We start from the raw sequence: 57671 nt of genomic DNA on the forward strand, positions 1-57671 counted from the left end.
CGCAGATTGGTTTGTTGCTAGAGGACTGACAGTAACGTGCCGCCAAGGAACAACTGGTCCAACCAGAACACTTGGTGCAACAGCACAATCACCCAGAACAGCACCTGGAAAGACACCTTGCGCGTCTTGTGCCGGAACACCTGCTGAGCAATCAACGCCCCGGGCCAACCGCCGGCCAACTCAACGGCGTGCAGGATGTTTTCCGGTGTGCGCCAGCTGTCGGTGCGCGCCTTGCGTTTATCACTCCAGTACAGCAAAAACGCGATCACGCTGACCACGCCATAGGCCACCAGCGGGATCACGGTTTCGCCGCGCTGCCACACCAGCACCGACCCCAACAGCGGCGCGGCGCACAGCAGCACAAAGATCGCCGCCTTCAGGCGCGGGTGCTGGATGATCATGCCGTTGCCGCCGCCCAGTCGATCCAACCGAACTGCCAAGTCGCCAGGATCAGTAGGCCAAACCCGATGCGGTACCAGGCAAACGCCGCGTAGCTATGGCTGGCGATGAACTTGAGCAGGCCCTTGACCGCGATCATCGCGAAGATGAACGAGGTGATAAACCCAATGGCAAAGACCGGCAGGTCCGCTGGCTGGAACAGGTCGCGGTACTTGTAGCCCGAGTACACCGCAGCACCGACCATGGTCGGCATGGCGAGGAAGAACGAGAACTCGGTAGCGGTCTTGCGCGACAGGCCAAACAGCAGGCCGCCGATGATGGTCGAGCCGGAGCGCGAAGTGCCCGGGATCATCGCCAGGCACTGGGCAAAGCCTACCTTGAGTGCATCTTTCCAGGTGATGTCGTCGACGGTCTCGGCATGCACTTCATGCTCGCGGCGCTCGGCCCACAGCATGATGACGCCGCCCACCACCAGCGCTGTGGCGACAGTGATCGGGTTGAACAGGTAGTGGTGAATCAAGTCGGCGAAAATCACCCCAAGGACCACGGCCGGCAGGAACGCAATCAGCAGGTTGATCGTGAAACGCTGCGCATTGCGCTGGGTTGGCAAGCCGGTGACAACGTCGAGAATCTTGCGCCGAAACTCCCAGACCACCGCCAAAATGGCGCCGAGCTGAATAATGATGTTGAAGGCCATCGCACGTTCACCGCCGAAATCGAGCAAGTCGGCAACGATGATCTGGTGGCCGGTACTGGAGATCGGCAGGAACTCCGTCAACCCCTCCACTACGCCGAGAATCAATGCCTGAATGGCGGTCCAAAAATCCATGCTTCCCCCAAAGGTCATGCGCTATGGCACGCCTTGTTAGTCTTTTTTAATGGTTCACTGACGACGAGCGCGCTGAAGGCCCAGTGTTGATGATGATCAACACCAGTCTGCAAAAATTCTGTGAAAATCAGGCAGTACTCAGGTTTTTCGATTACGGGCCGAAAGCCTATCAGACAAGGCGTAAAAGTCGATGCGACGCCCACAATTATAAAAAGCCCGGAGTGACAGGACGATGAACAGTTTGCGCAATATGTCGATCAGCCGACGCCTATGGCTGATCCTGATAGTCGCCCTGCTGATGCTGCTGGCCCTGGGTTTGCTGATGCTCAAGCAGATCCATGACGACCTTTACCAAGCCAAACGTCAACAGACCCAACACGTGGTCCAGACCGCCAGTGGGATCCTGACGTTCTATCACGGCCTGGAAACCACCGGTGTGATGACCCGTGACGCCGCCCAGAAACAAGCCCTGAGCGCGGTGCGGGGGTTGCGTTACGACCATGACGACTATTTCTGGATCAACGACCTCACGCCCGTGATGATCATGCACCCGGCCAACCCCAAGCTCGATGGCCAGAACCTTTCGGCTATCCGCGATCCCGATGGGTTTGCCGTGTTCAACGAGTTCGTCAGCCTGGCAAAAGCCAAGGGCGCCGGGATCGTCAACTATCGCTGGCCTAAGCCCGGCGCACAGGCCCCCGTGGCCAAGACTTCCTATATCCAGCTGTTCGAACCCTGGGGCTGGATTATCGGCTCCGGCGTCTATGTGGACGACGTGCAGGCCGAGTTCAGCGGCCAAGTGTGGAAAGCCTCCATGATCGGCCTGGGCATTGCGCTGGTGATGGGTCTGCTGGTGTCGCTGATTGCGCGCAGCATCGTGCGCCCGTTGCAGGCGGCGGTGAATGCCATGGGCAATATCGCCAGCGGTGAAAGCGACCTGACCCGCAGCCTCGACACCCACGGCCGTGACGAAATAACCCAACTGTCCCAGCACTTCAACAGTTTCACCACCAAGCTGCGTCAGGTGGTAAGCCAGTTGCAGGTGTGCGCGAACGCCCTGGGCCAGTCCTCTACCGACTTGGGCAACAACGCCAGCTCGGCCCATGACCGCAGCCAGCAGCAGTCGCAGCAGATGGAGCTGGTCGCCACTGCCATCAACGAAGTCACCTACGGCGTGCAGGACGTGGCCAAGAACGCGGAACATGCCGCCAGCGAAATGCGCGATGCCCAGGCCCAGGCGCACCAAGGCCAGGTCAATATCGACAGCAGCCTGCAACAGATCGACCAACTCTCCAACACCATCAGCCAGGCGGTGGAAGTGATCCGCACGCTGTCCAGCGAAAGCACCCAGATCGGTGGCGTGCTGGAAGTGATCCGCTCCATCGCCGACCAAACCAACCTGCTGGCCCTGAACGCTGCCATCGAAGCGGCTCGCGCGGGGGAGCAAGGCCGAGGGTTTGCGGTGGTGGCCGACGAAGTGCGCCTGCTCGCCCAACGCACGCAAAAGTCCACCGCCGAAATCCAGGTGATGATCGAGCGCCTGCAAGGACACTCGGAAGCGGCGGTCAAGGTGATCAGCGACAGCCACAGCGCCTCCCAACTGACCATTGAGCAGGCAGGTCAGGCCGGTGCCAGCCTCACTGCGATTGGGCAGGCCTTGCACAACCTCAACGGCCTGAACGCGTCCATCGCCAGTGCCACCCTGCAACAGGCCCATGTGGTGGAAGACATCAACCAGAACGTCACCCAGGCGGCGGGCTTGTCCCACAGCACGGCACTGGCAGCGGAACAGTCCAGTGTGGCCAGCGCGCATTTGCGCGGGTTGAGCGAGCAGCTCGACGGCCTCTTGCGCCAGTTCAAGGTCTAACACTGCTCCAAATGTAGGGGGGGCTTGCCCCCGATGGCGATATATCAGTCTGCACAGGTGCAACTGACCTCTCGCTATCGGGGGCAAGCCCCCTCCTACATTTGCCCTACTGTGTTTTGAAGATTGCTGGCCTGTGGTTACAATCCCCGCCCTCTCCCACTCCCCCAAGGAACCGCCATGTCCGGGCTTGAACTGTTCGCCGCTGCCCTGGGGGTGATCGCTGTCTGGCTGACGGTCAAGCAAAACCCATGGTGCTGGCCCATCGGGCTGGTGATGGTGTTGCTGTACACCTGGGTGTTCTACGACGTGAAACTCTATTCCGACATGCTGCTGCAGGTGGTCTACGCCGCGCTGCAAGTCTATGGCTGGTGGCAGTGGACCCGCGCGGGCGAGGTCAAGCAAGGCCGCCAGGTCACGAGCCTGGGGGTGCCGGCAATCATGACCAGCCTCGCGATCGGCGCGGTGGGCAGCCTGCTGCTCGGTGCCGCCATGGCCCACTGGACCGATGCTGCGCAACCCTGGCTCGACGCGGCCCTCACCGGCTTCAGCCTGGTGGCGCAAATGTGGATGGCGCAGAAACGCGTGCAATGCTGGCCGTTGTGGATTGCCGTGGATGTGATCTTCGTCGGGCTGTTCCTCTATAAAGGCCTGTACCTCACCGCCGGGCTCTATGCCTTGTTCACCGTGATCGCCGTGCAGGGCTGGCGTGAATGGCGCGCCGATCCGGCGTTGCGCACATGAAAGTAGTGGTTTTGGCGGGGCCTGAATCCAGCGGCAAAAGCTGGCTCGCAGCGCAGTTGCACGCGCACTTTGGTGGGTTGATGGTCGGCGAGTATGTGCGCTATTTCATTGATCACCATCAGCGCGATACCTGCCTGGCGGATATCCCGGCCATCGCCCACGGCCAACTGGCCTGGGAAGACGCGGCCCGCGCCGAACAACCTCGCCTACTGGTTCTCGACACCCATCTGCTCACCAACAAGCTGTGGAGCCAGACCCTGTTCGGCGACTACCCGGCGTGGCTCGACGATGAGTTGTTGGCACGTCATTACGACCTGCACCTGTTGCTCTCCCCCGAAGATGTGGAGTGGACGGCCGATGGCCAACGCTGCCAGCCGGAACTGGAGGATCGTCGCGCGTTTTTCCAGCAAAGCCTGGACTGGATGCATCAGCATCAACAGCCGGTGGTGGTGATTCGCGGGAATTGGGAGGAACGATGCAAAGCCGCGTTTGCTGCGGTAAAACAGCTGTTGCAGTGAGCGAGCTTGTCGAATCGTCGCATCGCGCGAACCGGGTGGCGAAGCCGCCCAAAAACAAACACCGCGATCTGCCTGGCAGACCGCGGTGTTTTTTATTGGGAACCGAGGCGTTTAGTAGCCCAGGGAAAGCCCAGTATTACGACGCGGGTCGTTAGCCCCGTAGAAGCGATTGTTACCCACCGGCTTGCCACCCAGGGAAGGCGCGCCTACCAGGATCGCCGCCAAGTGGTTGGCATCCTGCGGCCCTGCAAACTTATGGCCCCAGCTTTCCAGAAGCTTCTGGGTATCCGGGCTGACCGCGAAGGTCTCAAGGTTGGTGGTTTCCGGCATCCACTGCTGGTGGAAACGCGGCGCATCCACGGCTTCCTGGATGTTCATCTTGTAGTCGATCACGTTCAAAATGGTCAGCAGGGTCGCGGTGATGATGCGGCTGCCACCCGGCGTGCCCACCACCATGACGGCCTTGCCATCCTTGGTCACGATGGTTGGGCTCATCGACGACAACGGCGCCTTGCCCGGGGCGATGGCGTTGGCTTCACCCTGCACCAGCCCGTACATGTTCGGCACGCCGACCTTGACGGTGAAGTCGTCCATTTCATCGTTGAGAATCACCCCGGTCTTGCTCGCCATCACGCCCGCGCCGAACCAGTCGTTGAGGGTGTAAGTGACGGACACCGCATTGCCCCATTTGTCGACGATGGAGTAGTGGGTGGTGTTGTTGCCTTCATGGGGCGAGACCCCCGGTTTGATCGCCTGGGAATCACCGGCCTTTTGCGGCTCGATAGCATCACGCAGCTTGGCGGCGTAGTTTTTATCCAGCAGATGCTCGATCGGGTTCTTCACGAAATCCGGGTCGCCGAGGTAGCTGTTGCGGTCCACATAGGCGTGGCGCATGGCTTCGATCTGGTAGTGCAGGCCTTGGGCCGAGTGATAGCCCAGGTCGGCCATCGGGTAGCCTTCGAGGATGTTCATGATCTGGCAGATCACTACACCGCCCGAGCTCGGCGGCGGCGCGGAAACGACGTGGTAACCCCGGTAGTCGCACTCGATGGGCGCCAGTTCGCGGGTCTTGTACTTGTCGAGGTCGGCCTGGGTGATGATGCCTTTGCCTGCCTGGCTGGAATCTACCAGGGCCTTGGCGACCCAACCTTTATAGAAACCGTCCGAACCTTTGGCGGAGATTTCCTTCAGGGTCTTGGCCAGGTCTTTCTGCACCAGTTTCTGTCCGACCTGCATCGGCTGGCCGTTGTGCAGGAAGATGGCGCGCAGGTCCTTGTCTTTTTCGAACTCGCCGGTTGCGGTGTGCAGCAGGTCGATGTCGCCTTGTTCCAGGGCGAAACCGTTTTCTGCCAGCTTGATCGCCGGGGCAATCACCTGGGCGCGCTTGAGGGTGCCGTACTTGCTCAAGGCCAGTTCCATGCCCGACACGGTCCCCGGCACGCCGACAGCCAGGTGACCCTTGGCGCTGAGGCCTTCGATGACGTTGCCGTCCTTGTCCAGGTACATATTGGCAGTAGCCGCCAGCGGGGCTTTTTCGCGGAAGTCGAGGAAGGTCTTGCGCCCGTCCGCCAGTTGCACAGTCATGAAACCGCCGCCGCCCAGGTTGCCCGCCGCCGGGTACACCACCGCCAGCGCATAGCCTACGGCCACGGCCGCATCCACCGCGTTGCCCCCGGCCTTGAGCACATCCACGCCCACATGAGTTGCCAAATGCTGAGCCGTCACCACCATGCCATTTTCACCGGCCACCGGAGCTTGGGAAGCAGCTTGTACACCACTGACCGTCAACACCAGGGCAGTGGCAATCAAGGTACGGCTGAAGGGTTGGTATTTCATCCATGGCTACTCGGGTTGTTGAGATGCACCAAAATAGCTCGTCGGCAATTTAATCCCCAGCGCAATGGCGTTTTTATTACAGAACTTGTCGGTCATAGAACGGACCGAAAAAAACCAATCTTTAGCTGACCCACTGCAATCGTGGGACAAGCTCCCCTCCCACACTTTTTTAACCGCGTTTAATCAGTGAGCGCCGGGGTTGGCTCGCAGAGTTGCGGTGGTGCACACCAATATCCGCTACCATCCCGGCCACTTCGTCGATGGCGGGATCTAGGTCAAGAAGGCCTCGGTGATGAAAGACATGGTCGAAGGCAACCCATTGGCAGCGTTCTGCGCCGAGGTGTTGCCTCTGGCGCATGAAGCGGTGATTACCAAGCAGTACGCCAGCGCGCAGCTCGCGCCTACAACAACTGCCGACTGTATAAAAACCATAAGTCACCGCCAGGAGACACCCAATGCCCAGTGCGAATCCAGTGCCCGCGAACACAGTCGCCGACCCGGTCAACACGCTTTACCACAAGATCACTTGGAAGCTGATTCCCTTCCTGTGCTTCTGTTATCTGGCCGCGTACCTGGACCGAATCAACATCGGCTTCGCCAAGCTGCAGATGCTCGACCAACTGCACTTCAGCGAAACCGCGTTCGGCCTCGGCGCTGGCCTGTTCTTTGTCGGCTACATCATCTTTGAAGTGCCGAGCAATTTGGTGCTGGAGCGGGTCGGCGCGAAGATCTGGATCGCACGCATCATGATCACCTGGGGTCTACTCTCGGCCTGCACCATGCTGGTTACGTCCACGACCCAGTTCTACATCCTGCGTTTTTTGCTCGGCGCCGCCGAAGCCGGGTTCCTGCCGGGCGTGCTGTACTACCTGACCACCTGGTTTCCCACCCATCGACGCGGGCGCATCATTGCGCTGTTCATGATCGGCCTGCCGCTGTCCAGCGTGATCGGCGGCCCGCTGTCCGGCTGGATCATGGGCCACTTCGACCACGTGGGTGGCCTGCGCGGCTGGCAGTGGCTGTTCCTGATCGAAGCGGTGCCCAGCGTGTTGCTCGGCGTGCTGACCTTCTGGGCACTGCCCAACACCTACCAACAAGCCAAATGGCTGTCGGATGAAGAAAAAGCCCTGCTGGAAAGCGAACTGCGCAAGGACGACGCCGATGGCGCCGGCAGCAAGCACAGCTTCCGTGACGGCTTCTTCAACCTCAAAGTGTGGATGCTCGGCGGTATCGACTTCTCGATCCTGCTCAGCGCCTATGCCATGGGTTTCTGGATGCCGACCTTTATTCGCAACGCCGGGGTCACCGACACCTTCCATATCGGCGTGCTCACCGCACTGCCGAGCGTGGCCGCGCTGCTGGGCATGCTCTTGATCGGCGCCAGCTCCGACAAACACCGCGAACGCCGTTGGCACATCATCGTGCCGTTTTTCATCGGCGCAGCGGCGATGGCCGCCAGCACGTTCTTCACCCATAACGTCGCGGCCACCGTCGCCCTGTTCGCGGTTGCCTCGGCCGCAATCATCGGCGCAGTGCCGGTGTTCTTCAGCCTGCCGGCGACCTTTCTCAAAGGCACTGCGGCAGCCACCGGCTTTGCCCTGGCGTGCTCGTTGGCGAATATCGCAGGCCTGGTGAGTAACTCGTTGATGGGGGTGGCGATCGACGTGACCGGCAGCAGCGCGGGCGCCTTGTGGTTCTTTGCCGGCTGCCTGATTCTCAGCAGTTTCCTGGTCATCGCCTTGCCGGCGAAACGGGTGAATCGTTGATAACACGGTCGCGTAATGGCTAGCAGAAAGGCGCCACGCTGGGCACGCAAAACGCTAAAGCGGTGTTGAAATAGATCGACAGTGATTTCGTGCTGGCTGCCCTGACATGGATCACGCGGCCAGTATCGTTAAAACCAGTGAAATAAAATGCATTTTAAACCGTAGGAACAACCCGAACTCTCGGACCACACAGGGAAGACTTCGCCTGTCAGAAGCCTCCCTACTTCTTATCCGAGAGATCAGTTTTCATGCCATCTACTTCCGCCGTCGTCGATCACACCTCCCGCGCCCAAGCACCTTTGCTGCATTCGCAAGCTGTGCAGCCTATTCAGCGTTTGCAGCAAGCACGCCCTGAAAATCAGAGCCCCCTAAGGCAGGAAAAATCGGAGGAACACGCCAACCTGGACGACCGAAAATCATTGCTGGATGCCTTGGGCAAAACCCTGAACAGCGCCTCCACTGATATGCCGGATCTTGATCTGACCCGCTTTGCAGTCTCGCCAGACTCTTCGATGGGTCGCGAACTTAAACTCATCAACCCGGCGCACGTCAGCTTGAACTGGTTTATCAAACACCAAGGCTGGATAGCCCCAACAAACAAAGAAGCGCTGCAGAATCTTTACGACGCAATCACCTACGCGCCCCCTCCACAACCCGCTCACCGGGACTATTGGGGAATGTTGTCGCGCGAGGTGCCCCTGACACTGGAGCAGCGTCAACGAATCAATGAGATTGTCGAGGGCTGGCTGGACAAAACCAAGGGCGGACTCATCGAGAACCTGGTGGGGCTTGCGACGACAGATGCACACACGCTTGACTCGTTATCCAAAATGACCGGTGTTCAAACCAGGATTGGGAGTACCACCCAAACCACGAAAACCTTCGGGCCCTACACCCAAACCGAAACATGCACCGAGTCCCCCCTATACGCCCAGACTTATCCCGCCTGGGTAATGGGCACTAGTCGGTCGTGCTCAAAGAAAATCACCGCTGAGCCACGCTACGCGTTGTATCGACTGCTGTTGGAGCCCAAAGCCATTGAGCTAGGCAAAAAGCTGGAGGCCGAACTCGGCGTCTTGCCCACAGTGACAAGTGCCGCTGAACTGGTCCTTAGCGCACTGGTGTTATCCGTGATGCCTCAGCTCCCCACCACACGCAACTTGATCGGCAATGATTTTGCCCTTGATGCGCCTGATCATTTACGCAAGTCACCAGAAGCCATCGTCGAAGCACTGGACCTCTACCTGCTGCGCACCCACCAACATCTGAAGGCCGATAACGTCCGCACAGTCAGCTACTTGATGCTGTCCCGTATCGCCCCACAGTTTCTAGTCAAAGACCTGCCTGACTCGTTGCTGTATGGAACCCATCAGTGGGCCACATTCAGCGCCGCTGTCTCACGCATCGAGCACTCCGCGCCTGGCACAAGCGCCACTATGAATTATCAACAAGTGATGAACTATGACGCGACGACACCGATCACGGAGCAGGACAAGACCTTCGCCACCATTGCTCTAAGAGACGCCTTAGTGGACTGGGCGATTACCAACGGTCGACTCGACAAGCGTGCCGATAACAACTATTCAGAGTCCGAGATACAGCAGGCACACCAGGATTTTCAACATCAGCCCTCATCTCTGGTCCGAGCGGGCCAACAATTGGCCACCCCCCTCCCAAACCGCGAACAGATTGCCCTGGATGACCTTAAACGGGTCTTTGGCAATCAAATCGATTTTACCCGCAAAGTGCTGCAAGCCACGCCGGACAATCTGGAGTCCGACAAGAACCATTTCTACAGCCTGCTGGACGTGCATATGTCGGGAAAACTCCAGGCAGGTATGTGGCGATCAATCAGTTCCGACTTTTCCATGGCCCCCATCGAGAAGGAACTCCATCGGCTTCATAGCATTGAGTGGCTGTTCACCCAGACATTCAACAACTACTACACAGACCTGCTGCAGGGCCACACCGCGGTGGTCCGAAACCTGCTCTCGCAGCTTCCAGAGGAACATCGAAGCAGCCTGCAATGGGGCGAGCAGAAATTTTATGCGTTGAGAAAAGCCGTTACCTCGCACTATGCCCACCTCATCCCCAAGGCCGAAAAAGAAGCCAGCAAAGGTCGACAAGGGTTCATCATTCGCTCCGAACACCAGTCAAAAGTCACCTACTATGAAGTCTTCCCACAGCAAGGGAAAATCCAGATCCGTACCGATCTTCCAGCAGAGTGGCCTGAAGGTATCAACACCAGGGCCGTGGGTAACGTGGAGAACAATATCCGGCAACCGTTTGATTGGGAGGCTTACAACAGTGGGACTCCCCCTCGCGAGAATGAATTTTCTGAGGTGGTGATCGAGCACATACCAACGCCGGATAAGTGGCAACGTAGCGCCAGCGACAAGACGCCCGACCTCTCCTTCCTCGGCGGAAAAAGTTTTGATCTGGCCAGGACAGCCGCGTCCAAACATCTGGCCTACGATGAGGAAACCCTGCGTCAACAGGCTAGTGGCGAAAGTGCCGTCGAATTAACAGAGCGCTATCAGAAGACCGGAGCGGCAGCGGTGCTGAGCTTGGTACCGTTTGCAAATACGTTGAAGCACGCGATCAATGGTGAAATAGCAGAAGCCTTCACCGGTTTTATTATCGACGGCGTATCGACCGCCATACCTGTTTCGCAACCACTTCGTGCATTCGCCCACAGCATCAAGTCCAGCAAAACCCTGTTTAACATGCTGAGAAAAGCCAGCCACTCTACAGATGATCTGGTCGGGTTGCTGGGCAGCGCAGGCAAGACAGCGAAACCCTTTTATTCCACCATTCCGTCGTTTGGCGGCTTGCGACCGACAAGCAATGGCCTGGTCCAGAGCTTGGGTGTCAGCACGGCGGTCAGGATCGGAAGAGCCGAGGGGGTGGAAGCCGCCGGTGGTGGTGCACGAACCCTGGCCAAAATCATCGACGAAAAGTGGTACCCCGTGGACGCAGCCTCCGGCAAGGCTTACGGCACCCCCATCGAAGGCTTTGCACCGGAGGGTGGCATTGGCTTTTTTGAGCGACCCGCTTCGCCACAACGCGATCCGGATACGCTGGCACAATATGAAGCCAACGTCATCAACGCTAAATACTCGGAAGCAACCAGCTTCCCGGAAGGTTTCAAACACCTGAGCCCCGATACGGTTCCTGGCTACAAGCCGTCCATGGGGGTACAGGAAATCGAGGACCTTATTGCAACGTCCAACTTTTCAACAGAGCAAATCGGCAGTCTTGTGCGCCAGCGAGAAAGACTTTTGTTGGCCCATACTCAACGCAGCGCACAGATATTCCAGCGTGAAGTCACCGCCGCCGGTGGAACCACCCGAGGCATGCCGCAAACGTATTACCTGAGCCAGACCAGCCCTGACATTGCCGGTGAATGTGCGGCCCTTTCCACCGCCATGGGCCTGGCGCTGCTCGAAGGCAATGAAGACACGCTGCTCGACAACCTGGTATTTGCCATGGCAAACCCGGAAGCTGAAAACTCAGCCAAATTCATCAGAAACCTTTCAAGCCTGCAGTCCACCGTCGGCAACGAGCTGGGATTTCATAGCAGTGCCGTGGGTAACCCGATTTCTTATAAGTCGATCATTAAAGAATTGAGCGAAGCCACTTCCTCAAAGACGCTGATGATCAGCAGCACTAACCATGGAATGCTTGCGGGCGTGAAGATCGACCCCACGGGCATCACCCCAAAGAGCTGGTTTTTTTACGACCCCAACTACGGCAAAGCGATATTCCCCACACAAGAATCAATGGCCAAGGGCCTGGAAAAGACCCTTAGCAACGGCATCACCGGCAAAAACCTCGATGCATTTGGTACGATCCTGACCGGAAAAAAATACAAAGTCAGTGCCTTTGATGCCGACGTGGTTGCCAGCAAATTCAATATCGATCGTGTCAGGGGATTAACCCAGCCTATCTGATAAAAACCCGTCTATTTGCGCACGGCCAGGCAAAAGGTTTTCAACACCATGGCCGTCGCGCAGGGCATATGACTTGATTGGGAGAACCACGGCCTTTGGGCCCGGCCTCCATACAATTATTCAATTAATGGCGCTAGAATCAGCGCCATTCTTGCACCCGCCCCCCTGACACGAGCCCCTCCATGAGCTTTGATTTCGACACGATCCACCCTCGCCTCGGCACCGGCAGCACCAAGTGGAACCGCTACCCGGCCGACGTGCTGCCAATGTGGATCGCCGACATGGACATCGCAGCGCCGCCCGCCTTGCTGCAAGCCCTGCACGAGCGCCTGGACCAACAGATTCTCGGCTACAGCGTGGCCGGCCCGGATGTGCGTGAAGCCATCGTGGCCGACCTGTGGGCAAAGTACGCCTGGCGCGTGCAGCCCGAAGAGTTGCTGTTTTTGCCCGGCGTCGAACCCGGTTTCAATATGGCGCTGCATGCCTTTGTAAAACCGGACCAGCCGGTGGTACTGCAAACCCCAAATTATCGTCCGATTCGCCTGGCGCCAGGCAACTGGAACCTACCGCGCATCGAAGTGCCGTTCCAATCGACCGACGGTGAATACATCACCCCAATGCCCGCCATGCGCGAAGCACTGACCGGCGCCGGCGCCTTGCTGTTGAGCAACCCGCACAACCCCATCGGCAAGGTTTTCCCCCGCGAAGAGCTGCTGGCCTTGGCCACTGCCTGTCTGGAAAACGATGCGTTGATCATCAGCGACGAAATCCACGCAGAACTGTGCTTCGACGGTCGTCGCCACATCCCCACCGCAAGCCTCAGCCCCGAGATTGCCCAGCGCACCATCACGCTGATGTCGGCGAGCAAGGCCTACAACGTGGCCGGCTTGAAGACCTGCTTTGCCGTGATCCAGAACGCCGAGATCCGCGAGCGCTTCAACCAGGCCCGCTGCGGCATGGTCGACAGCGTCAGCCCCCTAGGCCTGGAAGCCACCCGCGCGGCCTACAGCCAGTGCGGCCAATGGCTGGATGCATTGAAGCAGTACCTGCAAGCCAACCGCGATTACCTGCTCGACGCCGTGCAAACGCGCTTGCCGGGCGTGGTGATGCATGCGCCGCAAGGCACCTTCCTTGCTTGGCTCGATTGCAGCGCCCTGGGCATGGATGACCCGCAGCAGTTTTTCCTGGAACAGGCCAAGGTCGGGTTGAGTGCGGGTATCGAATTCGGGGATGACAGCCAGCAGTTCGTGCGCCTGAACTTCGGTTGCCCGAGGGCGATGCTGGAAGAGGGTCTGCAGCGCATGGAGCGCAGTTTGCGCAACCGCTGAAGCGCGCAAAAAATGGCCCCCGCTGCAAAGGCGGGGGCTGGCGTTTACAACTTGGCGATAGACACTTCAGTGGACTTCACGAAGGCAATCACTTCGCTGCCCACTTTCAATTCCAGGTCACGCACCGAACGGGTGGTGATGACGGACGTCACGATGCCGGACGCGGTTTGCACGTCGATTTCCGACACCACTTCGCCCAGCAGAATCTCTTTGATCACGCCCTTGAATTGGTTGCGCACGTTGATCGCTTTAATGGTCATGTCGGGTTTCCTTTTGGCTGTTGGGTCAATCCGCACGAATGCGCAGGCCCTCAAAGTGCGCTATCCGAGAGAACATTAAAAGGAATATATAACTCTTTATTTATTCCATAAAAACATATGAAAACTGTTGCTCAGGAAACATCGGTTCAACAATTTGCCACCTCCTGCAACAACCGCACATGCCCCTGACCCGGTAAATCCGGGCTCCTGCCCGATGGCACAGAGACTGCATATTCCTGTAAAGCATGATTGAGCGCACCCAATCAGTTTTCTGAATATAAGAAAAACCTTCTCTCAACGCCTTGTCCGGAGCTGTTCCATGAAACCCTTCACCCAACGTCTACTCGGCGCCTGCGCCCTCGCCTTATGCCTGCAACCGCAGGTATTCGCGGCCGAAACCGACCCCGCCGAAGTCAACCTCGACTACGCCTACTACTCGCCGGTCAGCCTGGTGCTCAAGCACTTCGGCTGGCTGGAACAGGCCCTGCCCCACAGCAAGGTCAGCTGGGTACTGAGCCAAGGCAGCAACCGGTCCCTGGAATACCTCAACAGCGGCGGCGTGGATTTCGCGTCGTCCGCCAGCTTGTCCGCCGTACTGAGCCGGGCCAACGGCAGCCCGATCAAATCGGTGTATGTTTACAGCCGCGCGGAATGGACCGCACTGGTGGTGCGCAAGGACTCGCCACTCAACAGCGTCAACGACCTCAAGGGCAAGAAAATCGCCGCCACCAAAGGCACCGACCCTTACCTGTTCACCCTGCGCAGTCTGCAACAGGCCGGGCTGAAAAAAGACGACGTGGAGTTGGTGCACCTGCAACACCCGGACGGCCGCACCGCTCTGGAAAAGGGTGACGTGGACGCCTGGGCCGGTCTCGATCCACACATGGCCGCCAGTCAAATCCAGGCCGGTTCGCGCCTGCTTTACCGCAACAAGGACTTCAACAGCTATGGCGTGGTGAGCGTCACCGAGAAGTTCGCCAAGGCGCACCCACAGACCATCACCAAGGTGTTGGGCGCTTATGAAAAAGCGCGTGACTGGGCAGTGAAGCACCCGGATGAATTCGCCAAGTTGCTGGCCGACGAATCCGGGCTGCCATTGGAAGTGGCCAAGCTGCAATTGTCGCGCACTGACCTGAGCACGCCGTTGTTGAGCGCCAAGGATGTGCAGTCTTCCAAGGCGGCGGCGCCGATTCTGGTGTCCGAGGAATTGGTGCGCCGTGGGGTGAATGTGGACCAGGTGATCGATCAACTGATCGACCCTTCGTTTGGCCAAACTCTGCCGCAGCAGTAAGGGGCGTTTGATGAGCAGCAAAAGCCAAGCATTGCCCCTGCCGGTACCCGTGGTCAGCCAGCGCAGCGCCTGGCCACGGCGGTTAAAAGGTCTGGTCTTGCCGGTGCTGATCCTCTTGATCCTGGAAGTGGTCGTACGGGTGGGCTGGCTGCCTTCCTACCAGATGCCTGCGCCCAGCGAGATCGCCGTGACCCTCACCGACCTGGCCGAAGGCGTGTTGTGGAAACACATCAGCGCCAGCCTCGCACGGGTGCTGCTGGGCTTTGCCATCGGCGCTAGCCTGGCCCTGGTGTTCGCCGCCTGGGTCGGTTTGAGCCGTGAAGCCGAAGCCTACCTGGAGCCGACCTTTGCCGGCCTGCGTTCGATCCCGAGCCTAGCCTGGGTACCCCTGTTGCTGCTGTGGCTGGGCATCGATGAAACCTCCAAGGTTGTGCTGATTGCCATTGGCGCGTTTTTCCCGGTGTACCTCAATGGCGTCGCGGCGATTCGCGACATCGACCGTAAGCTGGTGGAAGTCGGGCAAATGTACGGTTTCAGTCGCCGCCGCCTGGTGCGGCGCGTCCTGTTGCCCGCCGCCCTGCCCGGCCTGTTCACCGGACTGCGCAGTGGTTTGAGCCTGGCGTGGATGTTCCTCGTGGCGGCCGAGCTGATAGCGGCGACTAAAGGTTTGGGTTACCTGCTCAGCGATGGGCGGGAAACCTCGCGACCCGACATTGTGCTGGCCGCCATTATCGTGTTGGCGCTGCTGGGCAAGATCAGCGACGGCCTGCTCGCGGCGCTGGAGAAACGCTGCCTCGCCTGGCGCGACACCTTCACTGGCCAAGGAGCGGAACAATGAGTGCGCCGTCGTTATTGGACATCCATGTGGTGCGTAAAAGCTTCGCCAGCACCACCGTATTGAAAGACGTGCGCCTGGCCTTGCAGCCTCGCGAAGCGGTAAGCCTGCTGGGTCCCAGTGGCTGCGGCAAAAGTACCTTGCTGCGGATCGTCGCCGGTTTGGAAACGGACTTCCAGGGCGAACTGCGCAGCCCCGACGGCCAAGTGGCCTTTGTGTTCCAGGAACCGCGGCTGATGCCATGGCTCACGGTAGAACAGAACATCGGCTTCAGTGATGACAACCACTACGACAAAGCCTGGGTCTCACAGTTGATCGAGGAAGTCGGCCTTAAGGGCTTCGCCCAGGCGCTACCCAAAGCGTTGTCAGGTGGGATGGCGCAGCGGGTGGCGATCGCTCGCGGCCTGTATTCACGCCCCCAGGTGTTGTTGCTGGATGAGCCGTTCAGCGCGGTGGATGCCTTCACCCGCATGAAACTGCAGGACTTGCTGCTGCAACTGGCGGCGCATCACGCCATCGCTTTATTACTGGTGACCCATGATGTGGACGAGGCGCTGTACCTGAGTGACCGGGTGCTGGTGATGGACAACCGGCCCAGCAGCATTCGCCAGGAACTGGCGGTCGACTTGCCGCACCCGAGGGATCGGCGTGACCCGCTGCTGGCGCAGCTCAAGGCGCTGGCCTTGACCGAGTTGCAGCGGGCCCATGTGATCTGAGGACTACTCGTAACCCGAGACGAGCGAGGTTTTCATGGCCCACAGGTTGTTGTGGCGAGCCCGCTCGCCACAACGCGCATCACGCCTTGCGCAGGCTCACCCAATAACGCGTTCGGTATTGCACGTCCAGCGCCAGGGTCGAGGCCAGCAGGTTGAGAATGCGGTCGGTGTCATCCAGGCGGAAACTGCCGGTCACCCGTAGCGTTTCCAGGCGCGGCTCCCAGCGCAACACGCCAGGGCGATAGCGCTCCAGCTCACGAAGGAAGTCCCCCAGTGGCTGGTTCTGCGCGGTCAGTACACCGTCGCGCCAGCCCAGTTGCAGCACATCAAACAACGCCCGGGCACCCAGGCCGCCGGCCTTGAACGGCGCTTGCTGGCCTGCTTGCAAGGTCGCCATCTGGCCGCTCAGGTCGCGCACCTGAACCGTGCCCTTGAGCACCGAGACCAGACAACCGGACGCCAGTTGCCGTATGCACACGTCAGCGTGACTGACGAGCAATTGGCCGTAGCGGGTTTGCACCGTCATCGCCGCCGCGCCCGGCACCGTCAGCGCCAGTTCACCGTCGACCAAGCTGACCCGTCGCTGGGCCATATCTACGTCTACCGCCGTGGCGGTGTTGAGTTGCAGGCTGGCACCATCGGCCAGCGGCAGGCGCTTGCGCTCGCCAGTAGCGGTACGCAGGTCGGCACGCCAAGTGTCGATGGGTAATTGCCGGCTGATCAGCCACGCCGTCGGCAACAGTGCCGCCACACCCAACGCACGCTTGAGCACCGCACGCCGTCCAAGTTGCGGGCGGTCGAGGCTGGCCATGGCCAGAGCCTGGGGCAAAGCGCTGAAGCGTTGGCGCAGGGATTGGGCTTTCTGCCAAGTCTGTTCATGCTGGGGATGGCTGTCGCGCCAGTGCTGCAGCGCGGCATGATCACGCTCGGTGGCGGCGCCGGACTCCAGCAGCGCCAGCCACTGGGCAGCAGCGCGGGCGACGTCGCGGCTCAAAGCTCCACCAGCAGGCAATGTTCATACGCCTGGGCCATGTAGCGCTTGATCGTGCGTTCGGACACCTCAAGCCGTTCGGCAATCTCGCGATACCCCAGACCCTCCAACTGGCTCCATAGAAAGGCGCGGCGTACAAGCACCGGCAAGCCATCGAGCAACTCATCCAGGGCTTGCAGGGTTTCCAGCATCAGCCAGCGCTGTTCGGGGGACGGCACGCAAGCTTCGGGCAAGCTGGCCAGGGCGTTCAGATACGCCTGTTCCAGGCTGCGGCGCTGATGGAAGTTCACCAGCAGGCGCTTACCGACCGTCACCAGGTACGCCCGCGGCTCCTGCATCTGTGCAATCGGCTGCGCACTGGCCAGTACGCGCAGAAACGTATCCTGGCTCAGGTCGGCCGCATCCCAGGCATTGCCCAGGCGCCGCCGCAGCCAGCTTTCCAGCCAACTGCGATGGTCGCGGTATAGGCTCGATAGCGTCAGTTCGGGGGCGTGCGTGGGGACAACAGCATCATTCATGGCAACAACCTGCACGGCGCGATTGAGTCTCAAATGAGATTCATTCTATTTAATATCGTGCCGGGACACCATGATCTTTTCAACCTCGCGTTTACAGCATCGCCGCCCTCTGCCGCAGCAGGTCAATAAACAAGCCCAGTTCGCGGCTCACCCCCTCGCCCTTGCGCAACAAGATGCCAAACGGCGCCAGCCGCACGTCCAGGGCCACCGGCAGCGCGACCACCAGGCCCATTTTCAGATAATCACGCAAGGCACTTTCCGACAGCACCATCACCGCGTCCGTCAGTTGGATCAACTGCTGCATGGAGTACACCGAGCTGCATTCGATGATGTCCGCCGGGCTTGGCAGCGCCAGGTCTTGCAGGGCCTGGTCGAAACCGATGCGCGCCGGGCTTGTTTGCGGTTGCAGGATCCACGGCCAGTCGCGCACCAGCTCTGCCAGGGATAGCCGGCCGCGTCGGACCAATGGGTGGCCGGCATGCACCACCACCAGCAGGCGCTCGTTGCCCAGGGGTTCGAAGCTGTAGTGCTCGCTGTCGGTGGCGGCGGTGCGCCGGGAGATGGCCAGGTCGATGCGCCCCTGCTCCAGCAGTTGGATCACCTGGTCGCTGGTGTCGCCCATGATGCGGATACGCAGTTGCGGATTGAGCGCCTTGATCTGCGCAATGCAGTCCATCACCAAGTCCGGCGCGGCGCCCATGATGGTGCCGATGGACAAGTAGCCATACCCGCCCTGCTGGCGCGCCATCAGGTCTTCGGCGCAACGGTCGAGGCCACTCAGCGCCGACTCGGCAAAGTTGATCAGTTGCTGGCCCAGCGCCGTTGGCCGCATCCCCCGTGGCAAGCGCTCGAACAGGTCGCAGCCGAACATATCTTCAATCTCGCGCAGCATGCGCGTGGCCGCCGGTTGCGACATGTTCAGGGCCTGGGATGCACGGTGCAGGTTCTGACTGGAACTGAGCGCTACCAGCATATGCAGATGCTTGTAGCGCAGGCGGTTGAACAAGCTGCGGGAGAGGACGGGACTACTCATAAATTCCTTATTACCGATACCCTGAGGGTATCACTTGTAAGCGAGATTCGATTTGTAGCGTATTGCTCGGCCGCCGTACAGTCCGTTCCATAAGAACAAAACAACGGACTCCATCATGAAAACCCTGCCCGCGCCCCTGCTCGCCAAGATTTCCTGGCGACTGCTGCCCTTCCTGCTACTGATGTACATCATGGCGTTTCTTGACCGTGCCAACGTCGGCTTTGCCAAACAGGCCTTCCAGGCCGATACCGGCTTGAGCGATGCCGCGTTTGCCTTCGGCGCCGGTGTGTTCTTCGTCGGCTACGCGCTGCTGGAAGTGCCGAGCAACCTGATCCTGCACCGTGTCGGCGCCCGTCTGTGGATGTGCCGCATCATGGTCAGTTGGGGCCTGATTTCGGCGGCGATGGTGTTTGCCCATAACGAAACCAGCTTCTACGTGCTGCGTTTTTTGTTGGGCGTGGCCGAAGCCGGATTCTTCCCCGGCGTGATCCTCTATCTCACCTACTGGTTCCCCCAGGCCGTGCGCGGCAAGGCCATGGGCTTCTTTTACTTCGGCGCCCCCCTGGCATTCATTGTCGGCAGTCCGTTGTCCGGCCTGCTGCTGGAGATGGACGGTTTCGGCGGTATTCACGGCTGGCAATGGCTGTTCGCCGTGGAAGGCTTGATGGCCAGCGCCGTGGGGATCTGGGCCTACTGGTACCTGGACAACCGCCCCGCCGACGCCAAGTGGCTGAGTGTGGATGAACGCCAGCAAATCCAGACCTTGCTGGACACGGAAGACCAACACAAAACCTCCCACGGCCGCAGCCTGCTCAACGTGCTGTGCCAGCCGTCGGTGCTGTACCTGTGCCTGGTGTATTTGCTGATCCAGGCCAGCGTGTACGGCGTGGTGTTTTACCTGCCAACCCAAGTGGGCGGCCTGCTCGGCACCAAGGTCGGCTTGATGGTTGGGCTGGTCTCGGCGATTCCCTGGATCTGCGCACTGTTTGCCGCCTGGTGGATTCCCGGTTATTCCGACCGCACCGGCGAACGCCGCCGCACCGCTTGCCTGACCTTATTGATGGCCGCCGCCGGCATTGCTTGCTCGGTGACCTTCGCCAACCCGCTGCTGGGCATGCTCGCCTTGTGCTTTGCCGCCTCGGGTTTTATCGCGGTGCAGCCGGTGTTCTGGACCTTTCCTTCCAGCTACCTGGCCGGCAGTGCCGCTGCTGCGGGCATTGCGCTGATCAACTCATTCGGTGCCCTCGGCGGCTTCATCGCGCCGGTCATCAAGCACTGGGCCGAAGGCGCCTTCCATTCTCCGGCAGCCGGTTTGTACCTGCTGTCCGCCACCACGGTACTGGCTGCATTGCTGGTACTGGGCATCCATTCACCCGGCCGCACTGCATCGAACACGCAGGCCACTGTTTAACGTCAGGAGTCACACCATGGGTCATCTCACCATCAAACACGTGCGCGCCTTTGTATTGCGAGGCGGCGGCGCCGATTACCACGACCAGGCCGACGGCCACTGGATCGACGATCACATCTCGACGCCCATGAGCAAATACCCCGAGTACCGCCAGAGCCGCCGCAGTTTCGGCATCAACGTACTCGGCACGCTGGTGGTGGAGATCGAAGCCAGCGACGGCACTGTCGGGTTTGCCGTGACCACTGGCGGCGAACCGGCGGCGTATATCGTCGAGAAACACCTGGCGCGCTTTATCGAAGGCGCCCGCGTCACTGATATCGAAAAGATCTGGGACCAGATGTACCAGTCCACCCTCTACTACGGTCGCAAGGGCCTGGTGATCAACACCCTTTCCGGCGTCGATCTGGCGTTGTGGGACTTGCTCGGCAAAATCCGCCAGGAGCCCGTGCATCAGTTGCTCGGCGGTGCGGTACGCGACGAATTGCAGTTCTACGCCACCGGCGCCCGCCCGGACTTGGCGCAGAAGATGGGTTTTATCGGCGGCAAGATGCCCCTGCACCACGGCCCCAGCGAAGGCGAAGAAGGCCTGCGCAAAAACCTCGAACAATTGGCCGACATGCGCGAAAGGGTCGGCCCGGACTTCTGGCTGATGCTCGATTGCTGGATGAGCCTGGACCTCAACTACGCGACCAAACTCGCCATCGGTGCCCATGAACACGGGCTCAAATGGATCGAAGAAGCCCTGAGCCCGGACGATTACTGGGGCTACGCAGCCCTGCGCAACAATGTGCCCAAGGGCATGCTGGTGACGACCGGCGAACACGAAGCCACTCGTTGGGGCTTCCGCATGCTGCTGGAAATGGGCTGCTGCGACATTATCCAGCCGGATGTCGGCTGGTGCGGCGGCCTCACCGAGCTGGTGAAAATCTCGGCCTTGGCCGATGCCCATAATGCGATGGTCGTGCCCCACGGCTCGTCGGTGTACAGCTACCACTTCGTCGCCACCCGCCATAACAGCCCGTTCGCCGAATTCCTGATGATGGCGCCGAAGGCCGATGAAGTGGTGCCGATGTTCCACCCGCAACTGCTCGGCGAACCGGTGCCGGTGAATGGCCGCATGCGCTTGTCGGTGCTCGACAAGCCCGGTTTCGGCGTAGACCTGAACCCGGATTGCCAACTGCACCGTCCGTACAATCGCTGAGGAAAACGCCATGAATATGCCCCGTAATGGCTTCAAGGCTGCCCTGGCCAAGGACGCCACCCAATACGGCATCTGGGCCGGTTTCGCCACCGGCTACGCCGCCGAGATCGTCGCTGGCCTCGGTTATGACTGGATGCTGATCGACGGTGAACACGCGCCCAATACCGTGCCCAGCGTGCTCAACCAACTGCAGACGGTGGCGCCCTACGCTACCGCGCCGGTGGTACGCGCGGTGAATGGCGATGCCAGTCTGATCAAGCAACTGCTCGACGTCGGCGCCCAGACGCTGATGATCCCCATGGTGGAAACCGCCGAACAGGCTCAAGCCCTGGTGCGCGCCATGCGTTACCCACCCCATGGCATTCGCGGCGTCGGCGGCGGTTTGACCCGCGCCACACGCTGGGATGGTGTGGCGAACTACCTGCAAACCGCCCACGAGGAGCTGTGCCTGATCGTCCAAGTGGAATCACGCCTGGGCGTGGAAAACGTCGCAGCCATTGCCGCCGTGGAAGGCGTGGACGCGGTGTTTATCGGCCCCGCCGACCTCTCCATCGGCCTCGGCCACGCCGGTAACCCCGGCCATCCCGAAGTTCAGGAACGCATCAAATACGCGGTGAACGCCACCCTCGCCGCCGGCAAAGTCAGCGGCATCCTGGCGCCCAACGAAGACGACGCTCGCCGTTACCAAGCCTGGGGTTGCCGTTTTATCGCAGTGGCCATCGACATCAGCCTGTTACGCCAGAGCGCGTTGGCCACCCTCGCCCGCTATCGCCCGGTTGCCGACGCGCCCACACCATCACGTACTTACTGAGGAGCTGCCCATGTCATCCGTTCCCGTGTACCAGAACTTCATCAATGGCCGCTTCGTCCCCAGCGAAGCCCATCTGGATGTACTCAATCCGGCCAGCGGCGCCTTGCTGTCCAAGGTGCCCGCCTCTACCGCCGCTGACGTCGACCAAGCCCTCGCTGCGGCGCGCGGTGCGCAAAAAGCGTGGGCGCGCAAGCCGGCCATCGAACGCGCCGGGCACTTGCGCCGCATCGCCGCCAAGCTGCGGGAAAACGTCGCGCACCTGGCGCGCACCATCACCCTGGAACAGGGCAAGGTCACTGGCCTGGCCGAAGTCGAAGTGAATTTCACCGCCGACTACCTCGACTACATGGCCGAATGGGCGCGGCGCATTGAAGGCGAGATCATCACCAGCGATCGGCCCAACGAAAACATCTTCCTGTTCCGCAAACCCTTGGGCGTAGTGGCGGGCATCCTGCCGTGGAATTTCCCGTTCTTCTTGATCGCCCGAAAACTGGCCCCGGCGTTGCTCACCGGCAACACCATCGTGATCAAGCCCAGCGAAGAAACCCCGAACAACTGCTTTGAGTTCGCCAAGCTGGTGGCCGAGACCGACCTGCCCGCCGGTGTGTTCAACGTGGTCTGCGGCGACGGCCAGGTCGGCGGCGCACTCACCGCCCATAAAGGCGTGGACATGATCAGCTTCACCGGTAGCGTCGCCACCGGTTCGCGCATCATGGCCGCCGCTGCGCCAAACATCACCAAGCTCAACCTGGAACTGGGCGGCAAGGCTCCGGCCATCGTGCTGGCAGACGCCGACCTGGAGCTGGCAGTTAAAGCCATTCGCGACTCGCGCATCATCAATACCGGGCAAGTGTGCAACTGCGCGGAGCGGGTATACGTGGAGCGCAAGGTCGCCGACCCGTTCATCGAGCGCATCAGCGCGGCCATGTCAGCCACGCGCTACGGCGACCCGATGGCCATGGCCGACGCGGAAATGGGCCCACTGATCAACCGCCAGGGCCTGGAAAACGTCAACCGTAAGGTGCGCACCGCACTGAGCCAGGGTGCCACGCTGATCAGCGGCGGACAGATTGCCGACCTCGGCGCGGGCTTTCACTTCCAGCCGACGGTATTGGCCGGGTGCCGCGCCGACATGGAGATCATGCGCGAAGAAATTTTTGGCCCGGTGCTGCCGATCCAGATTGTCGACGACCTCGACGAAGCCATCGCCATGGCCAATGACTGCGACTACGGCCTGACCTCATCGATCTACACCCGCGACCTTGGCAAGGCCATGCACGCGGTGCGCGAGATCGACTTTGGTGAAACCTACGTCAACCGCGAAAATTTCGAGGCCATGCAGGGCTTCCATGCCGGGGTGCGTAAATCCGGGATCGGCGGCGCCGATGGTAAGCATGGCCTGTACGAATACACCCATACCCATGTGGTGTACCTACAGAGCTGAGGTGGTGAAGCGGGCCAGTGCGCGTTAGCGTGCTGGCCCTTCCTGAGAAAATCCCACAAGGATTGCGCAATGCCTCTGATGCCTTACAGCGGCCCCATCATCGATAGCCACTTGCACCTGTTCGACCCGCGTCGCCCCCAAGGCATTCCGTGGCCCGAGCCGGGCAATCAACTGTATGCCGCCCATTTACCGAGCGATTATTGGGCCTTGGCCAGCTCACACAATGTGGTCGGCGCCATTGCTGTGGAAGCCAGCCCATGGCGTGACGACAACCGCTGGTTGCTCGAAACCCTACGCAGCGACCCGCGTATGCTCGGGTTCGTTGGCAATCTGGACCCACTGCACGCCGACTTCGCCGCCGACCTCGATGCCTTGGCGCAAGAGCCGCTGTTCCTCGGCTTGCGCTACGGCAACCTGTGGGACCGCGACCTGCTGCAAGACCAGACGCGCCCCGGTTTTATCGACGGTCTGCGCCAACTGGCCGCCTGTGGTCGGGGCCTGGACAGCGCCAACCCGAACCCGCGTTTGATCAAGGGTTTGTTGCACCTCAGCGATACGCTGCCCGAGCTGCGCATCATCGTCGACCACTTGCCCAATGCTCAGGTACCGGCCGGTGAAGAGGCGGCGTATCACGCCGACCTGTTGCGCCTGGCGCAGCGGCCGAACGTGTTCGCCAAACTCGCGGAAATCCCACAGCTCGGCCCCCAAGGTCTGATCGTCGATACGGCGTTCTACAACGACCGCCTGGCGGTGTTGTGGGAGGCGTTTGGTGACGAGCGCTGCTTCTTCGGCAGCGACTGGCCCAACAGCGATCACCTGGCCGATTTCGCCACCACCCTGGGGCTCGTAAAAAGCTGCATGGCGGACAAATCCGAGGCGGTGCAAGGCCAGTTTTTTCTGCACAACGCAGTGCGTATCTACACCCCGACCCATGGAGCGCCGTGATGCAGACCCGTGCCTTTCGCATGAACCTCAACCCGGGCCAGGCCGATGAATATCGCCGACGCCACGACGAAATCTGGCCGGAACTGGCCCAAGCCCTGCTGGACGCCGGCGTGGTGGACTACCGGATTTTTTTTGACGAGCCCGCCAACACGCTGTTCGCCGTCCTCACCCATGAAGACGCCCACGGCCTGGATGAGCTGCCCGGCACCGCGCTGATGCAACGCTGGTGGACTTACATGCAGGACATCATGCCCAGCCACGCGGATGCCTCGCCGATCAGTGTCGACCTGCTGCCCATGTTCCACCTGGCCCGCCCCTGATCTAACTGACCCACACAACAATAAAAAGGATTCGACTACGTGGAAATCATTCTCCTCGGTGTGATTCTGCACTTCATCGGCGGCTTCGCCTCCGGCAGTTTTTACATCCCCTACAAGAAGGTCCGCGGCTGGGCCTGGGAAAGTTATTGGATCACCGGCGGCCTGGTGTCCTGGTTGATCGTGCCGCTGATCGCCGCGCAACTGACGGTGCCGGGCTGGGTGGACATTCTGCGCAATGCCGACACCAGCACGCTGTTGTGGACCTATATGTTCGGCGTGTTGTGGGGCATCGGCGGGCTGACCTTCGGCCTGACCATGCGCTACCTGGGCCTGTCCTTGGGCATGTCGCTGATCATGGGCCTCACCTCGGCCCTCGGAGCGTTGATGCCGGCGCTGTACCGCGACCTGTTCACCGATGCAACCGAAGGCACCTTGACCTCGATGCTGGCCTCCCAGGGCGGGCATTGGGTGTTATGGGGCGTGGCGGTGTCACTGGTCGGTATCGCAGTGTGCGGCAAGGCTGGATTGATCAAGGAACGGGAAGTGTCCCAGGCGGTGAAGTTCGCCAGTGTCAGCGAATTTTCCCTGGGCAAGGGCATGCTGGTGGCAGTGATTTCCGGGGTGCTCAGCGCCTGTTTCAGCTACGGCATTTCTGCCGGACGCCCGCTGGCCGCCGCGGCGGTGGAACATGGCGCCAACAGCCTGTTCCAGAACAACGTGACCTTTATGGTGATCATGTGGGGCGGCCTGACCACCAACGGCATCTGGTGCCTGTGGCTGAACTGGCGCAACCGTACCTTTCATAACTACACCGATCGCAGCACGCCGCTGCTGGGCAACTACCTGCTGGTGGCCATCGCCGGCACGCTGTGGTTCTTGCAGTTTTTCTTCTACGGCATGGGCGAAAGCCGCCTGCAGAACGACGCCAGTTCCTGGGTGCTGCACATGTCATTCATCATCATCGTGTCCAACTGCTGGGGCCTGTATTTCCGTGAATGGCACGGCACCAGCGCCGCTAACAAGGGCGTACTGGTGGCCGGGATCGCGGTGATCCTCGGCGCCATCGCCATGGTCGGTTACGGCAATTACCTCGGCTGATGCCGCTAATTTTTGAAGGAGTGTTTTTATGTTGCTTGCAGACAAAACCGTGATCATCACCGGCGCCTCCCGTGGCATCGGCCGCGCCGCCGCCCGTGAATGTGCGCGCCAGGGCGCCCGTGTGGTCATCGGCCACAGCGGCAGTAGCCAAGGCACCGAGGCGGCGTATTCGCTGATTGAAGAGATCAAGGCGTTTGGCGGCAAGGCCGTTGAAGTGGGAGGCGATGCGGCCGACCCGGACACCGGCGACAAGCTGGTGGCCGGCGCCGTGCAAGCCTTCGGCAGTGTCGACGTGTTCGTCAACAACGCCGGCATCTGCCCGTTCCACTCGTTCCTGGATATGCCCCGCGAGGTCTATCTGAAAACCGTCAACACCAACCTCAACGGCGCCTACTTCGCCGTGCAGGCGGCGGCCAACCAAATGAAAAACCAGGGCCGTGGCGGCGCGATCATTGCCGTCAGCTCCATCAGCGCGCTGGTCGGCGGCGGCATGCAAACCCACTACACGCCGACCAAGGCTGGCCTGCATTCGTTGATGCAGTCCTGCGCAATTGCACTGGGGCCCTATGGCATTCGCTGCAACTCGGTACTGCCGGGGACCATTGCCACCGACATCAACAAGGAAGACCTGGCCGACGAGGAAAAGCTCGCCTACATGACCTCGCGCACGCCGCTGGGTCGCTTGGGCGAACCGGATGATGTGGCAGGGCCGATCGTGTTCCTCGCCTCGGACATGGCGCGCTATGTGACCGGCGCCTCGTTGCTGGTGGATGGCGGGTTGTTCGTTAACCTCCAGTAAAACCGCACTCTCAAACACCCAAGAACCAATGTGGGAAGGGACTTGCTCCCTCCCACAGGGGGTCTCTGTGTGCCTGAAATTTGTGTTGTACCTGATAAAAACAACAATCCCAGGAGTACTTCCATGCGCACCACCCTCCCCCTGGCCCTGCTCTGCAGCGCCATGTCCACCTGTGCCTTCAGCGCCGGCCTGCTCGATCCCAACTCCCCGGCCATGCTCGGCGACTGGAGCGGCCTGCGCCCCCAATTGGCCGAACAAGGCTACGACTTCACCCTCAAATACGTCGGCGAAGTCGGCTCCAACCTGGGCGGTGGCTACAACTCCCACACCACCGCGCGCTGGAGCGACCAGTTGATCCTGGGCGTGAACATGGACCTGCAAAAACTCCTCGGCTGGCAGGACGCGACCTTTCGCATCGGCATCGACGAGCGCCATGGCAAGGACATCACCAACGACCGCGTGCACCAACCCAACGCCACGGGCCTGACGTCCACCATGGAAGTGTTCGGCGGCGGCAACGCCTGGCGGCTGTCGCAGTTCTGGTACGAGCAAAAGTTCTTCAACCGGAAATTCGCCCTCAAACTCGGTCGCTTTGGCCATGGTGAAGACTTCGATCAGTTCCCCTGCGAATTCCAGAACGTCACCCTGTGCGGTTCCCAGGAAGGTAACTGGAACGGCGTGTGGAACAGCTTCCCGATCAGCCAGTGGGCAGTGCGCGCCAAGTACCAATTCACCGATGAGTTCGCCATGCAGGTCGGCGCCTACGATAAGAACCCTGGCAACGCCGAGGCCAGCAATGGCTTCAAACCGTTTATCAGCGGCTCCCAGGGCACCAGTTTCCCTATCGAAGCCATCTGGAAAGGTCAGATCCAAGGCCTGAATTCGGAGTACCACGCCGGTTACTACTACGCCAACGCCGACACCAAGGACATGCTCAAGGACGCCGACGGGAACTACGCTGCCAGCTCGAAAAAGCCCTATCGGATGTATTCCAGCAACAGCGGCTGGTGGCTGTCGGGACAGCAACAATTGACCACCGTCGACGGCAACAGCGCGCGCGGGCTCAACGTATTCGCCAACCTGACGGTGAATGACCCGGACAAAAGCGTGATCAAGAACCTGATCCAAGTCGGCCTGATCTACCGTGGCCCGTTCGATTCACGCCCGAACGACACCATCGGCCTTGGCGCGTCGAAGTTGCAGGTCAGCGACCGCTATACCCGCAACACGCAGACGCTCAACGCGGCCAATGGCGTCAGCGATATCGACGATCCGCTTTACGTGCCCGAGCAGCGCCGCGAGTACAGCTACGAGATCAACTATGGCGTGCAGGCGACCCAATGGCTGATGGTGCGGCCTAACCTGCAATACGTGAAATACCCCGGCGGGCTCACACAAACCCGCGGCGCGGTGGTCGGTGGCGTGCAGTTTATTGTTGATTTCTAGATACCCGTGCCAGCGCGCCCCTCAAAGACCGCGCTGGCGAAGCCATTGCAAAAAGCCCTTCTTGACCGGTACCACTGGCGCGTCTTGGGTCAGCACCTGAGCGGCGTGCAAGCGGAAATCCAACAGGGTTTTCATGGCGTCGGCGATGTCGTGCCGCGCGTCCAGGCACGGCGTCAGGTACGCCTTCTCGATGCGGTACAACGTGCAGAACGTCTTGGCGGTGAAGTCCGCCAAGGCCGCTTGCTCAGTCAGAATCCCCGCTTCGCCGATCACCTCGCCGGGGCCCATGCGCCCGGCTTCGAACGCGTGGCCGCCCTTGATCAGCATCACCGACACCACACCCGACTCGACGATAAACAAATGATCGCTGACCTCCCCCGCCGGCAGGATCATCTCGCCGGCGCGATAGGTGTGCAGGGTCATGTTCTGGCTGAAGATGTCCTTTTCCTCCTGGCGCAAAGTGGAGAAAATCGACGAACTGTCCAACAGTGCCCGCGCCGGAGAGGTCGGCACTGGGGTCGCGCTTTCGACGGCGGACAACAGGCTCACGCCCGCTGCCTGCAGGTGCCGGAACGCCAAGTCGTAGAGTTGGTTGCGCACTTCGCGCTTGAGGGTCATGGTCGGCACGAACCCGCTGATTTCATACTCCACGCCGCCACTGGCGGAAGTCTTGAACGCCACACTCGGCGCCGGTTTGGCCAGCAGCGGACGGCAACCCTGCATGGCCCGCTCCAGCGCTTCGATCACCGTTTGCGGCCGTGCATGGGGGCTGACCTGCAGGCTGACCGCCAGGCCAAACATATCGGCCGGGCGCGAAAAGTTGATGATCTTGGCCTTTGCCGCCAGGGAGTTGGGAATCACCGCCATGCTGCCCTGGGAGGTTTGCAGGCGCGTGGCGCGCCAGTCGATGTCCGTGACCCGGCCTTCAGTGCCGTCGATGGAAATCCAGTCATCCAGTTGATAGGGCTTGGTGGTATTGAGCACGATCCCGGAAAACACATCACTCAAGGTGCTTTGCAACGCCAGGCCGACAATGATCGCCACCGCGCCGGACGTGGCCAACACGCCCTTGACCGGCAGATCGAGCACATAGGCCAGCGCGGCAATGATCGCGATCAGGAAAATCACCGCGCCCATCAGATCCTGCAACAGCCGCCCGGTGTGGCCAACCCGCTGCATCATCAACGCACCGAGCAACACCGTCAGCGTACGCGCCGCGAACAACCACCAACCAATCTGCAACGCCGTGGCGGCCATGTGCAACGCGGTGTTGTCGGCGTAGGGCGCGACGAGCATGGGGTTCATGCCGTCGTTGAACAGCACGGCACTGAAGACTGCAAAGATCACCAACCGCGCTGCGAGTTTCCAATTAGCCAGGTTGGCGGAGATAAGTCGCCACACGGCGATGTCGATAAGGATCAGCGCCAGGGCGCACAGCATCGGGTGATCGGAGATAAATGAGGGCATCCAGGCGACTCCAGGGCGAATGACGGGAAGATCGCATGAATTGAGAACACTGGAAAACAAAATGTAGAAGCCGGCTTGCCAGCGAAAGTATCGACTCGGTGTGCCAGGGACACCACGGTGATGCTATCGCCGGCAAGCCGGCTCCTACCCTTTTGTTTACGGCTAACTGTCAGGCATGCATCTGCCCAAATTTACCCGATTGGAAATCCGCAAACGCCTGATGAATCTCCTGCTCGGTGTTCATCACAAACGGCCCGTGCCCGACGATGGGCTCGTCAATCGGTTCGCCGCTGAGCAGCAGCACCTTGGCGGCGTCGTTGGACTCCAGGACCAGTTGCGTGCCATCGCGCTCAAACAACGCCAGTTGGCCTTGGCGCGCGACTTCTTCGCCATTGACCAGCACAGTGCCGCGCAGGATCACCAGGGCGGTGTTGCGCCCGGCGTGCAAGTCCAGGGTCACGGGCTTGCCGGCGTTAAGACGCAGGTCCCACACGTCAATCGGCGTGAAGGTGCGTGCGGGCCCTTTGGCGCCGTCGAACGCTCCGGCGATCAGGCGCAGGTGCCCGGCGTCATGGGGCAGCGCAAGCACGGGAATATCGCCATCGACAATGGTCTGGTAACCGGCGTCGGCCATTTTGTCCTTGGCGGGCAAGTTAACCCACAGTTGCACCATCTCCAGCGCGCCGCCTTTACGGGCGAACGCTTCGGAGTGGAATTCTTCATGGAGAATGCCTTTTGCGGCCGTCATCCATTGCACATCGCCGGGGCCGATGGTGCCGCCTGCGCCGGTTGAATCACGGTGCTCGACTTCACCGTCGTAGACGATGGTCACGGTTTCAAAGCCGCGATGGGGGTGTTGGCCTACGCCGCGACGTTGTTCGGTGGGGGAAAATTCGGCCGGGCCGGCGTGGTCCAGCAGCAGGAATGGGCTGATGTGTTTGCCCAGGTTGTCGTAGGAAAACAGTGTGCGCACCGGGAAACCGTCGCCGACCCAATGGGCGCGAGGGCTGGTGTAGATGCCGATGAGTTTTTTCATGGTGATCCTCCAAAGTGCATACACCTTAAAACCGATAACAATTGAGCGGTAGACGGCTAAAACACCCTAGAGCGTCCTACTGATGGAACGGAGTACCAGTGCCCCACCATAAAAAACGCGTTAATGATAATGACTCGTAGTAATATCCGCCCTCTCCCGCTCAACCTCCCGAGGGCTGCAATGCCGTTTGCCCCTGCGCCTGTCGCACCGCGCGTGCTGGTGGTGGATGACCACCGCAAAATCCGCGAACCCTTGGCCACTTACCTGCGTCGCCACACCTTCGATGTGCGCACCGCCGAAGACGCGGCAGGCATGTGGCAATTGCTCAAGACCCAGGCGTTCGACGTCGTAGTGCTCGACGTGCTGCTGCCGGATGGCGATGGTTTCGAGCTGTGCAACCAGTTGCATCGGCGCAGCAATACCCCCGTGATTCTGTTGACCGCCCGCGATACCGCCGCCGACCGCATCCGCGGCCTGGACCTCGGCGCGGACGATTACGTGACCAAGCCCTTCGAACCCCGCGAACTGGTCGCACGCATCAACAGTGTGCTGCGCCGCCAAGGCCGCAACACCGGGCCGGCCGCGCCCAGCGGAGGCCCACAGGCTTACCGGTTCGCTGGCTGGCAGTTCAGCGTGAGCAGCGCCACGTTGTGCCGCGACGCCAGCCCGGCAATCCAGCTCAGTACAGCGGAAAGCCGTTTGCTGCAGGTGTTCCTTGCCCACCCCAATACGTTGCTGCCCCGCGAACGTTTGATCGACCTCACCGCTGCCGCCGACAGCGACGTCAGCGACCGCGCCATCGACCGCCAGGTCAGCCGCCTGCGCCGCAAGTTGGCCCACGGCGATGCCACGCCGGACCTGCTGCGCACTATCTGGGGCGGCGGCTATCTGTTGGCGGCCGAGGTCAGTGAATGCGCGCCCTGAACAGGCTGTGGCCGCGCACCCTGGCGCGGCAATTGAGCCTGTTGTTGCTGCTGGCCTTGCTCGCATCCAACGGCATCGCGATGTTGTTTTTGCAACGCACCGGCAGCCTGATCCACCCACTGTCGCGCAGTTTCAGCCTGGAGCGCCTGGGGATTGCCCACCACACGGCAATCGACCTGACGCCCACTGAAACCGAGCACCTGCTGGCCGGGATGAGCCACGACGACACGCGCTTCTGGATTGCACCGACGCCCGAAGTGGCGCCGTTTGAACTGCGCCCGGAGGAGCAGAGACTGGCCAGTGAGCTGCGTCGCCAATTGCACCTGGATGACGCGGCCGCCATCGGCATGCAGTTGGAACGCATCAGCGGTGCCGACGCCCGCACCCATGTGTTCAGTCCCGCCGGCTGGGCGCCGTTGCGCTTGCGCAGCAGCGTGCCACTGCCGAACGGTACCTATCTGAATGCCGTGCAATACCCCGCCGGCGCCTATGAATGGGGCCGCGTTCTGGCCTACAGCCTGCCGGTGACAACGCTGCCAGTGCTGCTGATCGTGATGTTTTTCATTGCCCGCGTGGTGCGCCCGATCAAAACCCTGGCCCAGGCCACGGAGCGCGTCAGCCGTGGTGAATGGATCGCTCCGCTGCCGGAAATCGGCCCACAGGAAGCCCGCGACCTCACTGCCGCTTTCAACACCATGCAGGCCAATCTTGCCCGGCATGTCGAAGGCCGTACGCGGATGCTTGCAGCGGTCAGCCACGACCTGAACACGCCGATCACCGAACTGCGCCTGCAAGTGGAATTGCTGGAGCCCGGCGACGCCCGGGATGACATGCTCGAAAGCCTCGCGCAATTGAGTGCGATGGTGCGTGAAACCCTGAATTTCGTGCGCGATGACGCGGTCCAGGAAGCGACCGCCACGATGTCGATGAGCGGCCTGCTGGATGACCTGGCCAAGCGTTATCAGCGCATGCGGCAACCTGTCAGTTGGGCGGGTGCGCCACACCTGATGCTGACCTGCCGGCCTCTGGCGCTCAAGCGCGCGTTAACCAACGTGATCGACAACGCCCTGCACCACGCTGGGGATGCCCACCTGAGCTTGATCCAAGAAGATAACGGCTGGCTGCGCATCGAGGTGCTCGACCACGGCCAAGGCTTGCCCGAGGCCTGGCTGGACAAAGTCTTCGAACCCTTTGTGCAACGCGGCGTCAGTGACGGTGGCGTGGGGTTGGGCCTGGCGATTGCACGTTCGTGCATCCAGGCCCATGGCGGCGAACTGGTATTGCAGAATCGCCCACCGGCCGGCCTGTGCGCGGTGGTGCGATTGCCGGCGGCACTTTAGAAGTTGAGCGTGGCCCCCATCCACAGCGTACGACCGTAGTTCACCGTGCCGTAGGTTTCATCGTCCAAACGCTTGTCGGTGAGGTTGTTGAGGGAGGCGTTGAGGGTCAGCGAGTCGCTCACGTCGTAGGAGCCGCCCAGGTCGGCGGTGGTGTAGCCCGGTGCGGGTTCGTCGGTGATGGTGTTGCCGGTTTCTTCGCCGTAGTAACTCAGCGACGCCCAGGCCTGGGTGCGGTCGTTGATGCTCCACTCGGTGCGCACATTGGCTTTCTGCTTCGGCGTGAGAGCCAATGGTGCACCTTTGTTGGCGCCGCTTTTCTGCTCGGAATCGGTGTAGGTGTAGTTGGCCTTGAGCAGCACGCTGGCGTTGATATCCCATTGGCCGTTGAGCTCGACGCCCTGGATGATCGCTTTGTCGACGTTGACCCGTTCCATGATGGTGTAGCCGTTCCAGCGCTGGTCGGTGGTGACGGTAGAGAGCTTGTCCTGGAAGTCGTTGTAGAACAGCGTCACGCCGCCCGACAGGTCATCGCGGTTGCTCCACAGCGCAGAGACTTCGTAGTTGGTGCTGGTTTCGGGCTTGAGGTCCGGGTTGCCGAACATCACGAAGCGGTTGCGGCGCAGGTAAGCGTAATCCTCGACCACGGCACGCAGTTCCGGCGCCTTGAAGCCACGGGCGATGCCGCCCTTAAGGGTCCACTGATCGGTGGCGCGCCACACGCTGTAGATCCGCGGGCTCAGGTGCGCGCCGTACTCTTCGTGCTCATCCAGACGCAGGCCGGTGGTCAAGGCGAAGCTGTCGGTGACTGACCATTCGTTTTCGGCGAACAGGGCTTTTTGCACCACCGAGAATTTATAGTCGACGCGGTCACCCAGGCCCTGGTTCCAGTCGGTCAGCTCGCTTTCGTTCCATTGCACGCCCACGGTGCTGACGTTATGGGCGGTGGGCACCACCAGTTTGGCGTCGAATACGGTGTTCTTGATTTCGGGTTTGCGCCCGTAGATATCGGTCTGGGCCGGGGTGGCCTTGCCTTCGCGGGTCGAGGTTTCCTGGGACAGGGCGATGTCCGAGGTTGCCCAGCCCCAGCGGCCTTGATGGGACAAGGACCAGTGATCGCGGTTGTTTTCCTGCTCGCGAGTGGCCCAGTTGGCGCTCATGCCGTCGCCGTTCTTCAGGCGCGTGGCACCCGCTTCCAGCAGGATGTCGTGGTCAATATTAGGAGTGAAAGCCAGGCGCGCGGTGAGGTCGCGGTGGTCGGCCTTGCTGAAGCCATTGGTCTGTTCGATGTCATCGTCGGCCTGGCGATCGAGGTAACGGCCCCACACCTGCAAGCCAAGGAAATCTTCCTTGAGCGGGCCGCTGAGGTAGAACTGCGTCTGGCGCGCATTGCCCTGGTCGCTGTGCTGGCGGGCCGAGTAGTCATAGCCGATGGAACCACCCCAGGTCGGTGAAACCTTGCGGGTGATCACGTTGATCACACCGCCGATCGCATCCGAGCCGTACAGCGACGACATCGGGCCCCGCACCACTTCGATCCGCTCGATGGCGGCGGCTGGCGGTACAAAGCTCTGTTCATAGCCACTGTTGCCGTTGACCCGTGACTCCCGCGCGCTCTGGCGTTTGCCGTCGACCATGATCAAGGTGTAATCGGCCGGCATGCCACGGATGGAGATGTCGGTTTCATTCGCCCCACCGTTGACCGTCACGCCCTCCACATCCCGCACCGCGTCGCCGAGGTCGCGGTAGGACTTGCGGCGCAATTCCTCGCCGTCGATCACCGTCACCGAGGCCGGCGCATCCTCCACACTCTGGGCATAACCGGCGGCCGTCACCACCACGTCGTTGAGTTCCAGGGCAACAGGTTCGTCGGCATGGGCGCTGAAGCTGCTGGCGACCAGCAGAGCCAGGGGCGTAACGCGAAAGGCAGGAAGCATGGGCGTAGACCTTAGGATTAGACTCAAAAGAGAATCGTAATCATCTAGCCCCGATTAAATTGGACAAAGTGTGACAGCTCAAGCCACCGGCACCAGTGCCACACGCCGTTCACGCAGTAGATGAAACGCCACAAACGCCATCACCGCAAAACCCGCCTGGATCATGATCATCGGTAAGGCACTGCCGTCGCGCAGTTGGCTCAGCAGCAGGCCACTGCAGGTGGCGCCGAACATCTGCGCAAAGCCCATCAGGCCTGCCGCCAACCCGGCTCGGTGCGCGTTGGGCATCACCCCGCCCGTGACCGCGCCGGGCAACACCAGCCCGCCGCCGAGCGTCGCCAGGGCAATGGGAATATCCAACCCCAACACCGACAAGCCGAACAGCCCGTAAATCACCGCCGCCAATACCCCGCCGAGGGCTACCAGCGTTACCCCCATCGCCACAATCCGCTGCGCCCCCAGGCGTAGGATATTGCGCCGGGTGTAGGTGGACCCGACGATCAGCATCGAGACGATCACGCCAAAATTGATGCCGTACTCCAGGCTGCTCAAGCCGAGCAGGTTGATAAACACCGCAGATGATCCGGCAATCACCGCGAACATCGCGCCGTAAGTGCACGCCAACGCCACGGCGAATGCGCGGTATGGGCGGCCCTTGAGCAAATCCAGGTACTGCCCGCCGAGGGTGCGCCAGTGGCCGGCCTTGGGGTCGAGGTAAGGGTTGCTTTCGCGAAAGAACAGCAGCACCAGCAGCAACACCACACTGCCGATCACCAGCGCCAGTAGGATCGGCGCACGCCAGCCCACCACGTTGATCAGCAGTCCGCCGACCATTGGCGCGACGACGATCGCGTAGAGCATGCCGATCATCGTCAGCGCCAGGGCCGGCCCCGCTTCGACCTTCCACACATCGCGCACCACCGTGCGCGCCAACACCAGCGCCGCACAGGCGCCGAGGCCTTGCAGCACGCGGGCGGCGATAAATTGATGCATGTCGCTGACCAGCAGCATCGACATAGTCGCCATCACATACAGCACTAACCCGCCGATCAATACCGGACGCCGGCCGATGCGGTCCGACAATGGCCCAAACAGTAATTGCCCCAGTCCAAACGCTGCGACAAAGGCAGACAGCGCCATCAGTGCCGACCCCGGCGGCGCCACCAGCGCCTGCTCAATGGCGCCGAGACCGGGGATGATTAATTGGGTCGAGACTTCGCCGAGTGCCGTTAAGGCCACCAGTAGCAACAGCAAGCTTCGCGACGGAACCGAGGCATTCGACATGGGGATTATCCGGGGCTGGCTTAATTTATATTTCGACCATAATATGCGTAAAAAATTATGTCCATAATTTTTTGCCCACTGGTCAGCCCCTGGAGCCCGACATGAACCCTCTTCCCCTGCGTCTTTTCTCGCCCCTGGCTTTGCTGATAATCCTCAGCGGCTGTAACAGCCAGGCCGACACCGCCGCCCAAGCGCCCCAACCGCGCCCGGTACTCGTCGCCAAGGTCGAAGCTGCCGGCACGCAACAAAGCGCCTACACCGGTGTGGTCGCGGCGCGTACGGAAAGCGACTTGGGCTTTCGCGTCAGTGGCAAGGTGATCGAGCGCAAGGTCGATCCCGGCCAGCATGTCTCTCGTGGCGACACCTTATTGGTACTGGATATCGGCGACTTCGAATTGGCCCTGCGCTCGGCCAAGAACCGCGTGAATGCCGCCCAGGCACAACTGCGTCAGCGCCGCGATGATGCCAACCGCTATGAACGCCTGGCGAGTACCGGTGCTGTGTCGCGGCAGATTTTCGACCAATCGGCGACCAACCTGCGCGTCGCCGAAGCGGAATTGGCCTCGGCTCAATCCGACGCCAGCCAAATCGAGAACCGCCGCACTTATTCAGTGCTCAAGGCCGACGGCGACGGCATCATCACCGACGTACGCGTCGACCGCGGCCAAGTGGTCGCCGAAGGGCAGATCGTCGCGCGGCTGGCCCGTGATGGCGCCCGCGAAGCCATCGTTAACCTGCCGGAAAACCAGCGCGACCTGGCCTCGCAAAAAGCTCTGGCCTTCCCGTTCGGCGCCCCTGACCAGGCGGTAGCGGCCACGCTGCGCGAACTCTCCGCCAGTGCCGATCCCGTCACTCGTACGTACCGCGCGCGCTATGTGCTGCACGGCGCCGTCGACCGCTTCGCCCTCGGCTCAACCATCACCGTGCGCCTTCAAGGTAACGGCCAGATGCAACAGACCCGCGTGCCCATTGGTGCGCTGCACGATACAGGGCAAGGCACCGGGGTGTGGGTGGTCGGCGCCGATAACACAGTCGCCTTTGCCCCCGTCAACGTCGCCAGCCTCGGCCAGGAAGATGCCCTGCTCAACAGCGGCGTGAACCCGGACACCGTCATCGTCGCCCTCGGCGCCCACCTGCTGCACAGCGGGGATGCGGTGCGCCTGCTGCCCGCCCAGGCGCTGGCCCTCAACCGCAAACAGGACCAATGAGCATGCGCGGCATCAACCTCTCTGAACTAGCGGTCAAGCACCGTGCGGTCACGCTGTTCCTGATCATTGCGATCCTTGCCGCCGGCATTTTCTCGTTCGGCAAACTGGGGCGAGCCGAAGACCCATCCTTCACCGTCAAGGTGATGACCATCACGGCCGCCTGGCCCGGCGCCACTGCCCAGGAAATGCAGGAGCAAGTCGCCGACCGCCTGGAAAAACGCCTGCAGGAGTTGGATTACTACGACCGCGTCGAGACCATCGCCCAGCCAGGTTTTGTGTCGATGCGCATGACATTCCTCGAATCCACCCGCCCCGGCGAGATTCAGGACTTGTTCTACCAGACCCGCAAAAAGCTCAGCGATGAAGCGTCGAGGCTGCCCAAGGGAGTGATCGGGCCGTTTTTCAACGATGAATATTCCGATGTGTACTTTGCGCTGTACGCCCTGGAGGCCGAACACCTGCCCCATCGCCAGCAGGTGCAAATGGCTGAAGAGCTGCGCCAGGGTTTCCTCAATCTGCCGGGGGTGAAGAAGGTCAATATCCTCGGCGAGCAGGCCCAGCGGATTTTCGTCGAGTTTTCCTATGAGCGCCTCGCGACCCTGGGCATCAAGCCCGACCAGATCTTCGCCGCCCTCGCTGCGCAAAACGCTGTGGCGCCGTCGGGCTTTGTGGAAACCGCCGGTGCCCGCGCCTATATCCGTATCGACGGTGCCTTCGACAGCCTGGCGCTGATTGAAAACGTGCCCCTGGAAGTCAACGGCCGACTGCTGCGCATTGCCGATGTGGCGACCGTCAACCGAGGTTATGAAGACCCGCCCAGCTACCGTATCCGCCATCAGGGCGACCCGGCGCTGATGCTCGGTGTGATCATGGAGAAACACTGGAACGGCCTGGAACTGGACAAGCGCCTCAAGGACCAGGAAGCCCGGATCCAGGCAGACCTGCCACTGGGCGTGAACTTCGCCAAGGTCTCCGACCAGGCGAAAAACATCAGCCTGGCGGTGAATGAATTCATGCTGAAATTCTTCGTCGCCCTGGCAGTGGTGATGATCATCAGCCTGTTGGCCTTGGGCTTTCGCGTGGGCCTGGTGGTGGCGGCGGCGGTGCCACTGACGTTGTCCGTGGTGTTCGTGATCATGCTGGTCACTGGGCGTGAGTTCGACCGCATCACCCTCGGCGCGCTGATTATCTCCCTCGGCCTGCTGGTGGACGACGCGATCATCGCCATCGAGATGATGGTGGTGAAACTGGAAGAAGGGTTTGACCGCATCCACGCCGCCACTTACGCCTGGAGCTCCACCGCCGCGCCGATGCTGACCGGCACACTGGTGACCATCATCGGCTTTCTGCCGGTAGGATTTGCGCGCTCGGCCGCCGGGGAATACGCCGGCAATATCTTTTGGATCGTCGGCTTCGCGCTGATTTCATCGTGGCTGGTGGCGGTGGTGTTCACCCCGTACCTGGGCGTCAAGCTATTGCCGAACATCAAACCGGTGCCCGGTGGCCACGACGCCATCTATGCCGGGCGCTACTACCAGAAACTGCGTGCGGTAGTGGAGCTCTGCGTGCGCAGGCGCTGGTTGGTGACCGGGCTGGTGGTGACGGCGTTTGTGCTGTGCGGGCTGGGCATGGGGGTGGTGAAGAAGCAGTTCTTCCCCAACTCCGACCGATCCGAGCTGATTCTGGAGGTGTACATGCCGCCCGGCAGCGCCTTCAAAAGCACTGAGGCAGTCGCGGCGCAACTGGAAAAAGCGCTGATGCAAGAACCCCAGACGAGCATGGTCGACACCTACGTGGGCGGCGGCGCGCCACGGTTTTTCCTGTCGCTGAACCCTGAATTGCCCGATCCGGCCTTCGCCAAACTGATCGTGCAGACCCCTGACTCCCACGCACGCGATGCCCTCAAACTGCGCATGCGTGAGCGTATCGCGGCAGGCGAATTCCCTGCGGCGCGGGTGCGCGTCACGCAATTGCTGTTCGGTCCACCGGTGCCCTTCCCGGTGGTATTCCGTGTGTCCGGCCCGAATCTGGAAGTGCTGCGCGGCTTGTCAGAAGACGTGCGCAAAGTCGTCGCCGCTAACCCGTTGACCAAGGACGCCTTCCTCGATTGGGGCGAGCGCACCAGCGGTTATCGCCTGGTACTCGATCAAGACCGCCTGCGCCTGCTGGGCTTCACGCCCAACGAGGTCAAGTCCCAGCTCAACGCCCTGCTCAGCGGCAACCCGATCACCGAGGTGCGTGAAGGCAACCGCACCGTGTCCGTGGTGGCCCGCGCCCAGGGCAACCAACGCGAGAACCTCGGCAACCTCAACAACATGACCCTGACCAACAGTGCCGGCACCTCAGTGCCGCTGGCCCAGGTCGGGCATTTCCAAGCGGTGATGGAAGAGCCGATCCTCAAGCGCCGTAACCGAGCGACCACCGTGGAAGTGCGCGCCGACATCATCGACGGCGTGCAACCGCCCGACGTCGAAATGGCGGTCTACAAAGACCTGCAACCGCTGATCGCCAAGCTGCCAGCCGGCTATCAACTCAACATCGGCGGACCGGTGGAAGAAAGCGCCAAGGCCAACGTCGCCCTGGCCGCACTGTTTCCGATCATGATCCTGCTGACCCTCACAGTGATCATGTTCCAGGTGCGCTCCTTCGGCGTGATGTTCATGGTCTTCGCCACCGCGCCCTTGGGCTTGATCGGGGCTGTGCCGACGCTGCTGCTGTTCAATCAGCCGTTCGGGTTCAACGCGATATTGGGGCTGATCGGCATTGGCGGCATTCTGATGCGCAACACATTGATCTTCACCGACCAGATTCGCCAGAACCAGGAACACGGCATGGCGATTCGCGAAGCCATCGTCGAAGCCACGGTGCGACGTGCCAGGCCCGTGATCTTGACCGCACTGGCCGCGGCGCTGGCGTTCATTCCGCTGACGTTGTCGGTGTTCTGGTCATCCCTGGCCTACGTGCTGATCGGCGGAGTGCTGGTGGGCACCGTGTTGACGCTGCTGTTTTTACCGGCGCTATGCAGTTTGGTGCTGGGGCGGCAGAAGATAAAAGCTGTCGAAACTTCCCACGCAAGCGCCGGATAAGCGCTACTCCCCGCTGCGGAAAACGCCTGCAAAGTCCCTCGCCTGAATACACAGTGCGAGGGATTGCACATGGTTTTTTTCGTTAACGCCCTGATTATTGCGACGGCTCCTTCAAGGGATACACACTATTGAACCCCCAGAGGGAACACCCATGAAGTCACGTGAAATAACCATTATCAATAACGGTATACGTGAATGCGCAGTCGTCGAATACGCGGGAGGAAAGCCAACGCTTAGTCTATTGCTGAGTAATGGCGAACGGAAAACGTACACCGCATTAGACCTGTTCGAGAGCTTTGGCTTATTGAGAGCAGACTTGAAAGATATTAGATTTTTGTGCAAAGGCGCAAAAATCAATGTTCACACGTCTGGAATGTCTTCACAGATGTCGAATGGTCTTGTTGCCTACGAGATGACTATGGGAAACCCTGATGGTGAACTCGTCAGTATTTTTGCTTATGAGGAAAGCGACCTCACCAACGATATTCAGGAGCAACGCGATTTCTGCCAGCGCTGGTCCGATTCAATTAGAGACTAAAAGCCCCAATCCCTGTGGTGAGCAGGCTTGCCCTGCGCAGGGCAAGCCTGCTCACCACAGAGGTTCACTCATTAAAATGAACCCTGTGCGTGGAAGTCCGAGCTTGAGGGAGGTGGTTACTTCAGTTCCGGGGTCAGATTATTCGCGCAAACCCGTATCAGGTTTTTCTCGATCTGCTCAAACAAAAAAAAGCTGTTTATCATAAAATATGACCCTGAAGATATTTCGGACGTAACACCTTTTAAGTACGGCGGAAGTTATTTAGGGCATTAAGTACCCAACCCAAACAGGAAATAAAATGGGCGCGCAAGTGATAAAGGTAGTCATCGGCGAGCAGAAATTGGAGGTCACGGTAAGATACGACCTCGACAAACGGGTAATGACATTTTCTGAAGCCGATAACTTTAATAAGGTTTACCGTGAAAAAGATATTTATGCTTGCTTTGCTAAACTCAGAACAGATTTCCCTCATATCGTATTTCTCTGCAAGGGCGCAAAGATAAACGTTATGCCATCGAGGATGGCGTCTCAAATGAGTGCCGGGCTTGTCGCCTATGAAATGACACTGGGCAAACAGGCATCTCGTGAAGACATCGTTCATATATTCGACTATGAGGAAAACAATCTTACGAACAACCCAAAAGAGCAAATCGATTTTTTTAAAATGTGGTTGGCGTCCTTAAATTCGCAAGACTATGAAAAATTCAACTGAGCGTTTTTCCATCTGGCCACTCACATTTCAGGTGTCGCAGCCACTCTCTGGTGAGCAGGGGTTCACCGATCAAAATGAACCCCGTACCGGGTCAAATCACCGCTTCGCCAACTCCATAATCATCCGACTCAACAAGTAAACCCGAGGCGCCACGCTCTCCACCTCCGCGTACTCGTCCGCCGTATGGATATTGCCTCCCACAATCCCAAACCCATCCAACGTCGGCGTCCCTACCCCGGCTGACAAACTCGCGTCCGCCGCGCCGCCGCTGCCCTCAATCGTCAGCTTCTTACCCAACTCCCCATAAATCCCCTGGGCAATCGCTACCAGCTTGTCCGACTCCGCCGTCTGCGGCATCGGCGGCAGGCCGCGTTTGAGGGTGGTGGTCACTTCGGTTTCCGGGATCAGTTTGTTCGCGGAAACCCGCACCAGGTCTTTCTCGATCCGATCAAACTCTTCCGGCAATGCTGCGCGGACATCTGCCTTGGCGGTGGCTTGGTCAGGAATCACGTTGGTGCGGTCGCCAGCCTTGATTACGGTGAAGTTGATGGTGGTTTTCTTTTCTTCATCACCGAGCTTGCCCAGTTGCAGGATCTGGTGCGCGGCTTCCATGGCGGCGTTGCGGCCCAGTTCGGGGGCGACGCCGGCGTGGGCGGCTTTACCTTTGACTTCGACCACCGCGGTGGCGCTGCCTTTGCGCCACACCACCAGGCCGTCGGCGGGGCGGCCGGGTTCCAGGTTCAGCGTGACGTCGTGGGCCTTGGCGGTGTTGCGAATCAGCTCGGAGGCGATGTCGGAGCCGGTTTCTTCGCTGGCGTCGAGGAGGAAAGTGATGCGCTCGTAGTCTTTAAAGCCCTGATTCTCCAGGACTTTGAGCGCGTAGATGCCGGCGACGATGCCGCCCTTGTCATCCATCACGCCGGGGCCATAGGCGCGACCGTCTTTGATATGAAACGGGCGCTCGGCCGCGGAGCCTTCCTTGAACACAGTGTCCATGTGGGCCATCAGCAGAATCTTCGCTTTGCCGGTGCCTTTGAGGGTCGCGATCACATGGCTACTGTTGGCGGCGGCATCCGGTATGCGTTCGATGTTGAAGCCCAACTGCTTCAACTCATCCACGGCAATGTCGCTGACCTGGGTCAGGCCCGGTCCGTAGCCGGAGCCCGAGTCGATATTCACCAGGCGCTCCAGCAGTTTCAGGGCCTCGGCCTTGTACTGTTCGGCATCCGCCTGGATCTGTTTGTGGGGTTCGGCGCTGTAGGCCGGAAGTGCGAAGGACAAGGCCAGCGTGGCGGCCAGGAGGGTACGGGGGAAGGCGAAGCGCATAGACCGATCCTTGTTTTTTGTTGAGGTGCAGCCACCCTACCCCACTAAACGGAGCGCAACCAACTCCCGTGCACCGCGCTGACACGGTTGCGCCCGCTGCTCTTGGCTTCATACAGGGCCTGGTCGGCATCGTTGAGCCAGCCGGTGGAGTCGACATGTTCCGGTTGATACCGCGACAGGCCGATGCTCAAGCTGGCACGCAGAGTTGGGTCCTGGGCGTACGCCAAGGCATTGAAGCGGTCACGCAAGGCATCCATCACTTCGGTGGCATGGTTGAGCGGCATTCCCGGCAGGATCACGCAGAACTCATCGCCGCCATAGCGTCCGGCCAGATCGGTGGCGCGCAGGTTCTGGCGCAGTATTTTGCTGAGTTGGCGCAGGACGATATCGCCCGTGACGTGGCCGTAAGTATCGTTAATGGTCTTGAAGTGGTCGATGTCGATCAACGCAATCGCGGCGCCCTGCTGCTCGCGACGGCAGCGTTGGAACTCGATTTCAAGATGATCTTTCCAAGCGCCGTGGTTGAGCAGACCGGTCAGGCTGTCGGTGCGACTCAGGGCGAGTAATTCACGTTTGTGCTGCGACAGATTCACGGCCTGGCGGTAGCAGATCCAGCCAAGCGCCAGGGGATAGAGCATCAAAATCGGCAAGCATGCATAGACTTGAGCTTGGGTGGTCGTGGCTACAAAGGCCGGCGCGAAGATCAGCAACGAGGTGCCGATGCCAAGCGCTTGCGCCACCCACCCCGCCAACATAAGGCGCGGGCCGCCGAGGGCGACATTGTTCATGGTCATCATCGACAGCGTGGTTATGCTGGGCAGTGGGTTGAAGTGCATGGCCCCAACCCAGAACCCGCCGCAGAACGAATCGAACAACACGTTGCGGTGTTCACTGCGCAGCATGTTGGCGGTTCGTAGAGACAGTCGGTACGCCAGATGGGGCCAGACGACGGCGTTAATCAGCATCCACGCCCATACCCACGCAGAGGGGTTAAGTGGATACATGCCAAACACCACACACACTAAACCGAGCGTCAGCCCCAACGTGCGGGATTTATACAAGCGGGTAGCAAGCGGAAGTCCCTTTCCTCCGGCGGCTGGCATGGTTGGGTGTCATCCTGGATGAATGCCTGGAGTCTATCAGGGCGCCAGTAATTCGCCACTACCACTCATAAGCTCATTCCAGGGCGCAAATGCACGAGCCAAAGCGCTTAGTGAGAAAAGCCCCGGGCCAGCATCAACGCCACACCCAGCAGCAACACCGCCGTGACCCGCTGCAACAACACGCGGCGCTTGGGGTTTTCCAAGACGTGCTTGATGCGTTGGCCGAAGTAGCAATACAGACAGCCACTGGCAAATTGCAGCATCAGGAACGTCGCGCCGAGGATCGCGATATCCGCCGCCGAACTGTGCTCCCCTGCCCCGGCAAACTGCGGGAACACAGCGCTGAACATGATGATGGTCTTGGGGTTGGAAAACCCGGTCAGCAGCCCTTTGCCGAACAGGCTGCGTGAGCCCTCCACGGCGCCGGCCTTGCCGATCGCCACACCGCTGCTGGTCCACTGCTTGTAGGCCAGGTAGAGAATGTAGGCCACACCGACAAACTGGATGGTCTGGGTAATGGCAAGGTTGCCCTTGATCAGCTCCGAGAAGCCCACGGCAAAAATCAGGATCGAAATCAGGTAAGACACGCTGGCGCCGATCTGCGCCGGGATCGAGCTGCGCAAACCGTCCTTCAAGCCCAGGCTCAGCAGCAACAGGGTCATGGGGCCAGGGCTGAAAGTCATGGTGGCGCAGAACAGCAGGAAATAGAGAAACGAAGACAGCGTTAACGCAGTGGTCATGGGCCAGGGCCTTGAGTAGGTAGAAACGAAAGCCGTGGGACGGGCACACCGGCGCCCGCCCCGGTATCCATCAGGCGACAGCGATCTCGGTGGTCAGGGATTCGCGGTACATCACCGCCAGCTCACCAAGGGCGGCCTTTGCGGTCTGGTTGCGGGTTTCGAAGGCCACCAGGCCTTTCCAGTTGGTTTCGACAATGGCCTGCACCACGTCGGCGTAATCGCAGTTGCCGTCATGAATACCAAAGTGCTGGTCCTGCACACCATTGTTATTGCTGAAGGAAATACCCTTGATCAGGTGGTGATACTTACGCACCACCTCGGCCGGCAGACCGTTTTCGATATTGGCGTGGCCCGCATCGAGGAAGAAGTACACGTTGGGGTGGGCCTGCAGACGCTCGAACACAAAGGCGTATTCGGCTTCATGGGTGAAGATGTAGTGGAACGGCCGGTAATTGACGTAGTTCGACAGGTTCTCAAGGTAGATGTCCACGCCCTTGGACTCGGCGTAACGCGCCAGTTCCTGGACCGACTTGAGGTAGTGCTCCAGGGCGACTTTCTTGGCCATCAGCACCATCTTCGGCTCGACGATGCAGCCACCGTGGATGATCAGCGGCGCGCCCAGGCGGCTGGCAATATCAACTTCTTTCTTCACGTATTCGACGGCCGCCATGCGAAAGGCGTCCACATCACTGCCCAGCGGCGCCTTGAAATTGCCGTGGTACACCGGTTTCACACCAGTGGCCGCGATCTGCTCCTGCAGGCTGGCGATGCGCTCATCGGTCCAGTCATCGACCATTTCGCCGAACAGGCTGCCATCGATATACCAGTGGGTGCACCCGCCTTCGATGGCCGTGTCCAGGCCCTTCTCGGCGGCCAGGTATTTCTGGTGGGCCACACCGGTACAGAACGGCACGGTGGCGTTAATCAGTTTGTTTTCCATGAAGCGATTCCTTTCGTGATGGAGCGTTACAGTTCAATGGCCATGAAATCGGCCTTGGTCACGCCGCAATCCGGGCATGTCCAGTCTTCCGGCACCTCTTCCCAAGGGGTACCGGCCGGGATTCCGTCTTCAGGAATGCCCAATTCTTCTACGTACATAAATCCGCAGGGCGCACACATATAAGTCTTCATGAGAATGCGAAATCCATGGTTCGCTGGTAGGAAAGTTCGCCAATTCCGGGCGAGATGGCGCGCAGTCTAGGGGAGCGGCATTGCACAAGGCAGGTGAAGTGATGCCTAATCCGGCCTAACTTCACCGGTAAAATCACCAGCAAACACAAGGAAGGTTTATGTTTGTATCCGCCATCGCCTTTGTGGACGGCACGCCGAAGGTGCAGCAGATCGTCGAGGCGTTCAGCCAAGCCATCGAAAACGGCGAATGGGCGCCCGGCAGCAAATTACCGTCGGTGCGCGAGCTGACCCAGACCCTGGGCGTCAGCAAGTTCACCCTCAATGAAGCTTTGGACCGCCTGCGCGGGCGCCACCTGCTCACCTCCAGCCAGGGCCGTGGCTACTTCGTGGCGATGGACAGCGCGCGCCCGGCCTCGGTGGCGTGGGTCGACCTGCTGCCCCAGGACCTGCTCAGCGTGTTGCGTCGCCCGTTGGTCACCGCAAGCGGCGAACTGCGCCCTGGCGGCGGCCACCTGCCGGAAGAATGGTTGGACGCCGATGCTATCCGCCAGGCCATGCGCAGCGTGGTGCGCGCGCCGTCGCTGCGCATCGCCGGGCTGGGCACACCGGCCGGACTACTGCCGTTGCGCCAAGCCCTGCAACAGAAGCTGCACGGCGAAGGTTTGTCGGTGCCGGTGGAGCAGATCATCACCACCCCCAACACCGTGCAGGGCCTGGACATGCTGATGCGCCTGCTCGCCCGTCCCGGCGACACGGTGCTGCTCGACGCGCCGTGCTACTTCAACTTTCACGCCAACCTGGCGTTGCATGGGGTCAAGGTGGTGACGATCCAGCGCCGTCCCGATGGTTTCGATTTCGTCGTCCTCGAACAGCTATTGGCCGAACACCGCCCCAGCCTGTACCTGACCACCAGCGTGCTGCATAACCCGACAGGTCACTCCTTCAGTCCCAGCCAAGCGTTTCGGCTGTTGCAACTGACCCAGCAGTATCACTGCCATATCGTCGAGGATGACCTCTACGGCGACCTGCACCCCAACCCGCCACCGCGCCTGGCTGCCGTCGCCGGCCTGGAGCAAGTCACCTATCTATCGGGTTTCTCGAAGATTCTGAGCGCCAACACCCGCGTCAGTTTTGTGGTGGCCGCACCGCAACTGGCGGCCAACCTGACCAATATGAAGTTAATGAGCGGCGGCGTGACTTCGGAGCTGTTCGAGCAGATCGTCTACCGCATGCTCAGCGAAGGCAGCTACGCCAAGCACCGCAAGCGCATGGTCCAGCGCTTGATGGAAGCCGGTGGCCGCGTCGAGCAATGGCTCAAGCGTTGCGGGTGTGAATTGCCGATGGCGTATGAAGGCGGGATGTTTATCTGGGCGCGGCTGCCGCCGGGGGTCAACGGCGAGCTGTTGGCTCAGGAGGCCTTGAAACGCAGCATGGTGCTGGCGCCGGGCGCGCTGTTTGGCTACGACCCGGCCCATCGCGATTCGATGCGTTTCAACGTGGCCCACAGCGATGAGCCACGGGTGCAAAGGGTGTTTGAAGCGCTGTTGCGCCAGAGTATCGGGCAGGATCACGCCCCTGCCTGAATCAACCTACGATATCGCCGCGTTGCAGTTTGCCCTCCACGACAAGGACAAAGTTCGCCTCACCAGGCTTGCCGGTAATCTGTAACGCGCTCATTTCCAGAACCGGGTCATACACAAGCTTTGCCTCACCAACGGCGCCGGAAAATTCGCTGACAAAGCTCAGCGCTGACTTGCCCAGTGCTGCCGTAAGGCCAGACACATCGACCCGGTCTTCGCCACTGACAAAGTCCATGATCCGGTCGAGGGCGACCTCAGTCGACTCACGGGTATGCCCATAGACGAATACGTCCTTGCCCTTTTCTCCCCACAGTATGTCGGCCCCTTCTGCTCCGTATAAACGGTCGTCGCCCTCGCCGCCTTTCAGCGTGTTGGCAACTTCATTGCCCACCAGCAAGTCATTGCCGGCACCGCTGATGACGTTCTCAAGGGTTGTCCCGTACGCGATAGCGATATTGCCCTTGAGGCCGCCCACATCGGAGAAGGTCCCTTCTTTCAAGCTGATTTGCTGATCTTGCCTGTAGCCGGAGAAGTCCAGCGTATCAACACCACCGCCATCCCAAATGGCAGCCACCATCTTGTCTTCAGGGGCATGAACACTCAGGAAGTCTCGATCCGAATTGGCGTTGAAACCATAGGTAGTGTCATTTTTGCGGGTGTCACGGTTGGCACCGTATTTCTTCTGGTAAGCGCTGATATCGTCCAGTTGCGGCGCCGACGACATAAAGCCGCGGTGGTGCATGTACGTACTGCGCTCGCCTCTGTAGCTCATGACGGTATGGCTACGAGAGTCCTCTGAGGAATCGACCTGCCCTGGCTTCAACCCGGCGGCACCGTACGCCCCTGGATGGCTAAGGCCCATAGCGTGTCCCAGCTCATGAACAACGGTGCGCCGACCGGAATTGCCAAGGGCCGCGTTGGCCACCGCAGACTGGGTTTTTGTGTTCACAAACCAGACATCACCACTGTTTTTATTGCCGGGATAAGGCAAAAAAGCATGGTTGGTGTAGGAATAGGGACGGCCATTGCGATCGATCATATGGCCGTAATTGCCGATCGTGATATGCCCCTCGCTGCTGGGACTTCTCGCCCCTTGGGTAAACCTGACGTTGGCGACATCTTCGATAGATTGCAGGCTGAGCCGGGTCTGTTGCCGCTGGTGCTCGCCAATCGGAGTAAACCCGACTCTGCCGAACCGTCGTGTATCCGTGCCGGCAGGCGGGACACGAAATTCGTAGGTCACATCGGTACGACCGTCACCATTCTTGTCCGGCCAACCAGGGCTCTGTCGCCAGAGCTGTTGGGTGGCGTCCTCCGACGACTTGGACGGCAATCCGTTGTGCTCGATGCCCTCACCGCGTTTATCGCGCTGCAGGAAGTGTTGGAGGTTCTGGAAGGTAGTGCTGGTGTGGGGGGAAATAGTCGTCATGCTCATACTCTGATCAGGCGAGGAAGGTCCCCGGATCATCAGCATTGCGCCTGAGCTGCGATGTCAGGCTTGTGCGCAACCACCAAGCGTTCGCGCTGATAACAGCCTGGCAATCGACGCTCCAGACGGTAGGAAAGAATCACCGCCCCGCGCATCCCTTGAGCATGCAGTGATTGACCCGCACGACGCTGGCGTGCGGCACACCCTACCCGGCGCAGCACCTCTATCGGCGATGGGCCAATGACCGCACGCAACGATCCCCCAGGCTCTGCACGCCCTGCACCAACACCACCAGCACAATCACCGTGACTACCATGATCTGATTGTTGAAACGCTGGTAACCGTAGCGGATAGCGAGGTCGCCCAAGCCGCCACCGCCGATCACCCCGGCCATGGACGAAAAACCGATCAGCATCACGAGGGTCAAGGTCACTCCGGCCACCAGTGCCGGCAAGGCTTCGGGCAACAGGACCTTGAGGATCACATGGCGAATATCACCGCCCATGGCCACGATGGCTTCGATACGACCCTTGTCCACTTCATCCAGGGCGGTTTCGACAATGCGCGCAAAGAACGGAAACGCGCCAATGGTGATCGGCACCACGGTGGCGGTGCTGCCCAGGGTGGTGCCGACGATCAGGCGCGTCAGTGGGATCAGCGCGATCAACATCACCACGAAGGGCAATGAACGCCCCAGGTTGATCACCCCGCCCAATACCCGGTTGAGGCGCGGCAACGGTAACAAGCCATCGCGTCGGCTGATAAACAGCAACACGCCCAGGGGCAGGCCGATCAACAGGGTGAATAGCCCGGCCAGCAGCACCATATAGAGGGTTTCGCCGGTGGCGTTGAGCAGCAACTGCAGGATGTCGTTCCAATCGGTTTTCATACGGCCCTCACCACTTGCGGGCTCGGCGTCAGCGAGCGGCCCAGGCGCGAGGACGGGTCGGCCTGCAACTGCAGCAGCGTGCCACTTTCCACCACGCGGCCATCCGCCAGGGACACCGCGCTGTCACAGATCGCCTTGACCACGTCCAGTTCGTGGGTGATCAGCACGATGGTCACGCCGAGCTGTCGGTTGATGTCGCGCAACAGCTCAAGAATCGAGGTGGTGGTTTCCGGGTCGAGGGCGCTGGTGGCCTCATCCGACAGCAAATACGCCGGCCGCGCCGCCAATGCACGGGCAATGCCCACGCGCTGCTTCTGTCCGCCAGACAACTGTGACGGAAACGCCTGGGCCTTGTCGCTCAACCCCACCAACGCCAGCAGCTCTGCAACTCGCGCCGCACGTTCGGCCTTGGGCACATTGGCGATTTCCAGCGGCACCGCGACGTTATCCGCCACGTTGCGCGAATGCAGCAGGTTGAAGCCTTGGAAGATCATGCCGATGCGTTGGCGTTGCTGGCGCAGTTGCTTGTCGCTCAGGAGGGTCAGGTCCTGGCCATCCAGTAGGATGCGCCCGGATGTGGGCCGTTCGAGCAGATTCAGGCAGCGCAGCAAGGTGCTTTTACCTGCGCCACTGCGCCCCACAATGCCAAAAATCGCGCCGTCGGCGATCTGCAACGACACGTTATCCAGCGCCGCTGGCTGGCCGTCGGCGTAGGTTTTGCTGACGCCCTCGACAACGATCATTCGACGGCCACCGGAATCACCGAACCGGCGTATTTCTCAGTAATGAACTTGGCCACCGCTGGCGAACGCAGATCGTTGGCCAGTTGTTGGATGCGCGGGTCTTGCAGCAGCTTCGGTGTGGTCACCAGGATATTGGCGTAGGGGTTGCCCTTGGCCTGCTCCAGGCCCAGTGCATCCTTGGCCGGTTCCAAGCCAGCTTCGAGGGCGAAGTTGCCATTGATCACAGCCAGGTCTACATCGTCCAGAGCGCGAGGAATCTGCGGCGATTCGATTTCCAGAATCTTCAAATGCTTGGGGTTTTCAGCAATGTCCTTAGGTGTGGCCTGGTCCTTGGAAGCGTCGTTGAAACCGGGCTTGAGCTTGATCAAGCCATTGGCTTGCAGCAGGTACAGGGCACGGCTGAGGTTGGTGACATTGTTCGGCACAGCGACGGTGCCTTTGTCCGGCACCTGAGCGAAGTTGGTATGGCGGCGGGAATAGATGCCCAGTGGCTCGATATGCACGGTGGCGGCCACCGCGAACTTCTGGCCCAGAGCCTGCTCCTGGGAATTGAGGTACGGCAAGTGCTGGAAGTAATTGGCGTCCACATCGCCATGGGCCAGCAATTCGTTGGAATTCACGCCGCTGGGGATTTCGATGATCTTCAGGTTCAGGCTCGGGTCGAGCTTCTGCACGTATTCAAGGATCTGTGCATGGGGAATCGGGTCAGCGGCCACGCGCAATGCATCAGCGGCCGACACACTGAATGAGGCCAGCAACGCCGCCAGGGTAAGGGTGGTGGTTTTCAACATGGATGATCTCCTGATCAGGCGGACAGTGCGTGGGGTAACGTGGCGTCGGCGTAGAAGCGTTGGGCGACATCGGGGTGGGAGCGCAGGCGGCCCTTGAGGTAATTCCAGCCCACGTCACGCAGCAACGGGTTGCGCGGATCGCTCTCCGGGCCATGGGCGTCGCGCAACAGTTCGGGCGTCAGTTGGTACACCGGCACCACCGCGTCCAGTTGCGCACCAAGGAAAAACGCCAGGGACAAGCGCTCGCTGCCCACCGGCGGCGACACCACCCGGTGCACGGTGGCGCGCAGGTAACCGTTACTGGCCAGTTCAAGCAGCTCACCGATGTTGACCACGAGGGTGTCGGGGCGCGGCGCGGCATCGATCCAACGGCCCTCTTCCACTTCCACCTGCAAACCGGCCTGCTGGTCTTGCAGCAGAAAGCTGAGGAAACCCGAGTCCTTGTGTGCGCCCACGCCTTGGCGACTTTGCTGGGCGTGGCGGCCGGGGTAGCGGATCAGCTTGATGTGTTCGTTGGGTTTGTCGCCATACAACGCGTCGAAAGCGTTTTCCGGCAGGGACAAGGCCTGGGCGAAGGCGCGCAGCAGGCGCAGGGCCATTTGTGTCATCGCCTGTTGCCAGCCCAGTACCAGCGGTTTGAGTTGGGGTAACGCGGTCGGCCATTGGTTGGGGCCTTGCAGGCGTGCCCAGGCGGCCGGGTATTGATCCACCGCCAACGGCTCGCGTTCTGCGCCGACGTCGAACTGTTCACGCAGGTCCGGCTGGCCACGGGTGATCTCGGACGCCGCGCGGTTGTAACCGCGAAAATGCGGCGAATTGAGCATGCCCACCGCCAGCTTGTCGGCCTCGGGCAAGGCAAAAAATGCGCGCGCCTGCTGCTGCACCTCGGCCAGCAGCGACGGGTCGATGCCGTGGCCGGTGAGGTAGAAAAATCCGATATGCCGCGCTGCCAGGCGCAGCTCATCGAGAAACTGCTGGCGCTGCTGCGGGCTGCCGTCGAGTTGCGACAGGTCCAACAGCGGCAAGGTGGTGATTGACTGCACGTGGGCCATCGGCGGCTCGCTCCTTGAACAGAATCCGTTAGAAGCATCCAAGCTAAACGATCTTAAAAACCCCCAATAAATATCTTTTTGGAATTAGCTTAGGCGCGCCGTAGAGCCTTCCCGCGGCCCATGGCCCCTGCGACAGTCAAGCCATTGTTGTTCGTTGACCAACCTTGTTACACACCATATAGTGTGCCCACAAACAGAACAGACCACTACATAGTGTGCAGTATCGGTATTTACCGACCACACTATGCGCACTATTTCAATGCCTAGTAGCCTGCAAATCGCATATTTTTTGGACGGCTTTACAGGCCGTCAAAACAGAACAGAAGGGAGTATTTCAATGCTGAGTTGGGATGAAGTCGACAACGAAGACACCGGTGCAGCGGTGATCAAGGGCGCCAACGCCGGCCACGCCAGTGAAGCCAACATGGACCGCCTCGACGGTGCCGGCGCCGCTGCCGCGCTGGAAGCACGCCATGTGACTGCCAACGACTCCGCCGCCATCGTGCGCGCCAAGGCTGCCCTGGACAAACTCGACGTCGCCGAAGGCCTCGCCGAACTCGAAGGCGCCTCCGCCCGCGTCGCCGTTGACGAAAAACGCATGATCAACTGCCGCGCCGACCTCAACCAACTCGTGCCCTTCAAGTACGACTGGGCCTGGCAGAAGTACCTCGACGGCTGCGCCAACCACTGGATGCCGCAAGAGGTCAACATGACCGCCGACATCGCCCTGTGGAAAAACCCCGAAGGCCTGACCGACGACGAACGCCGTATCGTGATGCGCAACCTGGGCTTCTTCTCCACCGCCGACTCCCTGGTTGCCAACAACCTGGTGCTGGCCGTGTACCGCCTGATCACCAACCCGGAGTGCCGCCAGTACATCCTGCGCCAGGCCTTCGAAGAAGCGATCCACACCCACGCCTATCAGTACTGCATCGAATCGTTGGCCATGGATGAAGGCGAGATCTTCAACATGTACCACGAGATCCCATCGGTCGCCAAAAAGGCAGCCTGGGGCCTGAAGTACACCCGTTCGATCTCCGATCCGAAGTTTGAAACCGGCACCGTTGAGACCGACAAAGAACTGCTGCGCAACCTCGTTGCTTACTACTGCGTGCTAGAAGGCATCTTCTTCTACTGCGGCTTCACCCAGATCCTCTCCATGGGCCGCCGCAACAAAATGACCGGCGTCGCGGAACAGTTCCAGTACATCCTGCGCGATGAGTCGATGCACCTGAACTTCGGTATCGATGTGATCAACCAGATCAAAATCGAAAACCCACACTTGTGGGATGCCGAGATGAAGGAAGAAGCGACCCAGATGATCCTGCAAGGGACTCAGCTGGAGATTGAATATGCTCGCGACACCATGCCGCGCGGCGTATTGGGCATGAACGCGGCGATGATGGAGGATTACCTCAAGTTCATCGCTAACCGTCGCCTGTCGCAGATCGGTCTTAAAGAAGAGTATCCAGGGACCACTAACCCGTTCCCGTGGATGAGCGAAATCATGGACTTGAAGAAAGAGAAAAACTTCTTCGAAACCCGTGTGATCGAGTATCAGACTGGCGGCGCGCTGAGCTGGGACTAATTAACAGCACAGATCCAATGTGTGGGAGGGGGCTTGCTCCCGATAGCAGTGGCTCAGTTAAAACACCTTTGACTGATACACCGCATTCGGGAGCAAGCCCCCTCCTACATTGGGAACGCGGTGTTCCATCAACTTTGCAAATTGCCTTTTATGCCCAACCAAACCATTAAAACCCCGTGCGTCGGCCTGTGCTCTACCGTTTACGGTGACCTGGTCTGCCGAGGCTGCAAGCGTTATCACCATGAAGTGATCCAGTGGAATGGCTACAACGCCGAGGAAAAGCAGGCGGTATGGCTGCGCCTTGAGCAGTTGCTGGTGCAAGTGATGACCAGCAAGCTCGAAGTGTTCGATCCGCAGCGCCTGCGCCAGCAACTCGAAGACCGCAAGATTCGGTTCATGCCGCATCAGTCGCCGTATTGCTGGGCTTACCAGCTAATTGCCCGGGGTGCGCGGGTGATTTCCAAACTCGACGCTTACGGGTTGGCGTTGTTGCCGGAGTTTCGTGAGCGACACCTGGCGGATTTGCGCGATGCGATCGACCGCGAGTTTTTTCTGCTGTCAGAAGCGCATTACGAGCGGTATATCGCCCCGGGTTTTATCCGCGAGGCATTTGGTCCACCGTTGATCGCTGCCTTTTAAACCCTCAATTGTGGTTAAAATGCCGCCCGCTCAACGACCGACGCTCAACGATGACCCCAGACGCACTTGCCACTCTGCACGCCCACCTGCTTACCGCCCTGGCCAGCGCTCCGGCTGAAACCCGACGCCTATTCCATGGCCGTGGCCGCTGCTGGCCTGGGCTGGAACAGTTGACGGTGGACTGGCTGCAAGGGGTTATTCTGGTCGCGCTGTTCAAGGAGCCCGAGCCGGCGCACCTGCAGGCGTTGCAACAGCTGCTGATCGACTTCGACTGGGCTCGATTCGGCGCCCACACCGTCGCGCTGCAACACCGCTACCTGCCGCAAAGCACCACCGAATGGCTGGTGGGCGAGGCCATCGACGAATTGACCATCACCGAAGGCGGCCTGCGCTACCTGATTGACTTGGGCAAAAAGCAGAACAGTGGGCTATTCCTCGACATGCGCTACGGCCGCAACTGGGTGCGCGAACAAGCCAAGGGCCAGCGCGTGCTCAATCTGTTTGCCTATACCTGCGGTTTCTCAGTGGCAGCCATCGAAGGCGGCGCCGACCACGTGGTTAACCTCGACATGGCCCGTGGCGCCCTGAGCCGCGGCCGTGACAACCATCGCCTGAACGGTCATGACTTGAGCAGCGTCACCTTCTTGGGCCACGACTTGTTCAAGTCTTGGGCCAAGGTCACCAACAGCGGTCCCTACGACCTGGTGATCATCGACCCGCCGTCCTTTCAGAAAGGCAGCTTCCTGCTGACCAAGGACTACCAGCGAGTACTACGCCGCCTGCCGGATTTGCTCACGGCGCAGGGCACGGTGCTCGCCTGCATGAACGACCCGGCCTTTGGCGAAGACTTCCTGATCGACGGCGTGACCCGCGAGGCTCCAGGCCTGCGATATGTAGAACGCCTGGAAAACCCGCCGGAATTTCCGGATATTGACGCGCAAAGTGGCCTCAAGGCCCTGGTGTTCCGTCAAGGCTGATGCCGAAACGTCCTACGCTTGCTACGCTAAGTGATACGCCGGGCGGTGAACCTTATGACCCCCTTCCCGGTCGATACCTGCATTCCCCGGCCAGACTCGACGGCGTCACGTTGTCGGCTGCCCCGTTTCACCCTTTGGAGAACCGCCCGTGATATCGACCCTGCATGTAGCCAGAATCAAAGCCTGGGGCGCCCACGGCTTCACTGCCACCGGCGTGGTGCTGGCGTTTTTGGCCACTCTGGCGCTGCTGGAGAACTCACCCAAGGCCTGCCTGCTGTGGCTGGGCCTGGCGCTGGTGGTGGACGGCGTCGACGGCTCCCTGGCGCGACGGTTGAATGTCAGCACGGTACTGCCCAGCTTTGACGGCTCGGTACTGGACCTGGTGATCGACTACCTCACCTATGTGTTCATTCCGGCACTGTTCATCTACCGCTACATCGACCTGCCGGAATTCACCCATCTGTTCACGGTGTCGGTGATCCTGGTCTCGTCGCTGTTCTGCTTCTGCAACGTCAACATGAAGAGCAAGGACAACTACTTCGTCGGCTTCCCCGCCGCCTGGAACGTGGTTGCCCTGTGCGTATACATCATCCAGCCGGAGGCCTGGGTCACGCTGCTGACCGTGATCGGCCTGGCCCTGCTGACTGTGACGCCAATGAAGTTCCTGCACCCGTTCCGGGTCAAGCGCTTCATGCCTATCAATATCGCCGTGACCACGATCTGGTTGCTGTGCAGCTTTTTGATGGTGGTGGATTACCCCAATACCAACCCGTGGACGTTCGGGCTGTGGTCGCTGATGTCGGCGTATTTCCTGGGGATTTGCATCTGGCGCACGGCGCTGGAATGGTTGGGCACCCACAAATAGCCAACCGGACACGGTAAAACATGTGGGAGGGGGCTTGCCCCCGATGACGGTGCATCAGTGACAGATAAGCTGACTGGCACACCGCAATCGGGGACAAGCCCCCTCCCACATTTGGTTCTGCGTCCCTCTGGGAGGTAAGATGGCGGCCCTTCGCACAGCGCTTTGCTGCGCACTGCCAACCATAAGCCCTGCCCAATGCCTTTCGAACTTAGCGTAGACCTCACCACCCTCGCCATTCTCGCCGTCGTGGCCTTTGTCGCCGGTTTCATCGACGCCATCGCCGGTGGCGGCGGCCTGCTGACCACGCCCGCCCTGCTCACCGCAGGCATGCCACCGCACTTGGTATTGGGCACCAACAAGCTCAGTTCCACCTTCGGTTCCGCCACCGCCAGCTTTACCTTCTACCGCCGCAAGCTGTTCCACCCACGCCAGTGGGTTCACGCCATCGTCGGCACGTTGATCGGTGCATTGACCGGCGCGGTCGTCGCCCACTACCTGCCCGCCGAAACCCTGAACAAAATGCTCCCGGTGATCGTCTTCGGTTGCGGCCTGTACCTACTGTTTGGCGGCACGCCCAAGGCAGCGCTGGATAACGACGCGCCAATCAAGAAGAAATGGCAGTCCACCCAAGGCTTCGGCCTGGGTTTCTACGATGGCGTGGCCGGCCCCGGTACCGGCGCGTTCTGGACGGTCAGCACCATGTTGCTGCACCCCATTGACCTGGTGAAGGCCAGCGGCGTTGCGCGCAGCATGAACTTCGTCAGCAACGCGGCAGCGCTGTCGGTGTTTATCTTCAACGGGTCAGTGGACTGGATAGTCGGGCTGGCGATGGGCGTGTCGGTGATGTGTGGCGCATTCTTTGGCGCACGCAGCGCAATCAGCGGCGGCGCCAAATTCATTCGCCCGGTGTTTATCACCGTAGTCCTCGGCCTG

Annotated in this window: 52 protein-coding genes and 1 pseudogene (2 of these 53 cut by a window edge); 32 read left to right on the forward strand and 21 right to left on the reverse strand. The window is 60.4% G+C overall.

The window, feature by feature from the left end:
* Positions 1-29 carry the final stretch of an MmcQ/YjbR family DNA-binding protein gene (locus tag G9Q84_RS15290; protein WP_012723994.1) on the forward strand. The gene continues 328 nt to the left of window position 1, outside the view, so only the last 29 of its 357 coding nucleotides appear in the window; its start codon lies off the left edge, out of view; its stop codon occupies positions 27-29.
* Here G9Q84_RS15290 and G9Q84_RS15295 read toward each other — a convergent pair.
* A complete protein-coding gene (locus G9Q84_RS15295) occupies positions 18-401 on the reverse strand; it encodes a DUF1294 domain-containing protein (RefSeq protein WP_181643638.1) in 384 nt (127 codons plus the stop codon). The genes G9Q84_RS15290 and G9Q84_RS15295 overlap by 12 nt on opposite strands.
* Positions 398-1228: an undecaprenyl-diphosphate phosphatase gene (locus tag G9Q84_RS15300; RefSeq protein WP_032891138.1), complete on the reverse strand. Its 831-nt coding sequence runs from the start codon at positions 1226-1228 to the stop codon at positions 398-400. The genes G9Q84_RS15295 and G9Q84_RS15300 overlap by 4 nt, the downstream gene beginning before the upstream one ends.
* Before the next feature lie 232 nt (positions 1229-1460).
* Here G9Q84_RS15300 and G9Q84_RS15305 point away from each other — a divergent pair, with 232 nt between their 5' ends.
* From G9Q84_RS15305 to G9Q84_RS15315, 3 genes are all read left to right on the forward strand, one after another.
* A complete protein-coding gene (locus G9Q84_RS15305; RefSeq protein ID WP_181643639.1) occupies positions 1461-3095 on the forward strand; it encodes a methyl-accepting chemotaxis protein in 1635 nt (544 codons plus the stop codon).
* Positions 3096-3272: 177 nt separating this feature from the next.
* Positions 3273-3836, forward strand: coding sequence for a nicotinamide riboside transporter PnuC (gene pnuC / locus G9Q84_RS15310; RefSeq protein ID WP_032891136.1), 564 nt, complete (start codon positions 3273-3275; stop codon positions 3834-3836).
* Entirely contained in the window at positions 3833-4354 is a 522-nt protein-coding gene (locus G9Q84_RS15315) for an AAA family ATPase (RefSeq protein WP_032891135.1), read from the forward strand. Before pnuC ends, G9Q84_RS15315 begins: the two co-directional genes overlap by 4 nt.
* A gap of 111 nt (positions 4355-4465) precedes the next feature.
* On the opposite strand, the gene ggt is transcribed toward G9Q84_RS15315, so the two are convergent.
* Positions 4466-6190, reverse strand: a complete 1725-nt coding sequence (gene ggt / locus G9Q84_RS15320; RefSeq protein WP_032891134.1) for a gamma-glutamyltransferase — start codon at positions 6188-6190, stop codon at positions 4466-4468.
* A gap of 217 nt (positions 6191-6407) precedes the next feature.
* Here ggt and G9Q84_RS29075 point away from each other — a divergent pair.
* The 4 genes and pseudogenes from G9Q84_RS29075 to G9Q84_RS15335 all read left to right on the forward strand — a co-directional run.
* Positions 6408-6623: pseudogene (locus G9Q84_RS29075) on the forward strand (cysteine hydrolase family protein); the annotation flags it as partial.
* 22 nt (positions 6624-6645) lie between these two features.
* Positions 6646-7956 carry an MFS transporter gene (locus tag G9Q84_RS15325; protein WP_099602837.1) on the forward strand — a complete coding sequence of 437 codons (1311 nt, stop codon included), beginning with the start codon at positions 6646-6648 and terminating at the stop codon, positions 7954-7956.
* Between the two features lie 248 nt (positions 7957-8204).
* Complete coding sequence (locus G9Q84_RS15330; RefSeq protein WP_181643640.1) at positions 8205-11909, forward strand: hypothetical protein; 3705 nt, start codon at positions 8205-8207, stop codon at positions 11907-11909.
* Between the two features lie 182 nt (positions 11910-12091).
* Positions 12092-13237, forward strand: coding sequence for a MalY/PatB family protein (locus G9Q84_RS15335; protein ID WP_181643641.1), 1146 nt, complete (start codon positions 12092-12094; stop codon positions 13235-13237).
* Positions 13238-13281: 44 nt separating this feature from the next.
* On the opposite strand, the gene G9Q84_RS15340 is transcribed toward G9Q84_RS15335, so the two are convergent.
* Positions 13282-13497 carry a TOBE domain-containing protein gene (locus G9Q84_RS15340; protein WP_003173733.1) on the reverse strand — a complete coding sequence of 72 codons (216 nt, stop codon included), beginning with the start codon at positions 13495-13497 and terminating at the stop codon, positions 13282-13284.
* 319 nt (positions 13498-13816) lie between these two features.
* Here G9Q84_RS15340 and G9Q84_RS15345 point away from each other — a divergent pair, with 319 nt between their 5' ends.
* From G9Q84_RS15345 to G9Q84_RS15355, 3 genes are read left to right on the forward strand one after another with little or no spacing between them, the layout of a single operon-like run.
* On the forward strand, positions 13817-14788 hold the full coding sequence (locus G9Q84_RS15345; protein ID WP_095184988.1) for an aliphatic sulfonate ABC transporter substrate-binding protein: 972 nt from the start codon (positions 13817-13819) through the stop codon (positions 14786-14788).
* Positions 14789-14798: 10 nt separating this feature from the next.
* Entirely contained in the window at positions 14799-15626 is an 828-nt protein-coding gene (locus G9Q84_RS15350) for an ABC transporter permease (RefSeq protein WP_122754012.1), read from the forward strand.
* Positions 15623-16339 carry an ABC transporter ATP-binding protein gene (locus G9Q84_RS15355; protein ID WP_095184990.1) on the forward strand — a complete coding sequence of 239 codons (717 nt, stop codon included), beginning with the start codon at positions 15623-15625 and terminating at the stop codon, positions 16337-16339. Before G9Q84_RS15350 ends, G9Q84_RS15355 begins: the two co-directional genes overlap by 4 nt.
* Before the next feature lie 79 nt (positions 16340-16418).
* Here the strand turns inward: G9Q84_RS15355 and G9Q84_RS15360 are convergent, their stop codons facing one another.
* From G9Q84_RS15360 to G9Q84_RS15370, 3 genes are all read right to left on the reverse strand, one after another.
* Complete coding sequence (locus tag G9Q84_RS15360) at positions 16419-17333, reverse strand: FecR domain-containing protein (RefSeq protein ID WP_181643642.1); 915 nt, start codon at positions 17331-17333, stop codon at positions 16419-16421.
* A complete protein-coding gene (locus G9Q84_RS15365; protein WP_122681659.1) occupies positions 17330-17848 on the reverse strand; it encodes a sigma-70 family RNA polymerase sigma factor in 519 nt (172 codons plus the stop codon). The genes G9Q84_RS15360 and G9Q84_RS15365 overlap by 4 nt, the downstream gene beginning before the upstream one ends.
* A 91-nt stretch (positions 17849-17939) precedes the next feature.
* A complete protein-coding gene (locus G9Q84_RS15370; RefSeq protein WP_032891124.1) occupies positions 17940-18881 on the reverse strand; it encodes a LysR family transcriptional regulator in 942 nt (313 codons plus the stop codon).
* A gap of 115 nt (positions 18882-18996) precedes the next feature.
* On the opposite strand from G9Q84_RS15370, the gene G9Q84_RS15375 reads away from it, so the two are divergent.
* The 9 genes from G9Q84_RS15375 (at position 18997) to G9Q84_RS15415 (ending at position 28356) form a co-directional block, all read left to right on the forward strand.
* Positions 18997-20292: an MFS transporter gene (locus G9Q84_RS15375; RefSeq protein WP_099602831.1), complete on the forward strand. Its 1296-nt coding sequence runs from the start codon at positions 18997-18999 to the stop codon at positions 20290-20292.
* Positions 20293-20308: 16 nt separating this feature from the next.
* Positions 20309-21493 carry an L-rhamnonate dehydratase gene (gene rhmD, locus G9Q84_RS15380; protein WP_095184994.1) on the forward strand — a complete coding sequence of 395 codons (1185 nt, stop codon included), beginning with the start codon at positions 20309-20311 and terminating at the stop codon, positions 21491-21493.
* A 10-nt stretch (positions 21494-21503) separates the two neighbouring features.
* Positions 21504-22304, forward strand: a complete 801-nt coding sequence (locus G9Q84_RS15385; protein ID WP_181643643.1) for an aldolase/citrate lyase family protein — start codon at positions 21504-21506, stop codon at positions 22302-22304.
* Between the two features lie 10 nt (positions 22305-22314).
* A complete protein-coding gene (aldA, locus tag G9Q84_RS15390; RefSeq protein WP_032891120.1) occupies positions 22315-23748 on the forward strand; it encodes an aldehyde dehydrogenase in 1434 nt (477 codons plus the stop codon).
* Between the two features lie 69 nt (positions 23749-23817).
* Positions 23818-24693, forward strand: coding sequence for an amidohydrolase family protein (locus tag G9Q84_RS15395; RefSeq protein ID WP_122754017.1), 876 nt, complete (start codon positions 23818-23820; stop codon positions 24691-24693).
* A complete protein-coding gene (rhaM, locus tag G9Q84_RS15400) occupies positions 24693-25013 on the forward strand; it encodes an L-rhamnose mutarotase (RefSeq protein WP_177326465.1) in 321 nt (106 codons plus the stop codon). The genes G9Q84_RS15395 and rhaM overlap by 1 nt, the downstream gene beginning before the upstream one ends.
* A gap of 39 nt (positions 25014-25052) precedes the next feature.
* Positions 25053-26111 (forward strand): L-rhamnose/proton symporter RhaT, encoded by a 1059-nt coding sequence (gene rhaT, locus G9Q84_RS15405; RefSeq protein WP_032891118.1) that lies wholly within the window; start codon positions 25053-25055, stop codon positions 26109-26111.
* A 28-nt stretch (positions 26112-26139) separates the two neighbouring features.
* The gene (locus G9Q84_RS15410) at positions 26140-26910 is read left to right on the forward strand and encodes an L-rhamnose 1-dehydrogenase Lra1 (protein ID WP_181643644.1); all 771 of its coding nucleotides are present in this window, start codon (positions 26140-26142) and stop codon (positions 26908-26910) included.
* Between the two features lie 123 nt (positions 26911-27033).
* Positions 27034-28356, forward strand: a complete 1323-nt coding sequence (locus G9Q84_RS15415) for a carbohydrate porin (protein WP_181643645.1) — start codon at positions 27034-27036, stop codon at positions 28354-28356.
* A 21-nt stretch (positions 28357-28377) separates the two neighbouring features.
* On the opposite strand, the gene G9Q84_RS15420 is transcribed toward G9Q84_RS15415, so the two are convergent.
* Positions 28378-29823: a mechanosensitive ion channel family protein gene (locus G9Q84_RS15420; protein WP_181643646.1), complete on the reverse strand. Its 1446-nt coding sequence runs from the start codon at positions 29821-29823 to the stop codon at positions 28378-28380.
* Between the two features lie 169 nt (positions 29824-29992).
* Positions 29993-30859 (reverse strand): pirin family protein, encoded by an 867-nt coding sequence (locus G9Q84_RS15425; RefSeq protein WP_032891114.1) that lies wholly within the window; start codon positions 30857-30859, stop codon positions 29993-29995.
* A gap of 180 nt (positions 30860-31039) precedes the next feature.
* Here G9Q84_RS15425 and G9Q84_RS15430 point away from each other — a divergent pair, with 180 nt between their 5' ends.
* Positions 31040-31783, forward strand: coding sequence for a response regulator (locus G9Q84_RS15430; protein WP_032891113.1), 744 nt, complete (start codon positions 31040-31042; stop codon positions 31781-31783).
* Between the two features lie 20 nt (positions 31784-31803).
* A complete protein-coding gene (locus G9Q84_RS15435) occupies positions 31804-33123 on the forward strand; it encodes an ATP-binding protein (RefSeq protein WP_032891494.1) in 1320 nt (439 codons plus the stop codon).
* Here the strand turns inward: G9Q84_RS15435 and G9Q84_RS15440 are convergent.
* Both G9Q84_RS15440 and G9Q84_RS15445 read right to left on the reverse strand, forming a co-directional pair.
* Positions 33120-35057, reverse strand: coding sequence for a TonB-dependent receptor domain-containing protein (locus G9Q84_RS15440; protein WP_122681667.1), 1938 nt, complete (start codon positions 35055-35057; stop codon positions 33120-33122). The genes G9Q84_RS15435 and G9Q84_RS15440 overlap by 4 nt on opposite strands.
* 78 nt (positions 35058-35135) lie before the next feature.
* The gene (locus tag G9Q84_RS15445) at positions 35136-36341 is read right to left on the reverse strand and encodes an MFS transporter (protein WP_032891111.1); all 1206 of its coding nucleotides are present in this window, start codon (positions 36339-36341) and stop codon (positions 35136-35138) included.
* Between the two features lie 101 nt (positions 36342-36442).
* Between G9Q84_RS15445 and G9Q84_RS15450 the strand changes: the two genes are divergently transcribed.
* From G9Q84_RS15450 to G9Q84_RS15465, 4 genes are all read left to right on the forward strand, one after another.
* A complete protein-coding gene (locus G9Q84_RS15450; protein ID WP_181643647.1) occupies positions 36443-37549 on the forward strand; it encodes an efflux RND transporter periplasmic adaptor subunit in 1107 nt (368 codons plus the stop codon).
* Positions 37550-37551: 2 nt separating this feature from the next.
* Positions 37552-40635: an efflux RND transporter permease subunit gene (locus G9Q84_RS15455; RefSeq protein WP_181643648.1), complete on the forward strand. Its 3084-nt coding sequence runs from the start codon at positions 37552-37554 to the stop codon at positions 40633-40635.
* Between the two features lie 151 nt (positions 40636-40786).
* Positions 40787-41173, forward strand: a complete 387-nt coding sequence (locus tag G9Q84_RS15460) for a hypothetical protein (protein WP_181643649.1) — start codon at positions 40787-40789, stop codon at positions 41171-41173.
* Positions 41174-41471: 298 nt separating this feature from the next.
* A complete protein-coding gene (locus G9Q84_RS15465) occupies positions 41472-41885 on the forward strand; it encodes a hypothetical protein (protein ID WP_181643650.1) in 414 nt (137 codons plus the stop codon).
* 96 nt (positions 41886-41981) lie between these two features.
* On the opposite strand, the gene G9Q84_RS15470 is transcribed toward G9Q84_RS15465, so the two are convergent.
* The 5 genes from G9Q84_RS15470 to G9Q84_RS15490 all read right to left on the reverse strand — a co-directional run bounded on the left by G9Q84_RS15470 (position 41982) and on the right by G9Q84_RS15490 (position 46185).
* Positions 41982-43211, reverse strand: coding sequence for a M20/M25/M40 family metallo-hydrolase (locus G9Q84_RS15470; protein ID WP_181643651.1), 1230 nt, complete (start codon positions 43209-43211; stop codon positions 41982-41984).
* A 44-nt stretch (positions 43212-43255) separates the two neighbouring features.
* On the reverse strand, positions 43256-44314 hold the full coding sequence (locus G9Q84_RS15475) for a diguanylate cyclase (RefSeq protein WP_099602819.1): 1059 nt from the start codon (positions 44312-44314) through the stop codon (positions 43256-43258).
* A gap of 107 nt (positions 44315-44421) precedes the next feature.
* Complete coding sequence (locus G9Q84_RS15480; RefSeq protein WP_032891099.1) at positions 44422-45054, reverse strand: LysE family translocator; 633 nt, start codon at positions 45052-45054, stop codon at positions 44422-44424.
* 70 nt (positions 45055-45124) lie between these two features.
* Complete coding sequence (locus tag G9Q84_RS15485; protein ID WP_181643652.1) at positions 45125-45994, reverse strand: sugar phosphate isomerase/epimerase family protein; 870 nt, start codon at positions 45992-45994, stop codon at positions 45125-45127.
* A gap of 26 nt (positions 45995-46020) precedes the next feature.
* Positions 46021-46185 carry a rubredoxin gene (locus G9Q84_RS15490; protein WP_016968943.1) on the reverse strand — a complete coding sequence of 55 codons (165 nt, stop codon included), beginning with the start codon at positions 46183-46185 and terminating at the stop codon, positions 46021-46023.
* A 158-nt stretch (positions 46186-46343) separates the two neighbouring features.
* Between G9Q84_RS15490 and G9Q84_RS15495 the strand changes: the two genes are divergently transcribed.
* Entirely contained in the window at positions 46344-47768 is a 1425-nt protein-coding gene (locus G9Q84_RS15495; protein WP_181643653.1) for an aminotransferase-like domain-containing protein, read from the forward strand.
* A gap of 1 nt (position 47769) precedes the next feature.
* On the opposite strand, the gene G9Q84_RS15500 is transcribed toward G9Q84_RS15495, so the two are convergent.
* The 5 genes from G9Q84_RS15500 to G9Q84_RS15520 all read right to left on the reverse strand — a co-directional run bounded on the left by G9Q84_RS15500 (position 47770) and on the right by G9Q84_RS15520 (position 52669).
* Positions 47770-49194, reverse strand: a complete 1425-nt coding sequence (locus tag G9Q84_RS15500; RefSeq protein WP_181643654.1) for a M10 family metallopeptidase C-terminal domain-containing protein — start codon at positions 49192-49194, stop codon at positions 47770-47772.
* A 223-nt stretch (positions 49195-49417) separates the two neighbouring features.
* Positions 49418-50083 carry a methionine ABC transporter permease gene (locus G9Q84_RS15505; RefSeq protein WP_181643655.1) on the reverse strand — a complete coding sequence of 222 codons (666 nt, stop codon included), beginning with the start codon at positions 50081-50083 and terminating at the stop codon, positions 49418-49420.
* Positions 50080-50826: a methionine ABC transporter ATP-binding protein gene (locus tag G9Q84_RS15510; protein ID WP_122753082.1), complete on the reverse strand. Its 747-nt coding sequence runs from the start codon at positions 50824-50826 to the stop codon at positions 50080-50082. Before G9Q84_RS15510 ends, G9Q84_RS15505 begins: the two co-directional genes overlap by 4 nt.
* Complete coding sequence (locus G9Q84_RS15515) at positions 50823-51617, reverse strand: MetQ/NlpA family ABC transporter substrate-binding protein (protein ID WP_032891093.1); 795 nt, start codon at positions 51615-51617, stop codon at positions 50823-50825. The genes G9Q84_RS15510 and G9Q84_RS15515 overlap by 4 nt, the downstream gene beginning before the upstream one ends.
* A gap of 14 nt (positions 51618-51631) precedes the next feature.
* On the reverse strand, positions 51632-52669 hold the full coding sequence (locus G9Q84_RS15520; protein ID WP_095185848.1) for an isopenicillin N synthase family dioxygenase: 1038 nt from the start codon (positions 52667-52669) through the stop codon (positions 51632-51634).
* A gap of 337 nt (positions 52670-53006) precedes the next feature.
* Between G9Q84_RS15520 and G9Q84_RS15525 the strand changes: the two genes are divergently transcribed.
* The 5 genes from G9Q84_RS15525 to G9Q84_RS15545 form a co-directional block, all read left to right on the forward strand.
* The gene (locus tag G9Q84_RS15525) at positions 53007-54257 is read left to right on the forward strand and encodes a ribonucleotide-diphosphate reductase subunit beta (protein WP_122681677.1); all 1251 of its coding nucleotides are present in this window, start codon (positions 53007-53009) and stop codon (positions 54255-54257) included.
* A gap of 150 nt (positions 54258-54407) precedes the next feature.
* Positions 54408-54896 carry a DUF1289 domain-containing protein gene (locus G9Q84_RS15530; protein ID WP_032886826.1) on the forward strand — a complete coding sequence of 163 codons (489 nt, stop codon included), beginning with the start codon at positions 54408-54410 and terminating at the stop codon, positions 54894-54896.
* Between the two features lie 50 nt (positions 54897-54946).
* On the forward strand, positions 54947-55873 hold the full coding sequence (locus G9Q84_RS15535) for a class I SAM-dependent methyltransferase (protein WP_181643656.1): 927 nt from the start codon (positions 54947-54949) through the stop codon (positions 55871-55873).
* A gap of 148 nt (positions 55874-56021) precedes the next feature.
* Entirely contained in the window at positions 56022-56738 is a 717-nt protein-coding gene (gene pcsA, locus G9Q84_RS15540; RefSeq protein ID WP_181643657.1) for a phosphatidylcholine synthase, read from the forward strand.
* Positions 56739-56933: 195 nt separating this feature from the next.
* Positions 56934-57671, forward strand: partial view of a TSUP family transporter gene (locus G9Q84_RS15545; RefSeq protein WP_032886830.1) — the 5' portion only. It continues 42 nt past the right edge of the window; only the first 738 of its 780 coding nucleotides appear in the window; the start codon lies at positions 56934-56936; its stop codon lies beyond the right edge, outside the window.

Source organism: Pseudomonas sivasensis (assembly GCF_013778505.1).
Classification (GTDB): Bacteria; Pseudomonadota; Gammaproteobacteria; order Pseudomonadales; family Pseudomonadaceae; genus Aquipseudomonas; species Aquipseudomonas sivasensis.

Excerpts from the sequence above, each read along its gene's own strand:
- G9Q84_RS15295 (WP_181643638.1), bottom strand. The coding sequence starts at position 401 with ATGATCATCCAGCACCCGCGCCTGAAGGCGGCGATCTTTGTGCTGCTG.
- G9Q84_RS15300 (WP_032891138.1), bottom strand. The coding sequence starts at position 1,228 with ATGGATTTTTGGACCGCCATTCAGGCATTGATTCTCGGCGTAGTGGAG.
- G9Q84_RS15305 (WP_181643639.1), top strand. The coding sequence starts at position 1,461 with ATGAACAGTTTGCGCAATATGTCGATCAGCCGACGCCTATGGCTGATC.
- pnuC (WP_032891136.1), top strand. The coding sequence starts at position 3,273 with ATGTCCGGGCTTGAACTGTTCGCCGCTGCCCTGGGGGTGATCGCTGTC.
- G9Q84_RS15315 (WP_032891135.1), top strand. The coding sequence starts at position 3,833 with ATGAAAGTAGTGGTTTTGGCGGGGCCTGAATCCAGCGGCAAAAGCTGG.
- ggt (WP_032891134.1), bottom strand. The coding sequence starts at position 6,190 with ATGAAATACCAACCCTTCAGCCGTACCTTGATTGCCACTGCCCTGGTG.
- G9Q84_RS15325 (WP_099602837.1), top strand. The coding sequence starts at position 6,646 with ATGCCCAGTGCGAATCCAGTGCCCGCGAACACAGTCGCCGACCCGGTC.
- G9Q84_RS15330 (WP_181643640.1), top strand. The coding sequence starts at position 8,205 with ATGCCATCTACTTCCGCCGTCGTCGATCACACCTCCCGCGCCCAAGCA.
- G9Q84_RS15335 (WP_181643641.1), top strand. The coding sequence starts at position 12,092 with ATGAGCTTTGATTTCGACACGATCCACCCTCGCCTCGGCACCGGCAGC.
- G9Q84_RS15340 (WP_003173733.1), bottom strand. The coding sequence starts at position 13,497 with ATGACCATTAAAGCGATCAACGTGCGCAACCAATTCAAGGGCGTGATC.
- G9Q84_RS15345 (WP_095184988.1), top strand. The coding sequence starts at position 13,817 with ATGAAACCCTTCACCCAACGTCTACTCGGCGCCTGCGCCCTCGCCTTA.
- G9Q84_RS15350 (WP_122754012.1), top strand. The coding sequence starts at position 14,799 with ATGAGCAGCAAAAGCCAAGCATTGCCCCTGCCGGTACCCGTGGTCAGC.
- G9Q84_RS15355 (WP_095184990.1), top strand. The coding sequence starts at position 15,623 with ATGAGTGCGCCGTCGTTATTGGACATCCATGTGGTGCGTAAAAGCTTC.
- G9Q84_RS15365 (WP_122681659.1), bottom strand. The coding sequence starts at position 17,848 with ATGAATGATGCTGTTGTCCCCACGCACGCCCCCGAACTGACGCTATCG.
- G9Q84_RS15370 (WP_032891124.1), bottom strand. The coding sequence starts at position 18,881 with ATGAGTAGTCCCGTCCTCTCCCGCAGCTTGTTCAACCGCCTGCGCTAC.
- G9Q84_RS15375 (WP_099602831.1), top strand. The coding sequence starts at position 18,997 with ATGAAAACCCTGCCCGCGCCCCTGCTCGCCAAGATTTCCTGGCGACTG.
- rhmD (WP_095184994.1), top strand. The coding sequence starts at position 20,309 with ATGGGTCATCTCACCATCAAACACGTGCGCGCCTTTGTATTGCGAGGC.
- G9Q84_RS15385 (WP_181643643.1), top strand. The coding sequence starts at position 21,504 with ATGAATATGCCCCGTAATGGCTTCAAGGCTGCCCTGGCCAAGGACGCC.
- aldA (WP_032891120.1), top strand. The coding sequence starts at position 22,315 with ATGTCATCCGTTCCCGTGTACCAGAACTTCATCAATGGCCGCTTCGTC.
- G9Q84_RS15395 (WP_122754017.1), top strand. The coding sequence starts at position 23,818 with ATGCCTCTGATGCCTTACAGCGGCCCCATCATCGATAGCCACTTGCAC.
- rhaM (WP_177326465.1), top strand. The coding sequence starts at position 24,693 with ATGCAGACCCGTGCCTTTCGCATGAACCTCAACCCGGGCCAGGCCGAT.
- G9Q84_RS15410 (WP_181643644.1), top strand. The coding sequence starts at position 26,140 with ATGTTGCTTGCAGACAAAACCGTGATCATCACCGGCGCCTCCCGTGGC.
- G9Q84_RS15415 (WP_181643645.1), top strand. The coding sequence starts at position 27,034 with ATGCGCACCACCCTCCCCCTGGCCCTGCTCTGCAGCGCCATGTCCACC.
- G9Q84_RS15420 (WP_181643646.1), bottom strand. The coding sequence starts at position 29,823 with ATGCCCTCATTTATCTCCGATCACCCGATGCTGTGCGCCCTGGCGCTG.
- G9Q84_RS15425 (WP_032891114.1), bottom strand. The coding sequence starts at position 30,859 with ATGAAAAAACTCATCGGCATCTACACCAGCCCTCGCGCCCATTGGGTC.
- G9Q84_RS15430 (WP_032891113.1), top strand. The coding sequence starts at position 31,040 with ATGCCGTTTGCCCCTGCGCCTGTCGCACCGCGCGTGCTGGTGGTGGAT.
- G9Q84_RS15440 (WP_122681667.1), bottom strand. The coding sequence starts at position 35,057 with ATGCTTCCTGCCTTTCGCGTTACGCCCCTGGCTCTGCTGGTCGCCAGC.
- G9Q84_RS15445 (WP_032891111.1), bottom strand. The coding sequence starts at position 36,341 with ATGTCGAATGCCTCGGTTCCGTCGCGAAGCTTGCTGTTGCTACTGGTG.
- G9Q84_RS15450 (WP_181643647.1), top strand. The coding sequence starts at position 36,443 with ATGAACCCTCTTCCCCTGCGTCTTTTCTCGCCCCTGGCTTTGCTGATA.
- G9Q84_RS15455 (WP_181643648.1), top strand. The coding sequence starts at position 37,552 with ATGCGCGGCATCAACCTCTCTGAACTAGCGGTCAAGCACCGTGCGGTC.
- G9Q84_RS15460 (WP_181643649.1), top strand. The coding sequence starts at position 40,787 with ATGAAGTCACGTGAAATAACCATTATCAATAACGGTATACGTGAATGC.
- G9Q84_RS15465 (WP_181643650.1), top strand. The coding sequence starts at position 41,472 with ATGGGCGCGCAAGTGATAAAGGTAGTCATCGGCGAGCAGAAATTGGAG.
- G9Q84_RS15470 (WP_181643651.1), bottom strand. The coding sequence starts at position 43,211 with ATGCGCTTCGCCTTCCCCCGTACCCTCCTGGCCGCCACGCTGGCCTTG.
- G9Q84_RS15475 (WP_099602819.1), bottom strand. The coding sequence starts at position 44,314 with ATGCCAGCCGCCGGAGGAAAGGGACTTCCGCTTGCTACCCGCTTGTAT.
- G9Q84_RS15480 (WP_032891099.1), bottom strand. The coding sequence starts at position 45,054 with ATGACCACTGCGTTAACGCTGTCTTCGTTTCTCTATTTCCTGCTGTTC.
- G9Q84_RS15485 (WP_181643652.1), bottom strand. The coding sequence starts at position 45,994 with ATGGAAAACAAACTGATTAACGCCACCGTGCCGTTCTGTACCGGTGTG.
- G9Q84_RS15490 (WP_016968943.1), bottom strand. The coding sequence starts at position 46,185 with ATGAAGACTTATATGTGTGCGCCCTGCGGATTTATGTACGTAGAAGAA.
- G9Q84_RS15495 (WP_181643653.1), top strand. The coding sequence starts at position 46,344 with ATGTTTGTATCCGCCATCGCCTTTGTGGACGGCACGCCGAAGGTGCAG.
- G9Q84_RS15500 (WP_181643654.1), bottom strand. The coding sequence starts at position 49,194 with ATGACGACTATTTCCCCCCACACCAGCACTACCTTCCAGAACCTCCAA.
- G9Q84_RS15505 (WP_181643655.1), bottom strand. The coding sequence starts at position 50,083 with ATGAAAACCGATTGGAACGACATCCTGCAGTTGCTGCTCAACGCCACC.
- G9Q84_RS15510 (WP_122753082.1), bottom strand. The coding sequence starts at position 50,826 with ATGATCGTTGTCGAGGGCGTCAGCAAAACCTACGCCGACGGCCAGCCA.
- G9Q84_RS15515 (WP_032891093.1), bottom strand. The coding sequence starts at position 51,617 with ATGTTGAAAACCACCACCCTTACCCTGGCGGCGTTGCTGGCCTCATTC.
- G9Q84_RS15520 (WP_095185848.1), bottom strand. The coding sequence starts at position 52,669 with ATGGCCCACGTGCAGTCAATCACCACCTTGCCGCTGTTGGACCTGTCG.
- G9Q84_RS15525 (WP_122681677.1), top strand. The coding sequence starts at position 53,007 with ATGCTGAGTTGGGATGAAGTCGACAACGAAGACACCGGTGCAGCGGTG.
- G9Q84_RS15530 (WP_032886826.1), top strand. The coding sequence starts at position 54,408 with ATGCCCAACCAAACCATTAAAACCCCGTGCGTCGGCCTGTGCTCTACC.
- G9Q84_RS15535 (WP_181643656.1), top strand. The coding sequence starts at position 54,947 with ATGACCCCAGACGCACTTGCCACTCTGCACGCCCACCTGCTTACCGCC.